Raw genomic sequence first — 44,923 nt, 5'->3', positions numbered from 1 at the left:
TCTGTCGACCACACCACCCAAGGAATGGTACTTTGTTGTTCGCTACTCAGCCGAACGGTCAGAAACTCGCTCACTGATCCCTCCAAAACGACGGCGAACTACGGTCACCGTTTCTCTATTTGTACTTTGCAAAAGGCTTCGGATACGTACACGTGATTCATCCACCAACACTTGTGCATCCAATTCAAAAAAGGCGCTATCCACACCCAAATAGCCTTTGGCGTTTTTCTTTACATCTTCACTTAAGCCAGCCATTTCTGACTCTGCTAAAAATTCATCAATGCTATCCCACCCATCAAATGGGCGTTTTTCAATTAGCTGAATCGCATCACTACTGCTTAAGTTTGGTGAGAACATTGCCACCAAAATCGGAGCTTGCTCAACATCAATCGTATTCACGTTTAAACGCCAGTCATCACTTGGTAATGCACAGACCAACGGCTCCAATTTTTGGAAAATTTCACCACTCACCTGATAGACAGCCCGTAACTCGGAAGCATCTGCCATCCAACCATTTGATGCCAAATAGGAAGGCTTCATCGCTTCATATGTGCTGTCTTCAACCCCAGTAGTCGAACGGACAGAGTCATCAGCATCAATGTATTCCCAAGTAGAGTCTGCAATGATTTCTGCTTGATATGGCTCGACATCCAACTCTTCTAATAGGCGCTGCAATACATTCACTAAATATGGTCTTGTAATTTGCTGACCCGTTGGTTGCACACGACTCAATACATTTAGATTAAAGCACGCTTGCTTGTCTCTAATTCGTCCCGCCGCTTGACCATAATCTAACGGATAGACTTGCTCTTTTATCGCCCACGGTTGACTCATATTAATCGTGTCGGTGTCTTTATAACTTTGTTCGATACCCACTTTTGCTAGCGCCTCGACGCCAAGGCTGTACCAGTACGCTTGCTGGTAATTGATTTGATTAGCGCCTCGCTGAAACTGCAAGAACAAACGTTCCGACATGCTGGCGGCAACCGTCGCCATAATCGCCAGCAACATCAACACTATAATCAAAGCAACACCGCGCTGACGGTTAACCATTATTGCTGTCTCCTGAACTTTCCTCTTTCTGACTCAATGTGCCATCAGGAGTGAGATAAGTGCGGGCAATTTCTCCATAGTCTTTGAGAGTGAGAACAACAGAAACCGCTTTCGGCAGCGCTTTTTCTTCAGCCCACTCTTTTTTCCATTGCTTACCATCATAAAAACGCATATCAAATGACTCGACCTGCGTTAGCAATGGAGTAACAGTGCCTTGTTGCCCAACCGGCGTATCAGGATAGTGCCACCATACTCGCTGCAGTGTTTCTTCTTTTAAGCGATAGCCAACCTTGGTTACTTCTCCACGAGGGAACTGCTGCTGAGGGTTGTGCCAACCTAAACGGGCAAACATCAGTCCTTTGGTATCGGAGTCCAACAGGTAATCGGACCAAAAAATTAGCCGGCTAGAAGGCTCTTCACCATTAGTACGCGTTTGACGCATCGCCATTTGACGAAAATCGTTATCCATCATAACCATGGCACGCTGAATTTCGTTTAAGCGTTGGGTTCGTTCTTGTGATAGCGCATTGCTACGCTGTACTTGCGATACCACTTGGTACGCTGCGACACTTAAACTGGCAAAGATGGCAATCGATACCAACACTTCAATAAGTGTAAAACCTTTTACCCTTTGGCGCGTGTTTGCGCGGGGATGATTATTGCGCCACATAGCTTCGTACCGTTAATACAGGGCTCGCGCTTTTCTCTACCGAGACGCTCACATCAAATGCTTTCAGCAATGGCTGCGTCGTGGCGACTGGCGTGACTTTCCAGAACCAAGTGCGTCCTGCCAGCTCTTCTGTGCCGTTTTTCGCTTTGAGTTCTCCGGTATTCAACATCACATTTGCCATCTGATTATCCACAACCATGGCTGCAAACATTTTTTCTTCTAGATAACTGATTGTATTAATATGCTGGCTCACAGAGCGAATGACGCTGATGGCAGCGGTAGCGAAAATTGCCAGTGCGACCAATACTTCCAGTAAGGTCATGCCTCTCGTCCGGCGATGACTCAAATTTGGGCGAGCTTGCTTAAAATTGCGCATTCTCATCCTCTTTCACTTCTTCGCCCGGAGCTAATAACAAAATTTGTCCACTTTCTTTGCCAATGACTCGCCAACCGTCATTAAAGGCATCACCATTTTGCGGAAAAAAAGACAGGGTAAATGGCGTGACTTCGGCGCTGGAAAAGATAAACACTTGCGGTGGCTGAATTTTCTTTTCGTCCTCTTCTTCTGCGAACATGTCTTCATCAAAAAGAGAACCTGGTTTGAATAAGCGCTCATCATTATCCCAAGCACCACCTCCGAGCTCGAGTTGTAGCGTAATATCTTCTTCTAGCTTGGTTTTGCTCGGAATCTGCTTTAATTTCAGAGGCTGCCAACCTTCTGAGGTTAAACTCAGTAGAGCGTAGGTCGATTTGGTATCATCCACTCGAACGCCAAAATCTTTACCGCTCAGCACCGCTTCTTCATTGAGCAGCTGTAAACGCTGAAAAAAGCTTTGAGCATACTGTTTGGAAAGATCTTTTTGGCTAGTCGGTAACGTCGAGATCACGGCCACAGCCGTAAGAGATAGCAAAACCAGCACCAATAGAATTTCTATCAATGTAAAACCGTTATGTTTTCGCATTTGTTTCATTAGTGCTGGCTTAGGCTCAATTATTGGAAGTCTTGCATGTTCCAGTTGCCAATATCTGCAGCTGGACCTTCTCCACCCTCTTGGCCATCTGCGCCTAGAGTGAAGATATCGATTGTACCGTTATCACCTGGGCTTAAGTATTGGTACTGGTTGCCCCAAGGGTCATTAGGAAGACGTTTGATGTAACCACCATCACGGTAGTTGCGTGGCTCTGGGTTAGATGGCTTACTAACCAATGCTTCTAGACCTTGGTCCGTTGTTGGGTAAACGCTGTTATCCAACTTGTACATATCTAAGGCATTTTCCAACGCGACAATGTCCGTAATCGCTTTTTGTTGGTCAGCCTTCTCTTTGTTACCCAATAGGTTTGGAACAACAAAACTTGCCAAAATACCTAGGATAACCACAACAACCATCACTTCTAAAAGTGTAAAACCCTGTTGTTTACTACGCTTAAACTTCATTTTTTTCTCCGAAAGTTAGATTAAAGCCATGCCGTTAGTAGACACGTCTTAATTCGAAATTATCCACTCATCAAGTTATTCATTTCTAGCATTGGCATCAAGGTCGCCATCACAATGAACAACACTAATCCAGCCATTAATGCAATCAGCGCAGGAGTAAACACACCCAGAGCAATATTGACTGTTGATTCAAAGTTTTGATCTTGGTTATCGGCAGCCCGCGTCAACATGCTCTCTAATTCACCACTTTGCTCACCACTGGCGATCATGTGTAGCATCATTGGTGGAAACAAGCGAGTTTGATCCAACGCCTTACGCAGACTAGCCCCCTCTCGAACGTTATCCGCTGCAAGCAAGACTTGCTGCTTCACATAACGGTTAGACATAACATCTACCGCAACGCGCATACCCTCTAGAATTGGAATCGCACTGGAAGTACAGATCGAAAGCGTTCGTGCGAATCGTGCGGTATTCAAACCTCGAGAGATCTTACCTATTAGCGGTAAGCTCAAGATTTTTCTGTCCCAAGCTAAGCGAAAGTCTGGCTTTTGCAACGCCAGTTTGAGGCCATAGAAAAGCGCCACCAGCACAACGAAAATAATCAGCCCCCAATCTTGCACAAACTCACTGGCTGCCAGTAAAAATTGCGTCGATTGAGGTAACTCTTGGCCCATCTGAATGATGGGTTCAATGATTTTAGGAACAACTGTCGCCAATAAGAACGAAACGATGACAACCGCGAATACCACCAAAACTACAGGATAAATCATGGCTTGAAGCAATTTAGATCGCATCTTTTGGCGGTTTTCGACGTAGTCTGCCAAACGCTCTAATACGGTATCGAGGTGACCTGATTTTTCGCCCGCCGCAACCATGGAGCGGTACAGTTCATCAAACACATGTGGGTAATCGGCAAAACTGTCGGCAAGCGGATAACCCTCTGTTACTTTCGAGCGAACCGCAGCCAACATAGAACGAATCCTCGGCTTTTCAGCCTGCTCAGAGACCGCACGCAAACACTCTTCCAAAGGCATACCTGATTGGACTAGCGTAGACAATTGCCGTGTGATGAGTGCCAGCTCAGATGTTGAGACGCCGCGCTTGAAGCTGACTGAACCTGAAGACTTAGCCGATTTAGCTTTCGTCTCAACCACTTCAATCGGGATCATCCCTTGCTCTTTGAGTCGCTGGCGCACTTGTCGGGCGTTGTCCCCTTCTATCGTGCCTTTTTTATGCTTGCCTTTTGCATCTAGCGCTTTGTACTCAAATGCCGCCATTAGGTTTCCTTCGTCACTCGCATCACTTCTTCAAGTGACGTAATGCCACGACGCACTTTGCTTAAACCATCGCTGCGAATACTTGGCGTATGGGCGCGAACGGCTCTCTCAATTTCTTGCTCACCAGACTCTCGGTGAATCAACTCTTGTACTTGCTCATCAACCATAATGAGCTCGTGGATACCTGTTCGACCTCGGTAGCCTTTTTGGTTACACGCTTCACAGCCTTTTGCTCGGTGCAGTTCTAACGGTTCATGCGCTTCCATACCAAACAGTTTTTTCTGTTCCGCATCGGCTTCATACGGCTCTTTACAGCTTGGACAAAGCGTTCGAACTAAGCGCTGCGCTAGCACCCCTAATAACGAAGAAGAAATAAGGAATGGCTCAATACCCATATCACGTAGACGCGTAATCGCACCCACTGCGGTGTTGGTGTGGAGAGTCGACATTACCAAGTGACCCGTTAAGGACGCTTGCACTGCAATTTGTGCGGTTTCTAAGTCACGGATCTCACCGACCATCACCACATCCGGGTCCTGACGCAGAATGGCACGCAAGCCGCGCGCAAACGTCATGTCGACCTTTGGGTTCACCTGAGTTTGACCGATGCCATCAATATCAAATTCGATCGGGTCTTCAACCGTTAGAATGTTGCGTTCGTTGCTATTGATCTCTTGCAAGCCAGCGTACAAGGTGGTGGATTTACCAGAACCTGTCGGGCCCGTCACCAAGATGATACCGTGAGGGCGGCCAATCAAGTGACGGAAGTTGTCATGCACTGAAGGGGTCATGCCCAAACTATGTAAATCAAGACGAGTCGCGTTTTTATCCAACAGACGCATTACCACGCGCTCCCCATGAGAGGACGGCATCGTCGATACACGCACGTCCACCGCACGACCACCGATACGCAACGAAATACGGCCATCTTGAGGCACACGCTTTTCTGCGATATCTAGTTTAGCCATAACCTTCACACGAGAAACCAGCAAAGGCGCTAGCTTACGACTTGGGGTCAGAACTTCACGCAATACGCCATCGACACGGAAACGAATCGAAAGGGTTTTCTCGAACGTCTCAATATGAATATCCGACGCACCTTCTTTGATCGCTTCGCCCAACATGGCGTTGATCAATTTGATGATTGGCGCATCGTCTTCCGATTCTAATAAGTCTTCATCATGCGGCAGTTCTTCAGCCAAAGAGAAGAAATCATCGCTATCAGCACCAATATCTTCCATCAACTGACGCGCTTCAGACGAGTCGCGTTGATATGCTTCAGTCAGCTTTTTATCAAAGGCTTCTTTATCGATAGGTTGCGGTACGAAGCTTTTCTTTAATACACGACGGACTTCAACCAGAGCCGCAGGGTTAAGCGGCTCGACATAGTAAAGAATAGGTGGACGCTCAGGATGCTCTGTCTCCAGCACCAGTTTAAAGCGGTTGGCAAAACTGAATGGCAGACGACGCATACTTGGCGCTGTGTCTAACATATCAACCATTAGTTGTTTTCCATTTGATCAATAAACGCTTGGATCTCTGTTGGGTGCTGACGCTCCTGGCCAAAGGCTGGCATAACCGGGATCTTCTCGTCAGCCATCAACTTCAAACCTTGATCCGCTTTGTAAAGCTGTTCTGCGCGAATAAAGTTGTATTTACGCTGCGTAATACCGTCGGCCGTCACACCATCGCGAATAATCGTCGGCTTGATGAACACCATCAAGTTACGTTTTTCTGTTTGCGTGCTAGTTGACTTGAACAGATGGCCAAGTACCGGAATGTCACCCAATAGCGGCACTTTAGACTCACTTTCAAGTGCGCGTTCATCGACCAAACCACCAAGAACCAACATCTGACCATCTTGGATCATGACAGAGGTGTTTAACTGTCGTTTAGCAAAGCGAACGTCAACCGCACCGTTTGCGCCTAATACGTTGGAAACTTCTTGTTCAATGTTTAACTGTACAGAGTCACCTTCGTTAATTTGTGGCACTACTTTGAGTTTGATACCGACTTCTTTACGGTCAACCGTTTGGAATGGGTTGTCGTTGTTTGAGCCAGCCGTAGAGCCCGTAATAACCGGAACCTCTTCACCCACAATAAATGATGCTTCGCCATTATCCATTACGGTAATACTCGGAGAAGATAGAATGTTTGAGTTGGAGTCAGAAGCAACAGCACTAATTAGCGCTGTCCAGTCACCCATGACAATACTCATTGCCGCACCATTTACTCCGCTAAGTGCTGACGCTAGCGTAGAGTAGTCACCTGATTCAGTAACATCATATGGCGTTCGTTCGCCATTAGAGTTGGTATAGTATTCAGTTCGGGTTTGATCTTTTGCTTCTTCTAGACCAACCATCACCTGACCAATCGGGGCTCCTGAGTTACCGTACTGAATTACAGCACCCGTTTCTAATGAACCCCACTGAACACCTAGGTTAATACCATCACCTTCAGACATTTCGACAATTAACGCTTCAATAAGAACCTGAGCACGACGAATATCGAGTTGAGAAATGACGTCTTGTAATGCCATCATAATATCTGGTGGCGCTGTTAAAACTAACGAGTTAGTTGCAGCGTGAGCAGCAATGACGACCTCACCACGCGATGCACCTGATGTTTTCTGACCGGCTTGCTTTTCAGCTTGCAGGTTATCGGAAACACCTTTCAATACATCCACCAAGTCTTCAGCTTTCGCATTTTTCAGGTACACAACTCGGTTGTTACCTTTTGTCGCCATTTCAACATCAAGTTGACGAATCAAACGTTTCAAGCGGGCTCTTACTTTTGGATCACCAGAAATTAAAATCGCGTTAGTACGTTCATCGGCCACAATTTTAGGTTCAAGGAACTCTGGCGTGCTTTTCTGATTCGCACTTTTATTCAGTGCTTCGACAATGCGTACCATTTCAGCAGCAGATGCATTACGCAGCTCCACCAATTCAATTTCTTTATCACCGGCTTGGTCAACACGCTTGATGATCTCTGCTAAGCGATTCACTACTGCCGCACGACCAGTAATCAAGATAATATTCGCTGGATCATAATGAACCACGTTACCGGCACCGGCGTTATCAATCAGCTGACGAAGTAGAGGAGACAACTCTCGAACCGACACATTACGCACCGCGACAACTCGAGTGATAACACTATCGCCTTGCGCGCTGCCATCACCTAACACAGGGATTGCTGAGGTTTTTGAGTCTTTTGCTTTGATAACCTTAAGTACCCCATTGTCCATTTCTACGACTGCGTAACCGTATACTTCAAGGACATTAAGGAAAAAGCTGTAGTATTGCTCTTCGTTAAGAACGTCATAGCTGCGGACATCGATTTTACCGCGTACTGAAGGATCAACAATGATGGTCTTTTCGAGGTTACGACCCACTATGTTGATGAATTCTTGAATATCAGTGCCTTTAAAGCTCGCACTAAATTCGTTTGCCATTGCACCTGGTACGCAGAGTAAACTTCCTGCTAGTAGCCAAGCACTTTTGCTGAACCAATGTTTCACGTATGTCTCCCTGAACTTACGCCGGTTGCCTAAGTCTTACAATTGGATATAGATATCGTACTGTTGGCCGTCTCGCTCAACAGTTAAATTTAATTCTTGCGGATCGCTCATCACTTGCATCAGTTGTACTGAAGAAGACGGGTCACTTAAATCGATCCCGTTCAGTTGAACCGCAATATCGCCAGGTTGTAGCCCTACATCATTAAATAATGCGGCATCACGACCAGGTGATACTCGATAACCAACAATGTCTCCGTCTTTTTTGACGGGTGAAATAGTGATGTATTTAAAAACGCTTTGTGGATCTTTCGCAATTTCCTCGCGGATTTGCTCTAATTTCTCTCCAACGTCAGACGTCGCTGCTTCTGCTCGCTGAGCTTGCGCCCTGGCTACCTGCGGCGATTCAGATAGCTTCTTATATTCTATACCTTCCATCATTAAGGTCTCGTCTCGACCTTGGTTATCAATGATGACGCGATCCACCAATACCGCTTTTAGTGTCGCACGTGTCCCTTCGATTTCTTCACCCAAACCGTACGTAGCTTGCTTACCTCGGTTAGCAATAACAGCAAGGCTGGTGTTGGCATCACTACTTGCAACCGCACCGACCAGCGTAAGGTTAAGGCGCGTCTTAGGGGCGTCTTTAACAATAGGCTGTTCTACAACCGCCGCTTTTTGCTCAGTGTATGTACCGAATAGGTTGGCATTCTGAAGGGCATTAAAATCTATCGCGTCGCCTTTATTGCTCGCAGCAACGCTACTCGCCGATGGACGCCATTGCGGCACTTCCGACGATTGAGGTATGGCTAACCACACAATTTTGCCAAGTATCCATCCGGTTATCGCAATAAACAGACAGGTAAGCAACAAGCTAAGTTTGGCTTGAATGGTATAATGATTGGACTTGATCTGAGCCAGTAGCGGTCTGCTTGATAATCCTGCACTTAGCTCTAAACGTTTCACTGAATGGATTCCTTTATTCTAACGTCCGTCATTTAAGCTATAACGATAGCTATCGACTTTAAATTGCTAAATTTGCAATAAAATTATTACTCAACAAAGAGCAGTGAACTATATCACAAGTTGTCTTTCATACCTTTTTCTTATGCAGTTTTTGCCAACTCCCTTGAAAAAAATACGCCTTGACTCCATCTGTAGGTGAATAATCCATCACTCATTGCCGTATTCGGGCAGTGATTAGATAGCGTAGTGTTCTATGAGTTCCCTAAATGAAGCCGTTAGGCTAGATAAATGGCTATGGGCCGCAAGATTTTACAAAACCCGCTCCATCGCGCGTAACATGGTCGATGGCGGTAAAGTCCACTATAATGGCCAACGAAGCAAGCCGAGTAAAATCGTTGAAGTGGGCGCTGAAGTCAGACTTCGTCAAGGCAACGAAGAAAAAATCGTGATCATCGAACAAATCTCAGATCAACGCCGAGGCGCTCCCATCGCACAAACCTTATATCGCGAAACCAATGAGAGTATCGCGAAACGTGAGGAACACGCGACTCAACGTAAGCTTAATGCCCACAACCCAAGTCCGGAACGCCGCCCAGATAAAAAGCAGCGCCGAGACATCATTAAGTTCAAACACCAATAAAAGCCGGAATTACCAACGAGGAAAGCACTCCATGGCAAATAATGTTTTAAACCGCTACCTATTCGAAGATCTTTCAGTACGTGGCGAGTTGGTACAATTGGATGAAGCGTACCAACGTGTTATCTCCAGCAAGGAATATCCGGCAGCAATAGAGAAACTGCTGGGTGAGCTACTCGTTTCAACTACTCTTTTAACTGCCACTCTTAAGTTCGAAGGTTCGATCACCATCCAGCTACAAGGCGACGGTCCTGTGTCTCTTGCCGTTATCAACGGTGACCATAACCAACGTGTTCGTGGCGTAGCTCGCTGGGAAGGCGATGTTGCCGATGACGCAAACATTCACGATCTAATGGGTAAGGGCTACCTTGTGATCACCATCGAACCGAAAAACGGCGAGCGTTACCAAGGCGTCGTTGGACTAGAAGGTGACACTTTAGCAGAAGTGCTAGAAGGCTACTTTGCAAACTCAGAGCAGTTAAAAACGCGCCTATGGATCCGCACTGGTGAGCATGAAGGCAAAGCACACGCAGCAGGTATGTTGATTCAAGTGATCCCTGACGGCACTGGCTCTCCAGATGATTTCGAACATCTAGAGCAGCTCACTGACACAGTAAAAGATGAAGAATTGTTTGGTTTAGAAGCGAACGAGTTATTGTATCGACTATATAACCAAGACAAAGTACGTCTGTACGAGCCGCAACCTGTCGAGTTCCATTGTGGCTGTTCTCGTGAGCGTAGCGGTGCCGCAATCATCACCGTTGAGAAAGCTGAAATTTATGACATTTTGGCAGAAGTTGGATCAGTTTCTTTACATTGTGATTACTGTGGCACAACTTATACGTTCGACGAATCTGAAGTCACTGAACTGTATGCACAAGCTTCTACGGACAAGAAAACCCTGCATTAATTTACATAGCTTATCAAGCACGTAATTTACCCTACAAAAGGCCAGCTTAACGCTGGCCTTTTTGTGATCAACCCCTCGTAATAACTAGCCTCAAGCGTAATAAAACAACTGCTTAATTTTAAACAATTAATAATGATTTTGCCCTAGCGCAAAGGATTGCGTGCACGATAGACTATTCCCACCAATATGTGACGGGTTACCTAAAACCTTATTGAAATCATGGGTAAATTTTGAGCTATCTCCCTGTTTTCTCCCCGCCCCGTTGCTAGCATGGTGAGCAGATTAAAATTAAAACATTCTTACAAAATCCCTACAAAATCCTTATAAGGAGCACCTATGACCGTTATGGAACATACTAAGGCTGCAACACTTGATCTAACCAAGCACGGACTGCATAACGTAAAAGAGGTTATTCGCAACCCAAGCTACGAAATGTTGTTTGAGGAAGAAACGCGTGAAGACCTAACCGGTTATGAGCGCGGCGTGGTTACTGAACTAGGTGCGGTTGCCGTTGACACTGGCATCTTTACTGGTCGCTCACCAAAAGATAAATACATCGTCAAAGACGCTACGACAGAAGAACATATGTGGTGGACGTCTGATCAAGTGAAAAATGATAACAAGCCAATCACTCCTGAAGTGTGGGACGAGCTAAAAGAACTGGTCACAAACCAGCTTTCTAACAAACGCTTGTTTGTTGTTGACGGTTACTGTGGTGCAAACCCAGATACACGTTTGAGCATTCGTGTTATCACAGAAGTCGCATGGCAAGCGCACTTCGTTAAAAACATGTTTATTCGCCCGACAGAAGAAGAGTTAGCGACATTTGAACCAGACTTCGTAGTAATGAATGGCGCAAAATGCACTAATCCAAAATGGGAAGAGCAAGGCCTGAACTCAGAAAACTTCACCGTATTTAACCTAACCGAGCGCATGCAACTTATCGGTGGTACTTGGTACGGCGGTGAAATGAAGAAAGGTATGTTCGCCATGATGAACTACTTCCTTCCACTAAAAGACATCGCATCAATGCACTGTAGCGCTAACATGGGCAAAGATGGCGATGTAGCGGTATTCTTCGGTCTATCTGGTACAGGTAAAACGACCCTGTCGACTGATCCTAAACGCGCGCTAATTGGTGATGATGAGCACGGCTGGGATGATGACGGTGTCTTCAACTTCGAAGGTGGTTGTTACGCAAAAACCATCAAACTTTCGAAAGAAGCAGAGCCGGACATCTACAATGCAATTCGTCGTGATGCACTGCTAGAAAACGTAACAGTACGTGGCGATGGTTCTATCGACTTTGATGATGGTTCGAAAACAGAAAACACACGTGTTTCTTACCCTATCTACCATATCGATAATATCGTTAAGCCAGTATCAAAAGGCGGTCACGCGAATAAAGTGATCTTCCTATCAGCCGATGCATTTGGCGTACTGCCTCCAGTATCTAAATTGACACCCGAGCAAACTAAGTACCACTTCCTGTCTGGCTTTACCGCCAAACTAGCGGGAACAGAGCGCGGTATTACTGAGCCAACACCAACTTTCTCTGCTTGTTTCGGCGCGGCGTTCCTAACGCTTCACCCAACTAAATACGCAGAAGTACTGGTTAAACGCATGGAAGCAGCAGGCGCTGAGGCTTACCTAGTGAATACTGGTTGGAACGGCACTGGCAAACGTATCTCTATTCAAGATACACGCGGAATTATTGATGCCATTCTTGATGGTTCGATTGAAGAAGCACCAACTAAGCACATTCCAATCTTCAACCTTGAAGTACCAACGTCACTACCAGGTGTGGATCCTAGCATTCTAGACCCTCGCGACACGTACGTTGACCCACTTCAGTGGGAAAGCAAAGCGAAAGATTTAGCAGCGCGCTTTATCAATAACTTTGATAAGTACACAGACAACGCTGAAGGTAAATCCCTGGTTGCGGCTGGTCCTCAGATTGATTAAATCGAGTAACAGCGACGTCGCGTAAACGCAGTGAAAAGTTGGCATTAACTTATCACCTTTACGTAGGCCAAGTTACAAAAATTGCTTCAAGCCCCTCTTTTGAGGGGCTTTTTATTGAATACCACAGAATATTGATACAAGCTAAAGCCTATCTAGTTTTATTTCATAACACACGTAGGTTCTAGCAAAGATGAAAACAGCGCGTCGAGTTCTACTTCTGTTACTGGTTATCTTAGTTGCCATTCCAGCCGCTACGATTGCGCTGCTAACAACATCTTACGCGGACGCAACCTGGCGCTTGCTGTCAAACACCTTTTCTCTTCCCTTCCGGGCCGGAAGCGTGCGTTATGGCTTTCCCTATCACCTAACTTTACAACGCGTGAACACCAGCGGAGACGATGCGTCTTACATCGAGCAAGTCGATTTATGGATGAATCCCGATGTTTATCGCGATGGTAAATGGATCGTTGATAGTTTATTGATTGATGGTATGAGCTTGCAGTATGGCGCACCAAAGCTCCCACCTTTAGACAACGTTTTATTCCATCAAATCGCGCTCAAAAATATTGATTACGCCGACGAGCAGTTCTCTGCCAATGGCATTGACCTTCAAATTCAATCACCACAATGGAATGGTCATTTAATACCATATGGCGAAGTTCAACTTGCAGCTGACCAACTCTATTGGAATGGCGAAGCCTTTAATCAAGTCTTAGTCGATATAGACTACAAACCGCAAGACAGTACGCTTTATGGCACCTCTTTTAACTGGCGTAACAGTCAAATATCTGGGCAAGGGGAGCAGTATCCTCAAGGCTGGTCTTTAGTAAATGTGACCATCAACAAGCTGAAACTGAGTAATACGCAGCGCCAATCACTGCTTGCAAAACCTTGGCACGATCTACCATTTAGCATTAATCATATTAATAGCTTAGATTTGCTTAACGCCGATATTGAATGGGGCGACTGGCACTGGCAGAACTTGGATCTTTCTGTGGAAAACGCCACGCTGCCACTGTCTCTCTGGAAGACAAAAGCTCAAGTGTCATTGCAGGCGGATAGCGTTCGATTCCAGCAGCAAACCGCAATAGAGCCACGTTTGAGTGCCGCTATCGAGCCAGGAGTAATCCAGCTCAACGAGCTCAGCTTAGATTGGCAGCAAGGTCGAGTGCAAGTTTCTGGATTGTTCACGCCAACACAATGGAAGCTCAAAGAAGCCTCTATTCAAGGCCTCAAGTGGGCAACACAGCCAGAAGACAACCTAAATTGGTGGCACGCCGCCACCAGCGAGTTAGAGCATGTTGCAATCGAACGACTCGACATTGAGCGCAGCCAAATTATCCAGCTATCTCACGAACCTTATTGGCAACTTTCCGGTTTAAATATCGAAGGGCAACAGCTTGATATTAAACAGTCTGCTCAACGTTGGGGCCTTTGGCAAGGCGAATTGGAAGTCAGCGTTGTCAACGCCAGCTATGACCAAATACTCACGTCTCACGCAGCACTTGCCATGCAAAGCAAAGATGGCTTTTGGCAATTGACTCGCCTTTTTGCGCCACTCGAGCAAGGCTACGTAGAAGGCATCGGACAAATAGATTTGAGTACCCCGAGCCAACCTTGGGCGCTCAACGTCAATGCTGATGGTATTCCCTTATCGCTCTTCCACGATTATTTTTTACCCGACACACTGGCTATTGATGGTTTTTCCGATCTCAGCCTCGATCTACAAGGGTTATCAGGTGATCGCAACATGCTGGCCTACAGCTTATCGGGTGAAGTGGAAGCCAATCTCCGAGATACCCGCTTGAAGTCCCAAGCGGATCATTCGCTCAAAGCCATTACCTTAAGTCCACTGCGTTTAAGCGCGCAACGAGGGGAAGTTGCCATAACGCCGGTCACCATCTCAGGAAAAGCCATAAGTGGTAAGGTTTGGGGAACATTTGATATGGCCAACAACCCGCTAAGTGGCATTACTTATCAATTGGAAGAGTCGTGCGGAAACATTGAAGGCGATCTACTAAGTGGCGAAACCCACCGTAATGAGTGCGTGAACGCATCAAAACTGGCCGAGCCTACTGATATTGAGACTCCACAGAAAAATGAACCTTCCATCGAGCAGCCAATCGTAATTGATAACATCAATTTGGAGACTCAAGAGGAAGAGCTTTACGAAGAAGTTATCGAAGAAGATGAAGTACCCGACACGAATTCCGCAGCAGAACAAACCCTCTCACCGACAGAGCAAGAAGGTGAAACAGATAAGCGCCCAGCAGATCAGTCGGCGCTTACCCCATCAGCAACTGAGTAACTGCGAGTAGTTCGGTATCAGCATATAGGTACCGACAAAATCAACAGCTGGCGTGTCACCACTATAAATCACTACGTGAATAACGATGCGTGCTTTGCGTCCCGACTCCAATCGGTCTAGGTCACCACTGATCCCATCCAACGAAGTACTCGCCACGGGGTTTTGTTCGACTGGTTGACGATAGCGAATCGAGCTGTCGGCCAACACAATATCACCGTGCAGCCCACGCTCTTTAAGCAGCAGCCACGTCATCCCCCACCCTGTCAGGGTTGCTAAGGTAAAAGCTGACCCAGCGAACATGGTGTTATGCGGATTAAGGTTAGGATTAAGCTGCGCACAGCATTCAAACTGGTAACCCGTGTACTGGTTAATCTTGATCCCCATTTTGTCGCTAATTGGGATTTGTTGCTCCCAGCGCTGTTGAAGCTCAGTACACCATTCAGGGCGACGTAACACATTGGCCATCGGATCCAGTTGCTTCACCATTTGCTGATGGCGCACAGGGCCACGCTCATCGGTCAGCTCACCTCGACGCTCAAAGCCATTTTTTTCATAAAAGGCGATGGCATCTTCACGGGCATTACACACCAAGCGTTTCGCTCCTTCCTGGCGTGCTAACGACTCTAGTGCAACCAAAACCAGCGAACCCATCCCTTTGCTACGGCGATTATTTTTAACCGCCATATAGCGGATCTGGCCATCATTGTCCGGCGTAATGTATAAACGGCCAATCGCCATAGGACGACCTCGACCATCAACAATCATGCGGTGATGACTCATTTCGTCGTATTCATCGCGCTCTGAGCCGATCGGCATACGCCATGGCTCACGAAGCAGTTGCCAGCGAAACTGATAATACTTGTTTATCTGATTATCGGTTTTGGGAGTAATGAGTTTGAACATATCAATCCTTTGAAAGCACAACACTAATCAGTGTCGGAAAAATTACTCCAAGCCAATTCCATGAGCTTGGAGTTAAAGCTTAGACTATGGCGCCTGTGTTACCAGATTAGACCTGCAACCAAAACGTCACAGGACCGTCATTCACCAAGGACACTTTCATATCGGCAGCGAAGCGGCCACGCTGTGTGGGTAAGACTTCTTCACACAAGTCAGAAAAGTAATCATACAAGCGCTCTGCATCAACAGGATGCGCACCGCGAGAAAAGCCAGCTCGCGTGCCTTTTTTTGTATCCGCAGGCAGCGTAAATTGAGAAACCACCAGCACTTTACCTTCCACCTGTTTAACGTTCAGGTTCATCTTGCCTTCGTCATCTTCGAACACACGGTAGGTTGTAACACGCTCCATTAAACGCTTTGCTTTAGCTTCATCGTCGTCCTTCTCTACGCCCAATAAGACCAGCAGACCACGATCAATTTCTCCTACGACTTCACCATCCACGCGGACGGCTGCTTCACTGACTCGTTGAATTAGCGCTATCACTACTCTCGCTTCCTTCATCTGTTAACTGAGATTCAGCGGTCGAGTGTATCATGTCTAAATCTTCACTCCAGTGCTCTCGCTCACCAAGCGCAGCCGTAACTTCCGCCCCCAATAACACGATCATCCAGCATAAATACACCCAAACAAATAAGATAGGAATCGCCGCTAACGCGCCGTAGATGAGCTGATAAGACGGAAACTGAGTGATGTAAAGCGCAAAGCCTTTTTTACTCAACTCGAACAGTATCGCGGCGACTGCTGCCCCCATGGCACCATGAGCGAGGTGTACTTTTTTATTCGGCACTAGAATATACAAGCCAAGAAAAGCAAAAAAGGACAGCAACAACGGTAGCCAACGCAGAAATAAATTAAACGCACCAGATAATGTCTCGTTCTCTAAAATTTGCAGCGAAGTCACGTACGACGTCGCCGCAATACTCGCACCGACCATGATCGGCCCTAACGTGAGTACCATCCAATACATAGAGAATGAAAAGACTAAACGGCGCTTGTCTTTAACTCGCCAAATGTAGTTTAAGTTCTTATCAATGTTGGAAATCAGCATGACCGCTGCGATGAATAAAAACCCACCGCCAACCGCGCTCATTTTGCCCGTATTCGCCACAAATTCCTGTAATGCCGTATGTACAGCTTCTCCAGAAGCTGGCACAAAATTCTCAATAATGTAGCCTTGCAGCACCTCACCAACGTTCGCAAAAACGGGAAATTTCGACAATATTGATAACAATACCGTCAGCATTGGCACGATGGATAACAAGGTAATGTAGGCAAGATAGCCCGCGTTCACATTCACACGGTCATGCGTTAATCGCTTAAGAAGATACTTAAAAAACGCGACGCAACTTGGCAGTAGATTGATTAATCTCGCCTTGTAACTCTCTGATAACTGGTTCATAGTTCATCCCATAATTAGCGCCGAGGACATAAGAATGCCTTATTTATTAGCAATTGTACTATCAATTTTCACTTTAACAGGGTGTCAATCTGCTTATTACTCAGCAATGGAGCAGGTTGGGTATCATAAACGAGATATTATGGTCGACCGCGTCGAAGATGCCAAAGAATCTCAACAAGATGCACAAGAAGAATTCACCAGTGCACTTGAAGCCTTGTCTGCGATCACCAACTTTGATGGTGGTGAGCTAGAAAATGTCTACAACAACATCAATGACAAATACGAAGATAGCGAAAAAGCGGCTCAAGACGTACGTGACCGTATTGCTGCGATTGAAGACGTATCCGGCGCACTGTTTGATGAGTGGCAAGATGAGCTAGAGCTGTACTCGAGTGCGAAACTGCGTCGTTCAAGCGAGCAAAAACTACGTGAAACCAAAGCCTCGTACAAAACCATGCTTAGCGCTATGAAGCGTGCAGAGAAAAAGATGACACCGGTACTGGATACGCTACGTGACAACACGTTGTACTTAAAACACAACCTTAACGCCAGTGCGATTGGTTCTTTGCAAGGTGAGTTCTCTAGCTTAGAGAAAGACATTCAGTTTGCGATCAAACAAATGAACGAAGCGATTGCAGAGTCCGATAAATTCCTACAAAAGCTCAATCAAAAGTAAATGATTTAGACCTCCTCCAAGTGAGGAGGTTTTAGTCGGCGACCTCACCGAGTAAACCGATGACTCTTCGAACAAAGCCTACCCTCTCTGGTACAGTTCCCCATGGCACTTCTACCACTTCATAACCCAACTCAGTATAGACACTCACTAACGACTGATGAATCTCCAATGCTTCTTCAAAGCTGTGCGGACGCACTTCATCTTGTACGTAAATGGATGCTTCAGGTCGACAAGTAAACACCTGACTATGGTACCCAGCGCTTTCGGTTAAGAAAGCTTGGTCAACCTTACAGCCGCCCACTTGTAGGTATGCAATGATGTCGGGGATGGCGCGATCAACAAACGCAACATCATGACAACGCGCATCACTCTTTTGTTTGTCCATCAACCCAAGGCATAACTTGGCAAACTCAGGTAAATTCGTCCACGGCAAAATACCATTTTCTAACTGGCTTTGCTGCTCAATCAAGTCGCGAGACCCTTCAGGAAACGTGGCATAACCACACGCGTCTAGCGCATTCAGCAGTGTTGTTTTTCCCGCACCAGGCCCACCGGTGATAATAATCGGGTTCATATTCAACTCCAGAAAACAAAAAGCCCCGAGCATAACTCGAGGCTTCTTCTTAATTGAATCGCTTAACGAAAATTATTTCGCGCCACGAGAAGCACGCTTACGGTCGCTTTCCGTTAGGAACTTCTTACGGATACGGATGCTTTCAGGCGTTACTTCTACTAGCTCGTCGTCATCGATGAATTCTAGTGCTTGCTCAAGAGTCATCTTGATAGGCGGAGTAAGAACCTGTGCGTCATCTGTACCAGATGCACGAACGTTGGTTAGCTGCTTACCTTTCAGTGCGTTTACCGTTAGGTCGTTGTCACGGCTGTGAATACCGATAACCATACCTTCGTAAACTTCAACACCGTGACCGATAAATAGACGACCACGCTCTTGAAGGTTGAACAGTGCGTTAGTTAGCGCTTTACCCATCGCGTTCGCGATTAGTACACCGTTTACACGTTGACCGATGTTACCGCCTTTGTGAGGGCCGTAGTGATCAAACGTATGGTAAAGAAGACCTGAACCTGAAGTCAGTGTCATGAATTCCGTTTGGAAACCGATCAGACCACGTGATGGCATAACGAAGTCCATACGCACACGACCTTTACCGTCTGGAGACATGTCTTTCAGCTCACCTTTACGTAGGCCGATGTTCTCCATGATGCCGCCTTGGTGCTCTTCCATTACGTCGATAGTTACCGTTTCGAACGGTTCCATCAACTGACCATCTTCTTCTTTGATGATTACTTCTGGACGAGATACTGCTAGCTCGAAGCCTTCACGACGCATGTTTTCGATCAGGATAGAAAGGTGAAGTTCACCACGACCTGATACGCGGAATTTATCTGGATCGTCTGTTTGCTCAACGCGTAGTGCAACGTTGTGTACCAGTTCCTTCTCAAGACGCTCAAGGATGTTACGTGACGTTACGAACTTACCTTCTTTACCCGCGAATGGAGACGTGTTTACTTGGAACGTCATTGTTACTGTTGGTTCATCAACAGACAATGGTGGTAATGCTTCTACTGCGTTTTGTGCACAGATAGTGTCAGAAATTTTCAGCTCGCCAAGACCAGTGATTGCGATGATATCACCCGCGTTAGCTTGTTCCACTTCGTGACGCTCTAGGCCAAGGTAGCCCATTACTGTACCCACTTTACCGTTGCGAGTTTTACCATCAGCACCAATAATGGTTACCTGCTGGTTTGGTTTAACGCTACCACGAGTTACGCGAGCCACGCCGATAACACCAACGTAAGAGCTGTAGTCTAGCTGAGAAACTTGCATCTGTAGTGGACCATCAAGGTCAACATTTGGCGCGTCAACAACATCAACGATAGTTTGGAATAGTGGTTCCATGTTCTCGCCAGTTTCGCCTTCTTCTAGAGAAGCCCAACCGTTAAGTGCTGATGCGTAAACTACTTTAAAGTCTAGCTGGTCATCAGTTGCACCTAGGTTGTCGAACAGGTCGAACACTTGGTCCATAACCCAATCAGGACGTGCGCCAGGGCGGTCAATCTTGTTGATTACAACGATTGGTTTTAGACCGTGAGCAAACGCTTTTTGTGTTACGAAACGCGTTTGAGGCATTGGACCATCAACTGCGTCAACGATAAGTAGTACAGAGTCTACCATCGACATGATACGCTCAACTTCACCACCGAAGTCCGCGTGTCCCGGAGTATCTACGATGTTGATACGGTAATCGTTCCAGTCGATTGCTGTGTTTTTAGCAAGAATGGTAATACCGCGCTCTTTCTCGATGTCGTTCGAGTCCATGACTCGCTCTTCAGCTTCACCGCGAGACTCAAGCGTGCCTGATTGTTGTAGCAGCTTGTCAACCAACGTGGTTTTACCGTGGTCAACGTGCGCGATGATCGCGATATTTCTTAATTTATCAATCTGTGGAGTAGCCATGGATATTGATTCACTTAGATAGATGAAATGCCCCCACGCTGAGAACGGGTGCTCTCTGGCGACATTTGCTGATTAAAAAAACGGCCATAATGTACCAGATTTTAGCAAAAAGCCTAGAAATATGTGATCTACTCCCGAGCATTTCTGCGATTTTTACGCTTAATGCCCATTTTCTTCCTCAGAACGAATTGATTAAACGCAACTTTATTCTAATCGATGCATAATTCAAATTGACTCTTGCTCAAAAACTGGGCTGAATACGCAATGTACCTGTCACATTATGGTGCAACAATGATTTTTAGCACCATAATAGTGCAATCAAAGATCATTTTGGTGCAAGCAACTGCACCAAACTAGCATTCAAAAACACAATTGCTTGAAATTAATGGAATATTTTTTTTGGCACGGTTTTGGCTTTAGTTAAAACAGCATCGATTAATGAAAAGTCAAATTGATTAATCAATGCCAGGTTTCATGAATAATTCATAAATCGAGCTTTTACCGCTTATTAACACTGGAGGTTATCCAAGATGTCAGTAGAAAACGTTCTATCGCTGATCCAAGAAAACGAAGTTAAGTTTGTTGACCTACGCTTCACTGATACAAAAGGTAAAGAGCAGCACATTTCGATCCCTGCTCACCAAATCGACGCAGACTTCTTCGAAGAAGGTAAAATGTTCGATGGTTCATCAGTTGCTGGCTGGAAAGGTATCAACGAATCAGACATGGTAATGATGCCTGACGCATCTTCTGCTGTGCTTGACCCATTCACGGAAGACGCAACACTAAATATCCGTTGTGACATCTTAGAGCCTGCAACAATGCAAGGCTACGACCGTGACCCACGCTCTATCGCAAAACGCGCTGAAGACTTCATGCGTTCTACTGGTGTTGCAGATACTGTACTTATCGGTCCTGAGCCAGAATTCTTCCTATTTGATGACGTGAAGTTCTCGACAGACATGTCAGGCTCTTTCTTCAAAATCGACGACGTAGAAGCGGCATGGAACACAGGTTCTGACTACGAAGAAGGTAACAAAGGTCACCGTCCAGGCGTTAAAGGTGGTTACTTCCCAGTAGCTCCAGTAGATTCATCTCAAGACATCCGTTCTGCTATGTGTCTAGTAATGGAAGAAATGGGTCTTGTTGTTGAAGCGCACCACCACGAAGTGGCAACGGCGGGTCAAAACGAAATCGCAACTCGTTTCAACACGCTAACAACCAAAGCTGACGAAATCCAAATCTACAAGTACGTTGTACACAACGTTGCTCACGCGTTTGGTAAAACAGCGACGTTTATGCCTAAACCACTTGTTGGCGACAACGGCAGCGGTATGCACGTTCACCAGTCTCTAGCAAAAGATGGCGTAAACCTATTTGCTGGTGACAAGTACGGCGGTCTATCTGAAATGGCGCTTTACTACATCGGTGGTATCATCAAACACGCTCGTGCAATCAACGCATTCGCTAACCCATCAACAAACTCGTACAAACGTCTTGTACCAGGCTTCGAAGCACCAGTAATGCTAGCTTACTCAGCGCGTAACCGCTCTGCTTCAATCCGTATCCCAGTGGTACCAAGCCCGAAAGCACGTCGTATCGAAGTTCGTTTCGGTGACCCAGCGGCGAACCCATACCTATGTTTCGCAGCAATGCTTATGGCTGGTCTTGACGGTATCAAGAATAAGATCCACCCAGGCGAAGCGATGGATAAAGACCTTTACGATCTTCCAGCTGAAGAAGCAGCAGAAATCCCAACTGTTGCATACTCACTAAAAGACGCGCTAGCAGAGCTAGATGCTGATCGTGAGTTCTTAACAGCGGGCGGCGTATTCTCTGACGACTTCATCGATTCATACATCGACCTTAAGTCTCAGGACGTAGAACGTGTGAACATGACAACTCACCCTGTTGAGTTCGAACTTTACTACTCTGTGTAAGGTCGACACTGTGTAAAATGTAAACACAGCAATAAAATATTAGGCTCGCCTCGCAGGCGGGCCTTTTTTGTATTCGCCAGTCAAGCTTCGACGTTTAACATGAGGGGATAATAAAAATACGCTTAGAATTTTTTCCTTACAGGTCAAAGAGCTAAGCCATTGAAACGTGAAATCATCGAACAAGAGAAGGTGAGCAATGAAAGTTCAGCTTATTCCATCACTGTGTGCACTCAGCGGATTGTTAATCGCCTCTATCGCCTTCGCGCAGGTCGCGTATACGTGGGTAGATGAAAATGGCGTGGTTCACTTTAGTGATACGCCAAACAAAGGAGCAAAAGCGATCGCACTGCCAAACCTTGAAGCCAGCGCACCAGCTCCTGAGGTAGAAAGTACTGAATCGCTCGCACCTCAGACTACGCCATCTACTGCATCACAAAACAAGCCAGAGAAAACAACCGAGAAGCCTCTCCCATTACAACTCTCGATGCTGACTCCCAAGCACAACGAGGCCATCCGCAGTAATCGAGGCATCATCAATATTCAATTAGAAACCAATCGCAAGCTTGGTATCGGTGAGCAATTGCAATTGTTACTCGATGGAAAACCTTATGGTGCACCACAAAACCATATAGTGTGGCAGTTAAACAATATTGACCGAGGCACTCACACACTTGCTGTGCACGCGAAAAGAAGCGGCAAGCTTATTGCATCTACTAGCCCTATAACGGTGCATTTACATAAAGCAAGTGTTAAGCCGACCGTAAAAGGGGCAAAATAGAATATCTGGTGAAAAAAAATCACATCACAGCGATGCTTTTCACTTTTTCTTCTAAGATTTATTCGCCATACTTAACGTTCAATTGCACCATTATTGTGCATCGCACAATCTTAAAGCAAAACAAGGACGTAATGTGGATACCAGTCTTCCTAGTGCCATTCTCAACAATATGGTGACAGCAACGCTGATTCTTGATGATGGATTGGCCATCCGTTATGCCAATCCGGCTGCCGAATTGCTGTTTTCTCAAAGCGCCAAACGAATTATTGAACAATCACTTTCTCAATTGATTCAGCATGCGTCGCTGGATCTCGCGCTGCTCACTCAACCGTTGCAAAGTGGCCAAAGCATCACCGACAGTGACGTCACTTTCGTTGTTGATGGCCGCCCTTTAATGCTAGAGGTGACGGTTAGCCCTATCACTTGGCAAAAGCAGTTAATGCTTCTGGTCGAGATGCGCAAAATTGATCAGCAGCGCCGACTCTCTCAAGAACTGAACCAACACGCCCAACAACAAGCGGCGAAGCTGTTAGTCCGAGGGCTTGCACATGAGATCAAAAATCCGCTTGGCGGCTTACGCGGTGCGGCGCAATTGTTAGAAAAAATGCTGCCAGAGCCCTCTCTCACCGAATATACACACATCATCATTGAGCAAGCAGACCGTTTAAGGGCGCTCGTGGATCGATTACTAGGACCGCAGAAGCCAGGTAAGAAGACACAAGAGAATCTGCACCAAATTCTTGAAAAGGTTCGCCAACTGGTTGAATTAGAGTCACAACGCTCAATCATCATTGAACGAGATTATGACCCAAGCTTGCCAGAGATTTTGATGGATACAGACCAAATCGAGCAGGCAATGCTTAATATCGTCAGCAACGCCGCACAAATTCTTAGCCATCAAGAACACGGGAAAATAACCATTCGCACCAGAACGGTGCATCAAGCCAATATTCACGGCAAACGCTGTAAACTCGCTGCTCGTGTCGAAATCACAGACAACGGCCCAGGTATTCCACCGGAACTACAAGACACGCTGTTCTATCCCATGGTCAGTGGCCGCGAGGGAGGAACTGGATTAGGGCTATCTATTTCGCAAAATTTGATCGACCAGCACAATGGAAAAATAGACGTAGAAAGCTGGCCTGGTCACACAACATTTACTATTTATCTGCCGATCTGATTGCGCTAATGGACTTCAAGTCGCGTCAGTTTTTCGGTTTGCTGCAAGGATTACTACATGAGTAAAGGATATGTTTGGGTCGTTGATGACGACAGTTCAATTCGCTGGGTAATGGAGAAAACGCTCTCCTCTGCCAACATCAAATGTGAAACCTATGCCGATGGAGAAAGCGTGTTAATGGCGCTCGAACGCGAAGTGCCGGATGTTCTAGTATCAGACATTCGCATGCCAGGTATTGATGGGTTGGAGCTACTAAAGCAAGTACAGCGCGATTACCCAGACCTTCCCGTGATTATCATGACCGCGCATTCAGATTTAGATGCGGCAGTGAATGCGTACCAAAAAGGTGCTTTTGAATATTTACCAAAACCTTTTGATATTGATGAAACTTTAACTCTGGTTGAACGAGCCATTGCACACAGCCACGAAAACAAACGCGAGCAGCTCTCTCCAGAAGACATTCCAGCAGAAACGCCTGAAATTATCGGTGAAGCACCAGCGATGCAAGAGGTGTTTCGCGCCATTGGTCGTCTTTCTCGCTCCTCTATTTCAGTCTTGATTAACGGTGAATCGGGCACGGGTAAAGAACTCGTTGCTCATGCACTGCACCGTCACAGTCCACGTGCTAACAAACCTTTCATTGCGCTCAATATGGCGGCGATTCCCAAAGACTTGATTGAATCAGAACTGTTTGGCCACGAAAAAGGCGCGTTTACGGGGGCAAACAATGTTCGTCAAGGACGATTCGAACAAGCCAATGGCGGCACTCTATTTTTAGACGAAATCGGCGACATGCCATTGGACATTCAAACTCGTTTACTACGCGTTCTAGCTGACGGGCAGTTTTATCGAGTGGGCGGTCACTCTCCGATCAGTGTCGATGTACGAATTGTCGCGGCAACACACCAGAACTTAGAAAAGCTGGTGCACGAAGGTGACTTTCGTGAGGACCTATTTCATCGCTTAAACGTGATTCGCGTTCAGATCCCGGCACTGCGTGAGCGTAAGCAAGACATTGAAAAGCTTACACAGCATTTTCTTATCCGTGCGGCTGATGAGCTTGGTGTGGAAACAAAAACTCTCCACCCGTCGACTGTAGAGATTCTTAACCGCCTTGATTGGCCTGGCAACGTGCGTCAATTAGAGAATATTTGCCGTTGGTTAACCGTTATGGCCAGTGGTAGCGAGGTGTTACCAAATGACTTGCCAAGCGAACTACTAGAAGAGAAAAAATCCATTTCAGACTCTGCACATGGTAGTTGGCAAGAACAATTGGCGGATTGGGCACGGCATTCACTCGCAGCAGGAGATAAAGAACTACTTTCTTACGCTTTACCAGAATTTGAACGCATTTTATTAGAAGCAGCCTTAGAGCACACTAAAGGTCATAAGCAAGATGCCGCTAAAGTATTAGGCTGGGGGCGAAATACACTCACCAGAAAATTAAAAGAATTGTACTGACAATCACTTACGTGGTGCGTTAACAACGAGCGTCGTTTGTCACTCGATATTAATAAAAACATCAGTACAATTGTGGCGCACCACCATCTATGTGATTAGGCGATGTCTACTGCTACGACTCAAATTACACTGCGTACTGCTGTTCTGATTCCATTTGTCATGATCTTCTTACTGGCGATCGGTGTCATTGTCTACGTCCAAAAACAAAGTTACGAAGAAGTGGTCACGGATATCAGTGACAAGCAACTTTCCGTGTTAACCGAAAGCGTCCACGACCACCTCAATAGCTATCTACGTAAGCCTTTTACTGCGGTTATGGCTCTCGCGCACAACGTCAGCTATCACAACCTTTATCGCCCTCACGATACCTCAGACATTCAAAACTACCTGCTGAGTGCATTCAAAAATCTTTACCAATCGATACCGCAGTTGGATGTAATCGCATTTGGTTCAGAAAACGGCGACTTTGCAGGCTTTCGCCGCGAGCTTTCCGACGATTACACCTTAATGGTGCAAGATCGCCACACCGATGGTGATCTGGTTATTTATGGAACCAACCATGTGAGTAACAACATTCGAACGGTTATCTCCCAATACGATCCTCGCACTCGCCCATGGTATAAGCCCGTTGCAGATAGCCAAGACGCCACTTGGTCTGAAATTTATACCAACGCTGATGAACGCCAGGATATTACGCTATCAGCCATGACGCCGGTGTACAAACACGACCAATTTGCTGGTGTTTTGGTGACAGACATTCGTATCAATACATTCAACGAGTTCCTGCGCGAGTTAAAATACAACACTAAAGCGTCGGTCTACATCATGGACCCAGATCATCGTTTAATCGCTCACTCAGGCCCGGGAAGCGTCATCTCATGGGGCACAAAATTTTCGGATAAAGGGCAGCGTTTGCTTGCCGCTGAAAACGCAGACCCGATCATCAAAATCAGTGCGAGCCGCGTCCGGTCTTTCGATCTCAACAACACCAAGCAACCTTATACTTTTTCATTTGAACATGATGGCCAACGTATTTTCAGTCGGCTAACCCCGTATCGAGACCAAGATGGCTTAACATGGTTTATTGGCACCTCCATTTCGGAGTCCGAGCTTCTCGGCCTGTTACCGAAAAGCCAGCAAGAGAGTTGGCTCGTTGGCATTATTGTAAGCCTATTTGGGATCGCCATCAGTTGGATCATTTTCAACCGAGTTACTAGACCAATTAACGCGACGGCCGCCGCCGCTCAGCACCTGGCAAATGGGGATTGGGATAGCGGCATGCCAAAGCCTGGTTATGTGTATGAGACAACCGTACTGGTTCATGCTTTTAATGAAATGGCGAACAATCTAAGAGCTTCATTCAAAGCATTGCGTGAACAGTTGGTTTATGACTCTCTAACACGCTTATATAGCCGTCAGGGTTTGGTCGAAATCTGTGAAAATCAGTCTGATCTTTGTCACGGCAGTTTATTTTTACTTGGTATCAACAAATTTAGAGATATCAACGACAGTGTGGGTCATCACAACGGCGACCAGCTGTTGGTCAGCATCGCTGAAAGGTTAAAACAGCAGTTTCGTGACAACGCATTATTGGCTCGGACTGGTGGTGACGAATTCGCGGTGTTTCTCTCAAATGTCGACACGGAAACCAAAATTAAACAAACCGAGCGTCGATTACAGCAACTCTTTTCCACCCCATTTATGGTGGAAGGCGAAAATGTAGTGATGAAGATTTCACTTGGTATTGTACAAACCCAGCCAAACGAAACCATGCCTTTATGGTTACGCAACGCCAGCATCGCATTAAGTTACGCTAAACAAGACTCACTGACTGGTGTTTGTCACTACAGCCCAGAACTAGCGAGCGCTTCAAAGTTTCGTACACAAATGCTGACCAAGATCCAAACTGGCATTGAAAACCGAGAGTTTATTCCTCATTACCAACCGATTGTGGATCTCGTCAGTGGCACAGTGTGTGGCGCCGAAGCACTTGCGCGTTGGCATAGCGACTCAGGTATGGTGTCACCATTAGATTTTATCCCAATCGCGGAAGAAAGCGGCATGATCAAAGCCATCGGCCAACAGATTCTGTTACAAGCTTGTCGCGACACTTACCAAGCGATCGAAAGCAAACAGTGGCCGTCGGACTTCCAACTGCATGTGAATATCTCCGTTAATCAACTATCCTGCCCAAGTTTTGTTGATACGGTGACAAGCGTATTGGATATCACGAAATTACCAGCAAGTAACCTCACACTAGAGATCACAGAATCACGTATCATTGATAGCGCACCGACCACACTAGAAAATATGACTAAACTGCGTGAAATGGGTATTGGTATCGCGATAGATGACTTTGGCACCGGCTACTCATCACTGGGTTACCTCCACTCTCTGCCGTTTACCTGCTTGAAGATTGATCGCACCTTCATCAATCAACTCACACAAGAAAACTTAAACAGTTCAGTCGTCGCTGCCGTCATCAATATCACAGCAGGTCTCAAAACTAATGTCGTCGCGGAAGGTGTCGAGGATAGCAATCAAGCACAATTACTGCGCTCTTTAGGCTGTAATCAGGTGCAAGGCTTCTACTACAGCCGCCCTATGCCACTAGAAGAATGGCCAACACATTTGGTGAACATGAAGTAGAAAAGAGCGAGAATCGTTGATTTCCTAGTCATCCTCTACTGACAATCTACCCAACTGTTATTTATACTTAACTGCAAATCTTACCCATGTATTGTCACAGATGATGTTTGGGCCCTGTTCCAGTTCATAACTATCCGGATCGACAAAATGATAACGAAGAACCTTCCTCTTACTGATTTGCACCGTCACCTCGACGGTAACATTCGTACTAAAACGATTCTTGAGCTAGGCCAAAAGTTTGGCATTGCCCTACCAGCGTACGATATTGAGTCTCTCACTCCTCACGTTCAAATTGTCGAAGCGGAACCCTCTCTTGTTGCTTTCCTTTCTAAGCTCGACTGGGGTGTTGCTGTCCTGGGCGATTTAGATGCGTGTCGTCGTGTCGCGTACGAAAACGTAGAAGACGCGCTAAACGCGCAAATCGATTACGCTGAGCTGCGTTTCTCTCCTTACTACATGGCGATGAAACACAAGCTACCAGTAGCGGGGGTTGTTGAAGCCGTCGTGGACGGTGTGCAAGCAGGTATGCGCGATTTTGGCGTGAAAGCCAACCTGATCGGTATCATGAGTCGCACATTTGGCACTGACGCATGTCAACAAGAACTGGACGGCATTCTGAGCCAGAAAGATCACATCGTTGCCGTCGACCTTGCGGGTGACGAGCTAGGCCAACCGGGTGATCGTTTTGTGTCTCACTTCAAGCAAGTACGCGATGCTGGCCTTGGGGTAACGGTCCATGCTGGTGAAGCAGCAGGTGCAGAGAGCATGTGGCAAGCAATCAATGAGCTGGGCGCAACTCGTATCGGTCACGGCGTAAAAGCGATTCACGATCCAAAACTGATGGATTACCTAGCAGAAAACCGCATTGGTATTGAATCTTGCCTGACGTCAAACTACCAAACAAGTACGGTAGAAACGCTAGAAAACCACCCTCTCAAGCAGTTCCTAGAGCATGGCGTTCTTGCGTGTCTGAACACTGACGATCCAGCGGTTGAAGGTATCGAACTGCCATACGAATACGAAGTAGCGGCACCAGCCGCTGGTCTGAGCCAAGACCAGATTCGCCAAGCGCAAATCAATGGCCTTGAGATTGCATTCCTTTCAGAAGCAGAAAAAGCGGAACTGAGAGAAAAAGTAAAAGATCGCGCTTAAATCCAGCAAAAACATAAAAAAATGCCAGCATCTGCTGGCATTTTTTATATCTTGAATCTGTATCTCTGATTAAATAACACGAGAGAATTGTTGCTGACGCGCCTTCGCTCGCAGGTACTTATCGAAGCTCATACAAATATTACGGATCAGCAAACGACCTCGCAGCGTCACACGAATTTCATTGTCATCCACTTCTACCAACTGATCATTGATAAAGGTTTGCAGTAGACCTAAGTCTTCTTTGAAGTATTGATCGAACTGCACGCTAAACTCAGACTCAATGGCCTTCTTGTCCAACTTGAAGTTACAGATAAGCTGTTTGATCACTTCGCGACGCAATAGGTCATCCGCATCCAGTGATACACCTTTCCACAATGCATGGCGAGATTCATTCACTTGTGCATAGTATTTCTTCAACTCTTTTTGGTTTTGCGCGTACGCATCACCAATCATTGAAATCGCAGAAACCCCAAAGCCTACCAAGTCACATTCACCTTGCGTCGTGTAGCCTTGGAAGTTGCGATGCAAAATACCTTCACGCTGAGCCACAGCAAGCTCATCATCCGGCATTGCAAAGTGGTCCATGCCGATGAACTGGTAACCAGCGCCTGTTAGCGTTGCGATGGTGTCTTGCAGAATAGCCATCTTCTCTTCCGCTTTTGGCAAATCGTCGTCTTTAATCTTACGCTGCGCAGCGAACAATTGCGGCATGTGTGCGTAGTTAAACACAGACAAACGACCCGGTTGCATTTCTAGCACTTGCTCTAATGTTTTCGCAAAAGACGCCTTAGTTTGTTTCGGTAAGCCGTAAATCAAATCAAGGTTAGTCGAACGGAAACCAAGTTCTTTCGCACGAGCTACCATGGCAAAGATAAATTCTTCATCTTGCTCACGGTTCACAAGCTGCTGAACTTCTTTGTTGAAGTCCTGCACACCAATGCTCAGACGGTTGAAGCCTTCACTACGCAGATGATCCAGCATGGTCAGCTCGATTTCACGCGGGTCAACCTCGATACTGATTTCAGCATCGCTGCTAAAAGTAAACTCTTGGCGTAGCAGGCTCATTACACGCGTGATTTGCTTTTCAGAGAGAAACGTCGGTGTACCACCACCAAAATGCAATTGCGTCACGGTGCGACTAGCAAGTAATGCAGCACGTTGACGAATTTCGTGTTCAAGCACGTCGAGGTATTCATCCGCTTTGTGCGAGTGGCGTGTAATGACTTTATTACATCCACAGTAGTAACAAAGCTTGTGACAGAACGGAATGTGTACGTACAGCGATAATGGGCGTTCTGGGTATTGAGTGCATGCCATATCATAATCAGAAATGGTGAACGCTTCATGAAACTCCAGCGCCGTTGGGTACGACGTATAACGAGGCCCGGAATAGTTGTACTTATCCAATACCGCTTGATCCCAGACGATTTGCTGTTTCGATTCAGTGTGTTGATTCGACATGGTGGTACTTTCCGTTAAATGCTAGGGCAACGAAAGCCGTCACCCGATATTCAGAGCCGCTATTTTGCCATACGACGATGACAAGCGTGGCAACGCCGACTGGCTTTTTAAGTATAAAACTAAAGAAGTGCTAGCGTGATCACGATACCCCCATTAGCCATAAGGAGACTATTGGGGGTCGCGCTTAAATCATCTGAATATTGATTTGATTATTCAGTGGCTGGACGTTTTTCTGCAACACTTTGAGCTCCTCAATAATCGCATCAGTGAGGCGGCTTTCCGCTTTATGACGCGTCAAGTTCTGTTGCATACGCTCTTTCTTGGCAAGTTGTTGGCGTTCTTCGCCACGCGCCATATCTTTCACTATGTGGTAAAGCTCAGAAATCGCAGGGTACGTTTTATCGAAATCAACGCGGTCTTCACCTTGTACATAATCCATGATGTTATACACACGGATACTGATTTCAGATAAATCGCACTGCCCTTGAATGCCCGCCTGACACAAGGTATGCACATTCTCAAAAATGTTGGCGTTACGTTTGTCTATCGCCAATTTTTGATGCTTCAGCTGCAATTCCTTTTGCTTTTTCAATTGAAGCAGAAGGTAACCTGCATAAGAAGCGAGTGCGATGATAATCACAACACCAGCAATAGCTAATAAGGTTACATTCATAGCTTAATTATCCTTTATAGTCGTCGAAATTAATATCGTCGAAATCTGCCAGCAAGTCATCATCGTTGCGCGTGCTTTTCTCAGCAGGTGCAGTGAAGTCTTCCTCTTCTTCAGGTTCCAACAAACCTAGTTGGTCCATTAGCTTCTCAATGCGATCGAGTTTCTCATCGACGAATTTCTGTAGACCTGTGCCCAGGTTTTCACCCGCTTCAATACGGTCTAGCAACACGTTCAATTGCGCGTCATTTTCTAGCATCTCTAGTTCTTGCTCTGCCGACAAACGACGCTCTTGCTTCGTCATTTTCTTCGCAGGTTCAACAATCAGAGGTATTTTCTTTTTGCTGCCTAAGCGCGGGTCGCGATTTTGTGCAGCAGCTTGCTTTTTCTGCTCGTTAACTTCTGAGTTACGGTTACCCGTTTTCAGACCTTTACGCTTTTTAGCACGCTTGCGTAAGCGGCCTTCCACATCAGATTCTGTACGGTTACGAGTTACAACAAACTCAGGTGCACCAGCGGCACCCGGTTTTCTAGATTTTTTACTACGGCTCATTACTGGGGTTTCCTCAGTAAAATTACATCATTACCAATAAATTCGAGTTCGAGCTTATCCCGCTCTGCTAGGAACTGGAACGTGTCACGACTAAAGAACACTACGTGAGTGAGATCGTTCTTATAATGCCATGATTTGAAAGCCTCCACGTCGATGACCATTTTCGTCATCAGGCCTATCCAGCCCCCTGGCTTAACTAAATTCAACCATTGCTTCCACACCAAATCTGGGTGGTAGAGGTGCTCTATCACCTCTGTTGCTGTCATGAAGTCGTACGTTTTTTCTAAAACCGACGTATCAGGGTGGTAGTAGAGATCGTACAACGCCATGTTGTGCCCCGCCTCTTCCAGCATCAAGGAGAGCGTTGGGCCAGGACCACAACCAAAGTCGATACCATTTGATTGTGGAGAAATTCGCTCTGTGATCGGGTCAGCAATACGCGACAAAAAGCGTCGGTAACCCAAATCATCGGGGTTGTTCTCATGCAAATCATAGTGAGCTTTTTCGCTTTCCGCATCCAAACGTTGGTCTGGATTTACGAATACCAAGCTGCACTGCTCACATTGAAGATATTCACGACGCTTATCTTCAAAATAATGGTGAGTGCGCTGATTTTGGCATAAAGGACAGGTATGCATGCTGACTTCCTCAAACAGGGATGCGAAACATACCAGAAAGTGAACTCGGATTGGAGTGTTGTTGAGTATTTTTTCAGCAATTTTTATTAAAAAACTTTGTTTACAACCTATAAAGCTAAATAAGTGCAGTAATCTCAATTCAAGTTACGACTGAGCAAGTCAACGGATATAAAAAAAGCGACAGTCAGACTGTCGCTTTCTAAGTGCCATCAATTGGCGAAACTGTGTTGCACACATTTGGTGCACCAATGATCCCTTTGTTTTTAGAGCTTTCCCTGCCAAAAAGAGTTGTTTTTCATCTTCCTGATGAGTTTTGGCTATCCGTTTACTTCCTGTCTACTGAGCAACTTCCTGTGCCTGATCCGTTTCACTGTCTTAACCGTCAGACGAGATGACCATCCTTATCTGATAGGCTCCCTACCTATCTAAATCCCTTTCTAAATCACCAAGCATCCGAGCTACATCCTTGGAGACCTAAACCGTGGTCTTAAATCCTTACATTCACTCCCTGTGAACGACTTCTACTTTACGCCATCCCGTTATGCTCACAAGTAATGGGTTGAAAAAATAATCCGCCTATTTTTCTAAAAAATCAAAATTATCATTTAATCAAAAGCTTAAAAACACTAACAAGAAAAAGCCAACATCAAGTATGGCAAATGTCTCACAAACTGCCGAGCCAACTATCGCTTTCGCATCCAAACTCGACTGTGATATCTGTCACGAACAAAAATGCCCTAGTGGATTCACTAGGGCATTTTTGTACAAGTTGCTCGAACGATGTAGGGACATCTACCCAACCAGCTCAAGATGCAGGATCTTGAGCGATTTAGGTATATTAGTGCAGACCGCCAACGTATTTAGACAGCACTTCGATATCTTCGTCTGTCATTTTCTTCGCGATGTCGCGCATCATGGCATTCATATCATTGCCACGGTCGCCATCACGGAATTTTTCTAGCTGAGCTTTGATGTAGTCAGCATGCTGACCAGAAATTTTCGGGAAACCTGAAAGCTCAGTACCATTGCCACGAGGACCATGACATGCAATACATGCGGTTAGGCCACGCTCGGCATCACCAGCGGTATAAAGCGTTTTGCCTTTTGCTACTACATCTTCAGGTGTTGAGTTTTCTGAAACTGGTAGCGAAGCGTAGTAAGCAGATAGGTCTGCGATATCTTCATCGCTCAGTGGCATTGCCATACCACTCATTACAGGATCGTAACGACCTTGTTTACCACCACTTGTCATGCCTAGCTTAAGTTCTTTTAACTGCTTCTCAAGATACTTAGCGTGTTGGCCTGCGAGTTTCGGGTACGTTGTTATTGCACTGTTGCCATCTGCTCCGTGACAGGCGACACAGGTTTGTGATTTTGCTTTACCAGCCTCAATATTACCTTGGGCCCATACTGAGCAACTGGCTAAAAGACTCAAAATTAGCGCTAATTTCTTCATGACATTCCATTATAATTATCAAGCTTCCAGTACCACGGAATGTGAACATACCGCGTACACTCATGGTACAATAGGCGACCTTATGCCGAGCACGGTTATTTTACACATTTTCACAAAAAAGTAATCAATCGACTACACAAAGTCGAGATGGAGTTAACAGTGAGCGTAAAAATTCATTACCAAAATACGCATTTCATCACCAGCGCACCCGATATTCGTCACCTGCCGGAAGACGAAGGTGTCGAAATTGCGTTTGCAGGACGCTCAAACGCTGGTAAATCGAGTGCACTTAACCGTCTAACTAATCAAAAAAGCTTAGCCAAGACATCAAAGACACCTGGTCGTACGCAATTAATCAACCTTTTCAAAGTAGAAGAAGGTTGTCACATTGTCGATCTACCTGGATACGGTTTTGCTCAAGTACCGGTAGAGATGAAAAACAAATGGCAGAAATCTTTGGGTGAATACCTACAGAAACGCGAGTGCCTAAAAGGCTTAGTGGTTCTAATGGACATTCGTCATCCAATGAAAGATCTCGACCAACAAATGATTTTCTGGGCCATCGATAGCCACATTCCTGTGCAGGTTTTGCTAACCAAAGCAGATAAACTAAAAAGTGGTGCACGCAAACAAACTCTACTGAAAGTTCGTAAGCAAGTAGAAACTTTCGGTGGTGACGTTTCTGTTGATGTGTTCTCTTCACTTAAAGGATTAGGTGTCGATCAACTACGTGCAAAACTGGATATCTGGTTTGCACCAGCACTAGCGCACCTGATAGAAGAAGACGAACAAGAGACACCTGCGAGCGATGAAGAATAATTAACAATATTTGTTAAATTTCTTCGACACGGCCCTGCCATTTGGTGGGGCTTTTGTTTATCTGAACTAAATAACAGGCAATAAAAATCCCCGCCTTCCTGGCAGGGATAACGGGAGAGAAAAATTGGTAATTATTGTTATGTGACGAAGCATTGCTGAACTGAGATTCGATTTCAATAGGTTAAAAAGCGCTCTTGTTTCCTGTGCATCACCAAACATTCACTCGAAAAACACCCAATAGCTTTACAATTCAGACAGTTAAGCCAAGCAAAGCTTCAAAAAAGATGTAACTTAGTTTCCTTCAAGAAAAAATAATAGTGTGACTGGCGTAAATTTACAGGATGAATAACGCGATAAATTTGAAGGAAAAATCGAGATTTTGCAGTGATTTAGAAAGGTCAAAAAAGAAGGTTTCTGAAGGCTTACTTTAAGCTACTGATCCAAAAGAATAATTTTCTTTCGTCCAATAAAAAACGCCCCAGTCAAAAACTGACTGGGGCGGCTGAATCAGCCTAATCCAATAACGTGAAACAAAAGGTCTGAAAGATAGAACATCTTACCTCTGTACCCTACGAGTATTAATGTACAACAATTGGTCAGAATTGCAAAGAATTTTTGTAGTTTTTTTTCATGAAATTTTTATTAAGCAACATCAAAGTTAACTTTGCGCTAGCTTTTTTAATCTCAAAAAAAAGCCAGCGTTTGTGCGCTGGCTCATAATTAATTGGTTATTTTGGTCTAAAAGTGACTAATGAGCTTGATCCCAGTTATCACCGTGACCTGCTTCTGCAACCAACGGTACTTTTAGCTCTGCTGCAGATTCCATCAATTTCTGTACTTTACTTTCAATTTCGGACAATGATGACTCTTCAACTTCAAAGACCAATTCATCGTGTACTTGCATTAATAACTTCACACGACCATTGCCTTCTTCCTGAATCCACTGATCAACCAACAGCATCGCTTTCTTAATGATGTCCGCAGCCGTACCTTGCATTGGTGCGTTGATTGCCGCACGTTCAGCAGCTTTACGACGCATCCCGTTGCGCGATTTGATTTCTGGTAAATGCAAACGTCGACCAAAAATCGTTTCAACATACCCTTTATCTGCTGCCGTGCTGCGTGTGTCTTCCATGTACTGCATCACGCCTGGGTAACGTTCAAAGTATGTATCCATGTACGCTTGAGCCTCACCACGAGGAATGCCTAATTGCTTCGCCAAACCAAACGCACTCATGCCGTAAATAAGACCGAAATTAACCGCTTTCGCACGACGACGTTGCTCACTTGAAACGTCTTCAATAGAAACACCCATGATTTCTGCTGCGGTTGCCGCGTGGATATCTTTGCCATCACGGAATGCATCCAATAACGCTTGGTCACCAGAAAGGTGCGCCATGATGCGAAGTTCGATTTGCGAGTAGTCGACCGCTAAGATTTTATGCCCTGATGGCGCGACAAACGCTTGACGAATACGACGGCCAGCTTCGTTACGAATTGGAATGTTCTGTAAGTTCGGATCAGTAGAAGATAGACGACCCGTTGCAGTCACTGCTTGGTGGTAAGAAGTATGCACGCGCCCCGTTGATGGGTTGATCATCTTCGGCAGTTTGTCGGTGTAAGTTGATTTTAGCTTCGCCAAACCACGGTATTCCAAAATCAGTTTTGGTAGTGGGTAGTCTAGCGCGAGTTCTTGCAGAACTTCTTCATTCGTCGATGGTGTGCCTGATGGCGTTTTCTTCACAACCGGTAAACCCATTTTTTCAAATAGGATGGCTTGTAATTGCTTTGGCGAGTTCATGTTAAACTCTTGCTCTGCAATTTCGTACGCTTTCTTTTCAAGCTCATCAAGGCGAGCGGTAATCTCGACCGACTGCGCACTCAGCTTCATTTCATCGATAAAGACCCCAGTGCGTTCAATGCGCGAAAGAACTGGCACCAACGGCATTTCAATCTCTTCGTAAACTGTCTTCAGGCTTTCATCCTGCTCGATATTAGCAAACAAGCGATTGTGCAGACGAAGGGTCACATCCGCATCTTCTGCCGCGTATGGCGATGCTTGTTCCAGTTCGATTTGGTTAAACGTAAGCTGATTTTTGCCTTTACCTGCAATTTGCTCAAAAGAAATGCAGCTGTGCTGTAGGAAGCGAAGCGCCAAGCTGTCCATATCGTGTTTACCGCCGACACTGTTGTAGATATACGATTCCAACATCGTGTCGTGCTTGATACCTTTTAGCTCAATGTCGTAACGAGCGAGTACAGACGCATCATACTTTAAGTTTTGACCGACTTTTGCTTTCGCTGCATCTTCAAGAATTGGCTTCAGCTGTTCTAGTACCCAATCACGATCAAGCTGTTCAGGCGCATCTAAATAGTCATGTGCAACTGGCACATAAGCCGCAATACCTTCATCGACAGCGAATGACAAACCAACTAGATTCGCTAGCATGTAATCTAGGTTATCGGTCTCCGTATCAAATGCAAACAGCTCAGCCGTTTGAAGTTTATCTAGCCAAGCATTGAAGGTTTCTTTATCCAGAATTGTTTCATATTGGCTGCGATCGATTGTTACCGCAGAAGTTTCCATCTCGGCTTGAGAAGAAGAAGCTTGTGAAGATCCTGCAAGCTCTACGGCCTCCACTGATCCAGAACCGCCTTCAAGTAGTTCATTCAACCAAGATTTAAACGTCAGTTGGCCATACAGCTTCACTAATTCGTCTTTATTTGGTTCCGCTTTCAGCAATGATTCTGGCGTTTCCTCAAGCTCAACATCCAATTTGATGGTCGCGAGCTCATACGAAAGCATGGCATTTTCTTTGTTGTCGATGAGCTTTTTCGCCATGGTTTTAGAACCACGGAAACCAAGCCCTGCAATATCATCGAGGTTTTCATACAACTTCGTCAGACCACCAATACCTTGCAGTAGTGCGGTCGCCGTTTTATCACCGACACCCGGTACACCAGGAATGTTATCTACTTTATCGCCCATCAGTGCTAAGTAGTCGATGATCAACTCAGGTGGAATGCCAAACTTTTCAACCACACCTTCACGATCCATTACGACGTTCGTCATGGTGTTGATCAAGGTAATGTTATCATCCACTAGCTGCGCCATGTCTTTATCACCAGTACTGATCAATACAGGCATGCCCTTTTGTGATGCTTGGTATGCTAACGTACCGATGACGTCATCCGCCTCGACGCCAGGAACACAGATCAGCGGCAAACCCATTGCACGAATAACATTGTGTAATGGTTCAATTTGACAACGCAGGTCATCCGGCATTGGCGGACGATTCGCTTTGTATTCTGCATACATATCATCACGAAAGGTTTTTCCCTTTGCATCGAAAACCACCGCGATGCGCTCAGACGCAAACTGACGCATCATGCTGCGTAACATGTTCACGACGCCGTAAACGGCATTAGTTGGAATTTCACCATTGCTCATGGTGCCCGGGTAGGCGTGAAAAGCGCGATATAGGTAAGAAGAGCCGTCGATAAGGATCAACGGATTTTCAGGAATACTTGCCATAATTGTCTGTATCCAATTCAGTACTTGAGAGATCTGCCTAGGATGCCATGACTGCTGATCTGAATCTATCTTGTTCGCTCGATCTAGGTCGCGTAAATTTTTCCGACTTTATTCACGAAAACACCACCCCCTGTGGATAACTCTGTTTATAGAAATTATCCACTGGTTATCCAATAACAAAAAACACAAGAAAACACCAACTCAAACTATTGATTTATAATAATAAATTTACATAACGGCGAGAAGATCAACGATCCTAAAATGATCATCGCATGTGGAAAAGATATTAATAGTGACGTCAAATAGAAATCGTAGAAAAGAAAAAAGCGACCCGAATGGGGTCGCCTAGCAGAAGTGGTAAAGCAAATTCTGTAAATAGAGCAGCTTAACCAAGAAGCTATAAATTACACTGGAAGCAATGTGAGCAATGTCGTGTCAAAAAGAATTCGTGCAAGTTCTCGGAAAAATGTTTCATCACTTCTCAACTTTCAGTTAATTAACTTCTGTTAATAAGTCACTCAACGTCCTTGTGAACTTTCCTCATTCCCTAAGACAGGTTTAATAATAATGATTCTCATTTCGTAGTCAACAGTTAAATGAGAAAAAATCTCATTTATTTTCACATTGCTTTAATGAAATGCACTCGAGACTCTCGAAGATTTACTTTTTCTTCAAATTTTTCAATGATATAGCCATTTCTCAATAACAAGCGAAGCATAGCCGGAAACTGGTTTCGAGATTTCACTTTTAATGTGTTGTAGCCTTGTTCTGCCACCCAATCCTCTTGAGCTTCCAAAAGCAGCTGTGCCACGCCTTCATTTCGAGCTTCAGGGACAACACCACCTAACCAGCTATAGAAAACACCATCCTCTAATTCGTAACCTATTTTGAAGCCGACAATCGTGCCATTTTTTTCTGCAACGAGGATTAAACTGTTTTTCTCTTCTAAACGTTGAGTCATGGAGTCTACCGTTTCTCCTTTCGAAAACTCGGTAACACGCGCCACAACTTGAAGTGCTTCTTCCAATGTGCCTTCACGAATCAGCATTGTCATTGTTCTCTTCTCCAAAATAAAAATACCCAAGCACCTTGGATTGTTACTGTTGTAATCCGCCTGAGGTTACTTGGGTATATACAGACGAACAACTCTTGTTGGTCTGGTATTTCTCACTGAGCGATAATTACTCTTCTGTCGCTTCCGGAGTACGATTTAGGTGTTGAGCAGTTTGTGCATTCTCTTCTGCCAACCACTCAGCAACGTCTTTCGCAAAGTACGTTAAGATGCCATCTGCACCTGCACGTTTGAAGCACAATAGTGATTCCATCACAATTTCACGCTCTTTGAGCCAGCCATTCATGATCGCCGCTTTATGCATCGCGTACTCGCCAGAGACTTGATAAGCAAATGTCGGTACTTGAAGTTCAGTTTTTACTCGGCGAACTACATCTAAGTATGGCATACCAGGTTTAACCATCACCATGTCCGCACCTTCATTGATGTCTAGCGCCACTTCGTGAATCGCTTCATCAATGTTTGCTGGGTCCATTTGGTAGTTTTTCTTGTTGCCGCCTTTTAGATTTGAAGAAGAGCCAACCGCATCACGGAATGGTCCGTAGTAGTTCGATGCGTACTTAGCCGAGTAAGCCATGATTTGAGTATGAATGTAGCCCGCGTTTTCTAATGCTTCGCGGATCTTACCAATTCGGCCATCCATCATGTCTGAAGGCGCAACTACGTCAGCACCCGCTTCTGCATGAGACAAAGCCTGCTTAACCAATACTTCTGTGGTTTCATCATTCATTACGTAGCCATCTTCATCGATGATGCCGTCTTGGCCATGTGTCGTGAATGGGTCGAGTGCCACGTCTGTGATTACACCAATTTGAGGAATGTGTTCTTTAAGCGCTCGTACTGCTCGCTGAACCAAACCTTCTGGGTTGTAGGCTTCAGTAGCACATAAGCTTTTAGCGTCTTGGTTTACGACAGGGAAAAGCGCGATTGCTGGAACGCCTAGATTTGCAAGGTATTGTGCTTCTTCTAGCATTAAATCAATCGACAAACGCTCTACACCCGGCATGGACTCCACGCTCTCACGACGATCTTTACCCATAAGAATGAACATTGGGTAAATCAGATCATTAACAGAAAGTTGGTTCTCAGCCATCAAACGACGACTAAAATCGTGCTTACGTAAACGACGCATACGGCGTGCAGGGAATGGACCTTGAATTGATACAGACACCATTTTCTCCTTGTCTGGACGGTTATGATGATCAAATCATCTGGTGAACAAAATCATATCACTCTTGATGCATGTTGCGAGTGACAATCTGGAAAAAGGTAATGAAAAAAACTGAAAATGACCCAGCACTCACACTCAAGTATACTTCGAATACGAAACCAACCATGAAGCACAGAGAGTAACGATGATCGATACCCACGCGCACATCTATGCTAGCGAATTTGATAACGACCGCGATGAAGTAGTACAACGCGCCTTAACGCAAGGCATTAATAAAATCCTGTTGCCAAACATCGATCTGGACTCTATTGAGCCCATGCTACAAACCGAAGCGGCGTATCCAGACGTGTGCCACTCAATGATGGGACTCCATCCTTGCTATGTGGATAACAACGTTGAGCAAACATTGGAAGTCATCCGCGGCTGGTTTGAGAAACACAAGTTTATTGCGGTGGGCGAAATTGGTATCGACCTGTATTGGGACAAAACCTATCGCGCTGAGCAAGAAATGGCGTTCGTAGCTCAACTTAACTGGGCAAAAGAGATGGATTTACCGGTCGTTATCCACACTCGTGATTCGATTGAAGAAACACTCACTTTGCTGCGACAAGAGCAAGATGGTCGTCTGCGTGGTGTATTCCACTGTTTTGGAGGCAGCTTAGAAGAAGCACAAGCAATCAATGAGCTAGGCTTCCACTTAGGCTTAGGTGGCGTATCAACCTTTAAGAATGGCGGGATGGATAAAGTCATTCCACATTTGGATATGCAGTGGGTCATTTTAGAAACCGACTGTCCATATTTAGCGCCGGTGCCACACCGTGGTAAACGTAATGAACCAGCCTACACTTCTCTCGTTGCACAACGTGTTGCCGACTTGCGTGATGTCGACATCGCAACCATCGATGCCATAACGACTGAGAATGCCAAAAAGCTGTTTAATATTTAGTTCACGAGAATTGAAAAAAGCGACGAAATCAACGTCGCTTTTTTATCACCTAAACTATTGAATGGACGATTCAACCCGTTGAAATAGTAGAACAATCCATACAAAATTATTGATAAACATAATAATTAACTAGCAACTCTACTTACTTCTCATATCGTCACTTTACTTCGTCCGCTTTGCAAAACTGTCGACAACTCGACACATTATTTTTCTATACTGATTTACGCCCATTAATTAGCACAAATGTAAAACAGCATGAATATGGAAGTTGAAGTGTGTACACATGGTGCTTACTTACAACGCGTACCGCGCAGTTTTTTTCAAAAGCTGCTGGGCATCAAGGAAGTATACGTATGCACAAAATGTGGTTACGTCATGAAAGTTAAGTAATTAGCCCAAGAAAAAACCAACCGCAAAAAAAAGCGGCTCAATTGAGCCGCTTTTCACATCTAGATTAGCCTTATTCTTCGGTTTCCGCTTCTACTTCTTCGCTTCGACGAGTATAAAAACGCGCGAAGAACAAACCGACTTCAAACAGTAAACACATCGGAATAGCGAGTAAGGTTTGCGAGATCATGTCTGGTGGCGTTAACACCATACCTACGACAAACGCAGCCACTATAATATAAGGACGTTTCTGTCTTAAGTCTTCTGGTGTAGTGGCCCCAGTCCAACACAACAAAATAATCGCAACAGGCACCTCGAATGCGATACCAAACGCCATAAATAGCGCCAGCACAAAGTCGAGATAACTCGAGATATCAGTTGCAAACTCTACTCCACCAAGAGAGATGGCGGTAAAGAAGCCAAACACCAATGGAAATACCACGAAGTAGGCAAATGCCACTCCACAGTAGAACAATAGCGAACTAGAGAACAGCAGTGGCATGATCAATCGACGTTCATGCTTGTACAAACCTGGCGCTACAAATGCCCACACTTGATACAAGATAAACGGCACCGCAATAAATACCGAAGCAATTAACGTCAGCTTAAGTGGCGTAAAAAAAGGTGACGCTACATCCGTAGCAATCATGGTCGCGCCTTCAGGTAGACGTTCTACTAAAGGTGCGGAAACAAACTCGTAAATGTGGTTAGAGAAATAAATTAGTCCGACAAACACGACCAACACTGCGAGGATTGAACGCAGTAGTCGGTTGCGAAGCTCCAACAAATGACTAATTAAAGGTTGTGTCTGCTCGACGGTAGACATGGCAAACCTCTTATTAAAAACCAGATCAAAAAGGAGCTACCAATCACTAGTAGCTCCTCCTAATGAGACTATTCGGCTTTCTTATCTGCCGCTGTAACCTTGCTCTCTTGCGCTTTCACGGCCTCTTCGACTGCTGGCTCTGTTTTTACAGGCTCAGCCTCTGAATCGGTGTTCTTTGCGTAAGGACGATTTACAGATTGCGCTGCCTTCTTCAACTCTTCAACTGAAGATTTCAACTCAGGGGACAAATCATCCATCCCCATTTGTTCTGCTTTGCGCAAGTTTTCTTGCAGCTCTTGGACTTTCAGCTCGTGTGACAATTCGTCTTTGACGCTATTTGCCATACTCTTAGCGGCACCGATAAAGCGAGACACGCTGCGAATAGCATGAGGCAAACGCTCCGGCCCAAGAACGACCAGACCAACAACAGATATTAATACCAGTTCCCAAAAACCGATATCAAACACGTTTTACGCCTGCTCTTTGTCTTTTTTCGTTTCAGGAGCAGCTTCTTTTTTCTGCTGCTCTTCTAGACTTTTTGGTTCGAAGTCTGCGTCTTTGTCATTTTTCGCAGGTTCATCTTCGCTCATCGCTTTTTTGAAGCCCTTAACGGCACCACCCAGATCGCCACCGATACCGCGTAGTTTCTTTGTTCCGAATAGCAATACAACAATTACAGCAATGATTAGAAGTTGCCAAACACTGATACCACCCATTCTCTTTACCTCGGGTCTTTAAACAAACAAAAATATTTCAAGAGTTTAACGTCTATTGACGATAAGCTCGCCAACTAAGCAGCCAAAATGTGACACCTGCGATACCGCAGGCCAACGAAAGCTGCTCAAAAGCATCGTTCACCAATATTGCCGAGCATACGACTAAAGTCGCGCCAACGCCAAACAAAAACTTTCCTGTCGCCTGCTGGCGCTTGCTCTGGCGATACCCTTGATAAAGCTGATCCATACGTTGATTCATCGCTTTACCTTGTTTCAGGCTATCGTAAAGTAGCTCTGGCAGTTCAGGTAATTTCTCTGCCCAAAATGGTGCGCGGTCTTTAATCGCATTCACTAGAGCTTGCGGCCCAACTTGATTCATCATCCATTCTTCCAGGAATGGTTTTGCGGTCTCCCACAAATCAAGTTGAGGATATAGCTGCCTACCAAGCCCTTCCACGTACAACAGCGTTTTTTGCAACAGTACAAGTTGTGGCTGAACCTCCATATTGAATCGACGTGCCGTGTTGAACAAATTCAACAACACATGACCAAAGGAGATTTCGCACAATGGCTTAGCAAAAATAGGCTCACACACAATGCGAATCGCGAACTCAAACTCATCGACATTGGTATCCGCAGGCACCCACCCTGAATCCACATGTAACTCCGCCACTCTGCGGTAGTCACGATTGAAAAACGCCAGGAAGTTTTCCGCCAGATAACGCTTGTCTTCGCTATTAAGTGTACCAACGATTCCGCAATCTAGCCCTATCCACATTGGGTTCTCTGGATGTTCGGGTTTGACGAACACATTACCCGGATGCATATCAGCATGGAAAAAGCTGTCTCGGAACACCTGAGTGAAGAACACACTCACACCGCGTTCCGCGAGCAATTTCATATTGGTGCCATTTGCTTTCAAGCCTTCAATATCAGAGACTTGAATGCCATATATTCGCTCAGAAACCATGACAGTTTCATTACTGAAGTCGGGAAAAACTTCAGGAACATATAATTCTTCGCTGCCTTCAAAGTTGCGGCGCAACTGAATGGCATTCGCCGCCTCACGTCGCAAGTCGAGTTCATCAAGCAGGGTTTTCTCGTATTCACGCACGACTTCAACTGGTTTTAAACGACGTGCTTCAGGCATCGCTCCGGCGACTATACGCGCCATTCGGTGCATCAGTTTTAGATCTGAATCAATGACTGGGCGAATATCTGGGCGGATAACCTTTAATACCACTTCTTGGTTAGTGTCTTTTA

General features: G+C 45.5%; 39 protein-coding genes. 13 read left to right on the top strand and 26 right to left on the bottom strand.

Going from position 1 to position 44,923, the window contains the following annotated elements; all coding sequences use genetic code 11:
- Nucleotides 1-42: 42 nt before the first annotated feature.
- From gspK to gspC, 9 genes are read right to left on the bottom strand one after another with little or no spacing between them, the layout of a single operon-like run.
- Nucleotides 43-1,053: a type II secretion system minor pseudopilin GspK gene (gene gspK, locus R7P72_RS22500; protein WP_005379302.1), complete on the bottom strand. Its 1,011-nt coding sequence runs from the start codon at nt 1,051-1,053 to the stop codon at nt 43-45.
- Complete coding sequence (gene gspJ, locus R7P72_RS22495) at nt 1,046-1,723, bottom strand: type II secretion system minor pseudopilin GspJ (protein ID WP_005379301.1); 678 nt, start codon at nt 1,721-1,723, stop codon at nt 1,046-1,048. Before gspJ ends, gspK begins: the two co-directional genes overlap by 8 nt.
- Nucleotides 1,710-2,099 carry a type II secretion system minor pseudopilin GspI gene (gene gspI, locus R7P72_RS22490; protein ID WP_005379300.1) on the bottom strand — a complete coding sequence of 130 codons (390 nt, stop codon included), beginning with the start codon at nt 2,097-2,099 and terminating at the stop codon, nt 1,710-1,712. The genes gspJ and gspI overlap by 14 nt, the downstream gene beginning before the upstream one ends.
- Entirely contained in the window at nt 2,086-2,685 is a 600-nt protein-coding gene (locus R7P72_RS22485) for a prepilin-type N-terminal cleavage/methylation domain-containing protein (protein ID WP_031779019.1), read from the bottom strand. Before R7P72_RS22485 ends, gspI begins: the two co-directional genes overlap by 14 nt.
- Before the next feature lie 29 nt (nt 2,686-2,714).
- The gene (gene gspG, locus R7P72_RS22480) at nt 2,715-3,158 is read right to left on the bottom strand and encodes a type II secretion system major pseudopilin GspG (RefSeq protein ID WP_005379298.1); all 444 of its coding nucleotides are present in this window, start codon (nt 3,156-3,158) and stop codon (nt 2,715-2,717) included.
- Between the two features lie 59 nt (nt 3,159-3,217).
- On the bottom strand, nt 3,218-4,435 hold the full coding sequence (gene gspF, locus R7P72_RS22475; protein ID WP_005379297.1) for a type II secretion system inner membrane protein GspF: 1,218 nt from the start codon (nt 4,433-4,435) through the stop codon (nt 3,218-3,220).
- Nucleotides 4,435-5,937, bottom strand: a complete 1,503-nt coding sequence (gene gspE, locus R7P72_RS22470; RefSeq protein WP_005379296.1) for a type II secretion system ATPase GspE — start codon at nt 5,935-5,937, stop codon at nt 4,435-4,437. Before gspE ends, gspF begins: the two co-directional genes overlap by 1 nt.
- Nucleotides 5,937-7,955 carry a type II secretion system secretin GspD gene (gene gspD / locus R7P72_RS22465; protein ID WP_005379295.1) on the bottom strand — a complete coding sequence of 673 codons (2,019 nt, stop codon included), beginning with the start codon at nt 7,953-7,955 and terminating at the stop codon, nt 5,937-5,939. Before gspD ends, gspE begins: the two co-directional genes overlap by 1 nt.
- A gap of 36 nt (nt 7,956-7,991) precedes the next feature.
- Nucleotides 7,992-8,918, bottom strand: coding sequence for a type II secretion system protein GspC (gene gspC, locus R7P72_RS22460; RefSeq protein WP_213907356.1), 927 nt, complete (start codon nt 8,916-8,918; stop codon nt 7,992-7,994).
- 253 nt (nt 8,919-9,171) lie between these two features.
- Here gspC and hslR point away from each other — a divergent pair, with 253 nt between their 5' ends.
- The 4 genes from hslR (at nt 9,172) to R7P72_RS22440 (ending at nt 14,738) form a co-directional block, all read left to right on the top strand.
- On the top strand, nt 9,172-9,558 hold the full coding sequence (hslR, locus tag R7P72_RS22455) for a ribosome-associated heat shock protein Hsp15 (RefSeq protein ID WP_005379292.1): 387 nt from the start codon (nt 9,172-9,174) through the stop codon (nt 9,556-9,558).
- 31 nt (nt 9,559-9,589) lie between these two features.
- On the top strand, nt 9,590-10,465 hold the full coding sequence (hslO, locus tag R7P72_RS22450) for an Hsp33 family molecular chaperone HslO (RefSeq protein ID WP_005379290.1): 876 nt from the start codon (nt 9,590-9,592) through the stop codon (nt 10,463-10,465).
- A gap of 336 nt (nt 10,466-10,801) precedes the next feature.
- The gene (pckA, locus tag R7P72_RS22445; protein WP_005379288.1) at nt 10,802-12,430 is read left to right on the top strand and encodes a phosphoenolpyruvate carboxykinase (ATP); all 1,629 of its coding nucleotides are present in this window, start codon (nt 10,802-10,804) and stop codon (nt 12,428-12,430) included.
- Between the two features lie 190 nt (nt 12,431-12,620).
- The gene (locus tag R7P72_RS22440) at nt 12,621-14,738 is read left to right on the top strand and encodes an AsmA family protein (RefSeq protein WP_005379285.1); all 2,118 of its coding nucleotides are present in this window, start codon (nt 12,621-12,623) and stop codon (nt 14,736-14,738) included.
- Here the strand turns inward: R7P72_RS22440 and R7P72_RS22435 are convergent.
- The 3 genes from R7P72_RS22435 to R7P72_RS22425 all read right to left on the bottom strand — a co-directional run bounded on the left by R7P72_RS22435 (nt 14,724) and on the right by R7P72_RS22425 (nt 17,098).
- The gene (locus R7P72_RS22435; protein ID WP_005379283.1) at nt 14,724-15,641 is read right to left on the bottom strand and encodes a bifunctional GNAT family N-acetyltransferase/hotdog fold thioesterase; all 918 of its coding nucleotides are present in this window, start codon (nt 15,639-15,641) and stop codon (nt 14,724-14,726) included. The two genes, R7P72_RS22440 and R7P72_RS22435, sit on opposite strands and share 15 nt — an antisense overlap.
- A gap of 106 nt (nt 15,642-15,747) precedes the next feature.
- Nucleotides 15,748-16,182 (bottom strand): D-aminoacyl-tRNA deacylase, encoded by a 435-nt coding sequence (gene dtd / locus R7P72_RS22430; protein WP_005379282.1) that lies wholly within the window; start codon nt 16,180-16,182, stop codon nt 15,748-15,750.
- Nucleotides 16,154-17,098: a virulence factor BrkB family protein gene (locus R7P72_RS22425; protein WP_005379281.1), complete on the bottom strand. Its 945-nt coding sequence runs from the start codon at nt 17,096-17,098 to the stop codon at nt 16,154-16,156. The genes dtd and R7P72_RS22425 overlap by 29 nt, the downstream gene beginning before the upstream one ends.
- A gap of 34 nt (nt 17,099-17,132) precedes the next feature.
- Between R7P72_RS22425 and R7P72_RS22420 the strand changes: the two genes are divergently transcribed.
- Complete coding sequence (locus R7P72_RS22420; protein WP_005382972.1) at nt 17,133-17,774, top strand: DUF2959 domain-containing protein; 642 nt, start codon at nt 17,133-17,135, stop codon at nt 17,772-17,774.
- Nucleotides 17,775-17,805: 31 nt separating this feature from the next.
- Here R7P72_RS22420 and R7P72_RS22415 read toward each other — a convergent pair whose 3' ends face one another.
- Nucleotides 17,806-18,348: an AAA family ATPase gene (locus R7P72_RS22415; protein WP_031779018.1), complete on the bottom strand. Its 543-nt coding sequence runs from the start codon at nt 18,346-18,348 to the stop codon at nt 17,806-17,808.
- Between the two features lie 72 nt (nt 18,349-18,420).
- Nucleotides 18,421-20,250: a translational GTPase TypA gene (gene typA / locus R7P72_RS22410; protein ID WP_005379276.1), complete on the bottom strand. Its 1,830-nt coding sequence runs from the start codon at nt 20,248-20,250 to the stop codon at nt 18,421-18,423.
- A 530-nt stretch (nt 20,251-20,780) separates the two neighbouring features.
- Here typA and glnA point away from each other — a divergent pair.
- The 6 genes from glnA to add all read left to right on the top strand — a co-directional run bounded on the left by glnA (nt 20,781) and on the right by add (nt 29,410).
- A complete protein-coding gene (glnA, locus tag R7P72_RS22405) occupies nt 20,781-22,190 on the top strand; it encodes a glutamate--ammonia ligase (RefSeq protein WP_005379275.1) in 1,410 nt (469 codons plus the stop codon).
- Between the two features lie 196 nt (nt 22,191-22,386).
- Nucleotides 22,387-22,968 (top strand): DUF4124 domain-containing protein, encoded by a 582-nt coding sequence (locus R7P72_RS22400; RefSeq protein ID WP_005379273.1) that lies wholly within the window; start codon nt 22,387-22,389, stop codon nt 22,966-22,968.
- A gap of 133 nt (nt 22,969-23,101) precedes the next feature.
- Nucleotides 23,102-24,148, top strand: a complete 1,047-nt coding sequence (glnL, locus tag R7P72_RS22395) for a nitrogen regulation protein NR(II) (protein WP_017821940.1) — start codon at nt 23,102-23,104, stop codon at nt 24,146-24,148.
- 57 nt (nt 24,149-24,205) lie between these two features.
- Nucleotides 24,206-25,609 (top strand): nitrogen regulation protein NR(I), encoded by a 1,404-nt coding sequence (gene glnG, locus R7P72_RS22390; protein ID WP_005379267.1) that lies wholly within the window; start codon nt 24,206-24,208, stop codon nt 25,607-25,609.
- Between the two features lie 102 nt (nt 25,610-25,711).
- Nucleotides 25,712-28,258 (top strand): EAL domain-containing protein, encoded by a 2,547-nt coding sequence (locus tag R7P72_RS22385; RefSeq protein WP_005379259.1) that lies wholly within the window; start codon nt 25,712-25,714, stop codon nt 28,256-28,258.
- A 147-nt stretch (nt 28,259-28,405) separates the two neighbouring features.
- Nucleotides 28,406-29,410, top strand: a complete 1,005-nt coding sequence (add, locus tag R7P72_RS22380; RefSeq protein ID WP_005379257.1) for an adenosine deaminase — start codon at nt 28,406-28,408, stop codon at nt 29,408-29,410.
- A 69-nt stretch (nt 29,411-29,479) separates the two neighbouring features.
- Here the strand turns inward: add and hemN are convergent, their stop codons facing one another.
- The 5 genes from hemN to R7P72_RS22355 all read right to left on the bottom strand — a co-directional run bounded on the left by hemN (nt 29,480) and on the right by R7P72_RS22355 (nt 34,188).
- Nucleotides 29,480-30,871, bottom strand: a complete 1,392-nt coding sequence (gene hemN, locus R7P72_RS22375; RefSeq protein WP_005379256.1) for an oxygen-independent coproporphyrinogen III oxidase — start codon at nt 30,869-30,871, stop codon at nt 29,480-29,482.
- A gap of 184 nt (nt 30,872-31,055) precedes the next feature.
- On the bottom strand, nt 31,056-31,544 hold the full coding sequence (locus tag R7P72_RS22370) for a DUF2489 domain-containing protein (RefSeq protein ID WP_005379254.1): 489 nt from the start codon (nt 31,542-31,544) through the stop codon (nt 31,056-31,058).
- A 7-nt stretch (nt 31,545-31,551) separates the two neighbouring features.
- The gene (gene yihI, locus R7P72_RS22365) at nt 31,552-32,094 is read right to left on the bottom strand and encodes a Der GTPase-activating protein YihI (RefSeq protein WP_005379252.1); all 543 of its coding nucleotides are present in this window, start codon (nt 32,092-32,094) and stop codon (nt 31,552-31,554) included.
- Entirely contained in the window at nt 32,094-32,732 is a 639-nt protein-coding gene (locus R7P72_RS22360) for a class I SAM-dependent methyltransferase (protein WP_005379250.1), read from the bottom strand. The genes yihI and R7P72_RS22360 overlap by 1 nt, the downstream gene beginning before the upstream one ends.
- Before the next feature lie 838 nt (nt 32,733-33,570).
- Complete coding sequence (locus R7P72_RS22355; protein ID WP_005379248.1) at nt 33,571-34,188, bottom strand: c-type cytochrome; 618 nt, start codon at nt 34,186-34,188, stop codon at nt 33,571-33,573.
- Nucleotides 34,189-34,347: 159 nt separating this feature from the next.
- Here R7P72_RS22355 and yihA point away from each other — a divergent pair, with 159 nt between their 5' ends.
- Nucleotides 34,348-35,007, top strand: coding sequence for a ribosome biogenesis GTP-binding protein YihA/YsxC (gene yihA / locus R7P72_RS22350; protein ID WP_031779017.1), 660 nt, complete (start codon nt 34,348-34,350; stop codon nt 35,005-35,007).
- A 748-nt stretch (nt 35,008-35,755) separates the two neighbouring features.
- Here the strand turns inward: yihA and polA are convergent.
- From polA to hemB, 3 genes are all read right to left on the bottom strand, one after another.
- Nucleotides 35,756-38,542 (bottom strand): DNA polymerase I, encoded by a 2,787-nt coding sequence (gene polA / locus R7P72_RS22345; RefSeq protein ID WP_005379246.1) that lies wholly within the window; start codon nt 38,540-38,542, stop codon nt 35,756-35,758.
- Nucleotides 38,543-39,161: 619 nt separating this feature from the next.
- Nucleotides 39,162-39,596, bottom strand: a complete 435-nt coding sequence (locus tag R7P72_RS22340) for a GNAT family N-acetyltransferase (protein ID WP_005379245.1) — start codon at nt 39,594-39,596, stop codon at nt 39,162-39,164.
- A gap of 127 nt (nt 39,597-39,723) precedes the next feature.
- Entirely contained in the window at nt 39,724-40,785 is a 1,062-nt protein-coding gene (hemB, locus tag R7P72_RS22335; protein WP_031777176.1) for a porphobilinogen synthase, read from the bottom strand.
- Nucleotides 40,786-40,969: 184 nt separating this feature from the next.
- Between hemB and R7P72_RS22330 the strand changes: the two genes are divergently transcribed.
- Complete coding sequence (locus tag R7P72_RS22330) at nt 40,970-41,731, top strand: TatD family hydrolase (RefSeq protein ID WP_213907357.1); 762 nt, start codon at nt 40,970-40,972, stop codon at nt 41,729-41,731.
- A gap of 460 nt (nt 41,732-42,191) precedes the next feature.
- Here the strand turns inward: R7P72_RS22330 and tatC are convergent, their stop codons facing one another.
- From tatC to R7P72_RS22310, 4 genes are all read right to left on the bottom strand, one after another.
- Entirely contained in the window at nt 42,192-42,944 is a 753-nt protein-coding gene (tatC, locus tag R7P72_RS22325) for a twin-arginine translocase subunit TatC (protein WP_005379234.1), read from the bottom strand.
- Between the two features lie 68 nt (nt 42,945-43,012).
- Nucleotides 43,013-43,411 (bottom strand): Sec-independent protein translocase protein TatB, encoded by a 399-nt coding sequence (gene tatB / locus R7P72_RS22320; protein WP_017635021.1) that lies wholly within the window; start codon nt 43,409-43,411, stop codon nt 43,013-43,015.
- Between the two features lie 3 nt (nt 43,412-43,414).
- A complete protein-coding gene (gene tatA / locus R7P72_RS22315; protein ID WP_005382958.1) occupies nt 43,415-43,660 on the bottom strand; it encodes a Sec-independent protein translocase subunit TatA in 246 nt (81 codons plus the stop codon).
- A gap of 52 nt (nt 43,661-43,712) precedes the next feature.
- Nucleotides 43,713-44,923: AarF/UbiB family protein (locus R7P72_RS22310; RefSeq protein WP_318110761.1), on the bottom strand; the 1,211-nt coding region annotated here is incomplete at its 5' end.

Source organism: Vibrio sp. Vb0888 (assembly GCF_033338835.1).
GTDB lineage: Bacteria > Pseudomonadota > Gammaproteobacteria > Enterobacterales > Vibrionaceae > Vibrio > Vibrio alginolyticus.
The sequence above is the reverse complement of the archived record's forward strand: the minus strand, read 5'-3'. Positions and strand labels throughout refer to the sequence as shown.

What these genes read in the sequence shown, in the direction of transcription:
- gspK (WP_005379302.1), bottom strand. Translation starts at nt 1,053, where the DNA reads ATGGTTAACCGTCAGCGCGGTGTTGCTTTGATTATAGTGTTGATGTTG.
- gspJ (WP_005379301.1), bottom strand. Translation starts at nt 1,723, where the DNA reads ATGTGGCGCAATAATCATCCCCGCGCAAACACGCGCCAAAGGGTAAAA.
- gspI (WP_005379300.1), bottom strand. Translation starts at nt 2,099, where the DNA reads ATGCGCAATTTTAAGCAAGCTCGCCCAAATTTGAGTCATCGCCGGACG.
- R7P72_RS22485 (WP_031779019.1), bottom strand. Translation starts at nt 2,685, where the DNA reads ATGCGAAAACATAACGGTTTTACATTGATAGAAATTCTATTGGTGCTG.
- gspG (WP_005379298.1), bottom strand. Translation starts at nt 3,158, where the DNA reads ATGAAGTTTAAGCGTAGTAAACAACAGGGTTTTACACTTTTAGAAGTG.
- gspF (WP_005379297.1), bottom strand. Translation starts at nt 4,435, where the DNA reads ATGGCGGCATTTGAGTACAAAGCGCTAGATGCAAAAGGCAAGCATAAA.
- gspE (WP_005379296.1), bottom strand. Translation starts at nt 5,937, where the DNA reads ATGGTTGATATGTTAGACACAGCGCCAAGTATGCGTCGTCTGCCATTC.
- hslR (WP_005379292.1), top strand. Translation starts at nt 9,172, where the DNA reads ATGAGTTCCCTAAATGAAGCCGTTAGGCTAGATAAATGGCTATGGGCC.
- hslO (WP_005379290.1), top strand. Translation starts at nt 9,590, where the DNA reads ATGGCAAATAATGTTTTAAACCGCTACCTATTCGAAGATCTTTCAGTA.
- pckA (WP_005379288.1), top strand. Translation starts at nt 10,802, where the DNA reads ATGACCGTTATGGAACATACTAAGGCTGCAACACTTGATCTAACCAAG.
- R7P72_RS22440 (WP_005379285.1), top strand. Translation starts at nt 12,621, where the DNA reads ATGAAAACAGCGCGTCGAGTTCTACTTCTGTTACTGGTTATCTTAGTT.
- R7P72_RS22435 (WP_005379283.1), bottom strand. Translation starts at nt 15,641, where the DNA reads ATGTTCAAACTCATTACTCCCAAAACCGATAATCAGATAAACAAGTAT.
- R7P72_RS22425 (WP_005379281.1), bottom strand. Translation starts at nt 17,098, where the DNA reads ATGAACCAGTTATCAGAGAGTTACAAGGCGAGATTAATCAATCTACTG.
- R7P72_RS22420 (WP_005382972.1), top strand. Translation starts at nt 17,133, where the DNA reads ATGCCTTATTTATTAGCAATTGTACTATCAATTTTCACTTTAACAGGG.
- R7P72_RS22415 (WP_031779018.1), bottom strand. Translation starts at nt 18,348, where the DNA reads ATGAACCCGATTATTATCACCGGTGGGCCTGGTGCGGGAAAAACAACA.
- typA (WP_005379276.1), bottom strand. Translation starts at nt 20,250, where the DNA reads ATGGCTACTCCACAGATTGATAAATTAAGAAATATCGCGATCATCGCG.
- glnA (WP_005379275.1), top strand. Translation starts at nt 20,781, where the DNA reads ATGTCAGTAGAAAACGTTCTATCGCTGATCCAAGAAAACGAAGTTAAG.
- R7P72_RS22400 (WP_005379273.1), top strand. Translation starts at nt 22,387, where the DNA reads ATGAAAGTTCAGCTTATTCCATCACTGTGTGCACTCAGCGGATTGTTA.
- glnG (WP_005379267.1), top strand. Translation starts at nt 24,206, where the DNA reads ATGAGTAAAGGATATGTTTGGGTCGTTGATGACGACAGTTCAATTCGC.
- R7P72_RS22385 (WP_005379259.1), top strand. Translation starts at nt 25,712, where the DNA reads ATGTCTACTGCTACGACTCAAATTACACTGCGTACTGCTGTTCTGATT.
- add (WP_005379257.1), top strand. Translation starts at nt 28,406, where the DNA reads ATGATAACGAAGAACCTTCCTCTTACTGATTTGCACCGTCACCTCGAC.
- hemN (WP_005379256.1), bottom strand. Translation starts at nt 30,871, where the DNA reads ATGTCGAATCAACACACTGAATCGAAACAGCAAATCGTCTGGGATCAA.
- R7P72_RS22370 (WP_005379254.1), bottom strand. Translation starts at nt 31,544, where the DNA reads ATGAATGTAACCTTATTAGCTATTGCTGGTGTTGTGATTATCATCGCA.
- yihI (WP_005379252.1), bottom strand. Translation starts at nt 32,094, where the DNA reads ATGAGCCGTAGTAAAAAATCTAGAAAACCGGGTGCCGCTGGTGCACCT.
- R7P72_RS22360 (WP_005379250.1), bottom strand. Translation starts at nt 32,732, where the DNA reads ATGCATACCTGTCCTTTATGCCAAAATCAGCGCACTCACCATTATTTT.
- R7P72_RS22355 (WP_005379248.1), bottom strand. Translation starts at nt 34,188, where the DNA reads ATGAAGAAATTAGCGCTAATTTTGAGTCTTTTAGCCAGTTGCTCAGTA.
- polA (WP_005379246.1), bottom strand. Translation starts at nt 38,542, where the DNA reads ATGGCAAGTATTCCTGAAAATCCGTTGATCCTTATCGACGGCTCTTCT.
- R7P72_RS22340 (WP_005379245.1), bottom strand. Translation starts at nt 39,596, where the DNA reads ATGACAATGCTGATTCGTGAAGGCACATTGGAAGAAGCACTTCAAGTT.
- R7P72_RS22330 (WP_213907357.1), top strand. Translation starts at nt 40,970, where the DNA reads ATGATCGATACCCACGCGCACATCTATGCTAGCGAATTTGATAACGAC.
- tatC (WP_005379234.1), bottom strand. Translation starts at nt 42,944, where the DNA reads ATGTCTACCGTCGAGCAGACACAACCTTTAATTAGTCATTTGTTGGAG.
- tatA (WP_005382958.1), bottom strand. Translation starts at nt 43,660, where the DNA reads ATGGGTGGTATCAGTGTTTGGCAACTTCTAATCATTGCTGTAATTGTT.